The sequence below is a fragment of the uncultured Nitrospira sp. genome (assembly GCA_902500695.1).
Taxonomy (GTDB): domain Bacteria; phylum Nitrospirota; class Nitrospiria; order Nitrospirales; family UBA8639; genus Nitrospira_E.
Window position 1 is genome coordinate 1 of the sequence record CABVRQ010000024.1, and the last position, 50,135, is coordinate 50,135.

General features: G+C 50.4%; 42 protein-coding genes and 1 tRNA gene. 5 read left to right on the plus strand and 38 right to left on the minus strand.

What is annotated here, in order from left to right:
- The 21 genes from AAH187_RS08205 to asnS form a co-directional block, all read right to left on the minus strand.
- Positions 1–1,013: serine hydrolase (locus AAH187_RS08205; protein WP_342347963.1), on the minus strand; the 1,013-nt coding region annotated here is incomplete at its 3' end.
- Positions 1,014–1,055: 42 nt separating this feature from the next.
- A complete protein-coding gene (locus AAH187_RS08210) occupies positions 1,056–1,574 on the minus strand; it encodes a DivIVA domain-containing protein (RefSeq protein WP_342347964.1) in 519 nt (172 codons plus the stop codon).
- A gap of 23 nt (positions 1,575–1,597) precedes the next feature.
- Positions 1,598–1,897, minus strand: coding sequence for a YggT family protein (locus AAH187_RS08215; protein WP_342347965.1), 300 nt, complete (start codon positions 1,895–1,897; stop codon positions 1,598–1,600).
- Between the two features lie 29 nt (positions 1,898–1,926).
- The gene (locus tag AAH187_RS08220; protein WP_342347966.1) at positions 1,927–2,676 is read right to left on the minus strand and encodes a YggS family pyridoxal phosphate-dependent enzyme; all 750 of its coding nucleotides are present in this window, start codon (positions 2,674–2,676) and stop codon (positions 1,927–1,929) included.
- 211 nt (positions 2,677–2,887) lie between these two features.
- Entirely contained in the window at positions 2,888–3,643 is a 756-nt protein-coding gene (pgeF, locus tag AAH187_RS08225; protein ID WP_342347967.1) for a peptidoglycan editing factor PgeF, read from the minus strand.
- Positions 3,644–3,647: 4 nt separating this feature from the next.
- The gene (ftsZ, locus tag AAH187_RS08230; protein ID WP_342347968.1) at positions 3,648–4,853 is read right to left on the minus strand and encodes a cell division protein FtsZ; all 1,206 of its coding nucleotides are present in this window, start codon (positions 4,851–4,853) and stop codon (positions 3,648–3,650) included.
- 112 nt (positions 4,854–4,965) lie between these two features.
- Positions 4,966–6,219, minus strand: a complete 1,254-nt coding sequence (ftsA, locus tag AAH187_RS08235; RefSeq protein ID WP_342347969.1) for a cell division protein FtsA — start codon at positions 6,217–6,219, stop codon at positions 4,966–4,968.
- A 3-nt stretch (positions 6,220–6,222) separates the two neighbouring features.
- Positions 6,223–7,044 carry an FtsQ-type POTRA domain-containing protein gene (locus AAH187_RS08240; protein WP_342347970.1) on the minus strand — a complete coding sequence of 274 codons (822 nt, stop codon included), beginning with the start codon at positions 7,042–7,044 and terminating at the stop codon, positions 6,223–6,225.
- Positions 7,041–8,009, minus strand: coding sequence for a D-alanine--D-alanine ligase (locus tag AAH187_RS08245; RefSeq protein WP_342347971.1), 969 nt, complete (start codon positions 8,007–8,009; stop codon positions 7,041–7,043). The genes AAH187_RS08240 and AAH187_RS08245 overlap by 4 nt, the downstream gene beginning before the upstream one ends.
- A 73-nt stretch (positions 8,010–8,082) precedes the next feature.
- Positions 8,083–9,009 (minus strand): UDP-N-acetylmuramate dehydrogenase, encoded by a 927-nt coding sequence (murB, locus tag AAH187_RS08250; RefSeq protein WP_342347972.1) that lies wholly within the window; start codon positions 9,007–9,009, stop codon positions 8,083–8,085.
- 38 nt (positions 9,010–9,047) lie between these two features.
- Entirely contained in the window at positions 9,048–10,427 is a 1,380-nt protein-coding gene (murC, locus tag AAH187_RS08255; protein WP_342347973.1) for a UDP-N-acetylmuramate--L-alanine ligase, read from the minus strand.
- Between the two features lie 325 nt (positions 10,428–10,752).
- On the minus strand, positions 10,753–11,841 hold the full coding sequence (gene murG / locus AAH187_RS08260; RefSeq protein WP_342347974.1) for an undecaprenyldiphospho-muramoylpentapeptide beta-N-acetylglucosaminyltransferase: 1,089 nt from the start codon (positions 11,839–11,841) through the stop codon (positions 10,753–10,755).
- Between the two features lie 17 nt (positions 11,842–11,858).
- Entirely contained in the window at positions 11,859–13,037 is a 1,179-nt protein-coding gene (ftsW, locus tag AAH187_RS08265; RefSeq protein ID WP_342347975.1) for a putative lipid II flippase FtsW, read from the minus strand.
- A complete protein-coding gene (murD, locus tag AAH187_RS08270) occupies positions 13,038–14,459 on the minus strand; it encodes a UDP-N-acetylmuramoyl-L-alanine--D-glutamate ligase (RefSeq protein WP_342347976.1) in 1,422 nt (473 codons plus the stop codon).
- 13 nt (positions 14,460–14,472) lie between these two features.
- Positions 14,473–15,549, minus strand: coding sequence for a phospho-N-acetylmuramoyl-pentapeptide-transferase (mraY, locus tag AAH187_RS08275; protein ID WP_342347977.1), 1,077 nt, complete (start codon positions 15,547–15,549; stop codon positions 14,473–14,475).
- A gap of 130 nt (positions 15,550–15,679) precedes the next feature.
- Positions 15,680–17,095 carry a UDP-N-acetylmuramoyl-tripeptide--D-alanyl-D-alanine ligase gene (gene murF / locus AAH187_RS08280; protein WP_342347978.1) on the minus strand — a complete coding sequence of 472 codons (1,416 nt, stop codon included), beginning with the start codon at positions 17,093–17,095 and terminating at the stop codon, positions 15,680–15,682.
- A gap of 15 nt (positions 17,096–17,110) precedes the next feature.
- Entirely contained in the window at positions 17,111–18,625 is a 1,515-nt protein-coding gene (locus AAH187_RS08285; protein ID WP_342347979.1) for a UDP-N-acetylmuramoyl-L-alanyl-D-glutamate--2,6-diaminopimelate ligase, read from the minus strand.
- Between the two features lie 3 nt (positions 18,626–18,628).
- On the minus strand, positions 18,629–20,398 hold the full coding sequence (locus AAH187_RS08290; RefSeq protein ID WP_342347980.1) for a penicillin-binding protein 2: 1,770 nt from the start codon (positions 20,396–20,398) through the stop codon (positions 18,629–18,631).
- Positions 20,395–20,742 (minus strand): hypothetical protein, encoded by a 348-nt coding sequence (locus AAH187_RS08295; protein ID WP_342347981.1) that lies wholly within the window; start codon positions 20,740–20,742, stop codon positions 20,395–20,397. Before AAH187_RS08295 ends, AAH187_RS08290 begins: the two co-directional genes overlap by 4 nt.
- On the minus strand, positions 20,739–21,653 hold the full coding sequence (gene rsmH, locus AAH187_RS08300) for a 16S rRNA (cytosine(1402)-N(4))-methyltransferase RsmH (protein WP_342347982.1): 915 nt from the start codon (positions 21,651–21,653) through the stop codon (positions 20,739–20,741). Before rsmH ends, AAH187_RS08295 begins: the two co-directional genes overlap by 4 nt.
- Before the next feature lie 192 nt (positions 21,654–21,845).
- Positions 21,846–23,147 (minus strand): asparagine--tRNA ligase, encoded by a 1,302-nt coding sequence (gene asnS, locus AAH187_RS08305; protein WP_342347983.1) that lies wholly within the window; start codon positions 23,145–23,147, stop codon positions 21,846–21,848.
- Positions 23,148–23,257: 110 nt separating this feature from the next.
- Between asnS and AAH187_RS08310 the strand changes: the two genes are divergently transcribed.
- A complete protein-coding gene (locus AAH187_RS08310; protein ID WP_342347984.1) occupies positions 23,258–23,578 on the plus strand; it encodes a rhodanese-like domain-containing protein in 321 nt (106 codons plus the stop codon).
- 50 nt (positions 23,579–23,628) lie between these two features.
- Here the strand turns inward: AAH187_RS08310 and AAH187_RS08315 are convergent, their stop codons facing one another.
- The 15 genes from AAH187_RS08315 to AAH187_RS08385 form a co-directional block, all read right to left on the minus strand.
- The gene (locus AAH187_RS08315; RefSeq protein WP_342347985.1) at positions 23,629–24,558 is read right to left on the minus strand and encodes an NAD-dependent epimerase/dehydratase family protein; all 930 of its coding nucleotides are present in this window, start codon (positions 24,556–24,558) and stop codon (positions 23,629–23,631) included.
- Between the two features lie 71 nt (positions 24,559–24,629).
- Entirely contained in the window at positions 24,630–25,406 is a 777-nt protein-coding gene (locus AAH187_RS08320; protein ID WP_342347986.1) for a TlyA family RNA methyltransferase, read from the minus strand.
- Positions 25,407–25,472: 66 nt separating this feature from the next.
- A complete protein-coding gene (gene xseB / locus AAH187_RS08325; protein WP_312646127.1) occupies positions 25,473–25,718 on the minus strand; it encodes an exodeoxyribonuclease VII small subunit in 246 nt (81 codons plus the stop codon).
- A 111-nt stretch (positions 25,719–25,829) separates the two neighbouring features.
- Positions 25,830–27,173, minus strand: a complete 1,344-nt coding sequence (gene xseA / locus AAH187_RS08330) for an exodeoxyribonuclease VII large subunit (RefSeq protein ID WP_342347987.1) — start codon at positions 27,171–27,173, stop codon at positions 25,830–25,832.
- Between the two features lie 9 nt (positions 27,174–27,182).
- Positions 27,183–27,962 carry a TIGR00282 family metallophosphoesterase gene (locus tag AAH187_RS08335; protein ID WP_342347988.1) on the minus strand — a complete coding sequence of 260 codons (780 nt, stop codon included), beginning with the start codon at positions 27,960–27,962 and terminating at the stop codon, positions 27,183–27,185.
- 20 nt (positions 27,963–27,982) lie between these two features.
- Positions 27,983–29,545: a ribonuclease Y gene (gene rny, locus AAH187_RS08340; protein ID WP_342347989.1), complete on the minus strand. Its 1,563-nt coding sequence runs from the start codon at positions 29,543–29,545 to the stop codon at positions 27,983–27,985.
- Positions 29,546–30,249: 704 nt separating this feature from the next.
- The gene (locus AAH187_RS08345; protein ID WP_342347990.1) at positions 30,250–30,543 is read right to left on the minus strand and encodes a cell division protein ZapA; all 294 of its coding nucleotides are present in this window, start codon (positions 30,541–30,543) and stop codon (positions 30,250–30,252) included.
- 16 nt (positions 30,544–30,559) lie between these two features.
- A complete protein-coding gene (gene zapB / locus AAH187_RS08350) occupies positions 30,560–30,793 on the minus strand; it encodes a cell division protein ZapB (protein ID WP_342347991.1) in 234 nt (77 codons plus the stop codon).
- Between the two features lie 49 nt (positions 30,794–30,842).
- On the minus strand, positions 30,843–33,095 hold the full coding sequence (locus AAH187_RS08355; protein ID WP_342347992.1) for a transglycosylase SLT domain-containing protein: 2,253 nt from the start codon (positions 33,093–33,095) through the stop codon (positions 30,843–30,845).
- Between the two features lie 358 nt (positions 33,096–33,453).
- A complete protein-coding gene (locus tag AAH187_RS08360; RefSeq protein ID WP_342347993.1) occupies positions 33,454–34,302 on the minus strand; it encodes an HDOD domain-containing protein in 849 nt (282 codons plus the stop codon).
- A gap of 213 nt (positions 34,303–34,515) precedes the next feature.
- The gene (locus tag AAH187_RS08365) at positions 34,516–36,363 is read right to left on the minus strand and encodes a PAS domain S-box protein (protein ID WP_342347994.1); all 1,848 of its coding nucleotides are present in this window, start codon (positions 36,361–36,363) and stop codon (positions 34,516–34,518) included.
- Between the two features lie 215 nt (positions 36,364–36,578).
- On the minus strand, positions 36,579–38,039 hold the full coding sequence (locus tag AAH187_RS08370; RefSeq protein WP_342347995.1) for an ATP-binding protein: 1,461 nt from the start codon (positions 38,037–38,039) through the stop codon (positions 36,579–36,581).
- Positions 38,036–39,322, minus strand: a complete 1,287-nt coding sequence (locus AAH187_RS08375; protein ID WP_342347996.1) for a HAMP domain-containing sensor histidine kinase — start codon at positions 39,320–39,322, stop codon at positions 38,036–38,038. Before AAH187_RS08375 ends, AAH187_RS08370 begins: the two co-directional genes overlap by 4 nt.
- Before the next feature lie 267 nt (positions 39,323–39,589).
- A complete protein-coding gene (locus tag AAH187_RS08380) occupies positions 39,590–40,153 on the minus strand; it encodes a response regulator (protein WP_342347997.1) in 564 nt (187 codons plus the stop codon).
- The gene (locus tag AAH187_RS08385) at positions 40,153–40,938 is read right to left on the minus strand and encodes an ATP-binding protein (RefSeq protein WP_342347998.1); all 786 of its coding nucleotides are present in this window, start codon (positions 40,936–40,938) and stop codon (positions 40,153–40,155) included. The genes AAH187_RS08380 and AAH187_RS08385 overlap by 1 nt, the downstream gene beginning before the upstream one ends.
- 643 nt (positions 40,939–41,581) lie before the next feature.
- Between AAH187_RS08385 and AAH187_RS08390 the strand changes: the two genes are divergently transcribed.
- Positions 41,582–42,738 (plus strand): IS3 family transposase gene (locus AAH187_RS08390; protein ID WP_342347999.1). Its coding sequence is split into 2 segments (ribosomal slippage): positions 41,582–41,852 and positions 41,852–42,738, totalling 1,158 coding nucleotides; the frame shifts between segments, so codons are not numbered across the junction.
- A gap of 354 nt (positions 42,739–43,092) precedes the next feature.
- Entirely contained in the window at positions 43,093–46,539 is a 3,447-nt protein-coding gene (locus AAH187_RS08395; RefSeq protein ID WP_342348000.1) for an acyl-[ACP]--phospholipid O-acyltransferase, read from the plus strand.
- A 515-nt stretch (positions 46,540–47,054) separates the two neighbouring features.
- On the opposite strand, the gene AAH187_RS08400 is transcribed toward AAH187_RS08395, so the two are convergent.
- Positions 47,055–47,303, minus strand: coding sequence for a hypothetical protein (locus AAH187_RS08400; RefSeq protein WP_342348001.1), 249 nt, complete (start codon positions 47,301–47,303; stop codon positions 47,055–47,057).
- 957 nt (positions 47,304–48,260) lie between these two features.
- Positions 48,261–48,335, minus strand: a tRNA-Thr gene (locus AAH187_RS08405).
- Between the two features lie 266 nt (positions 48,336–48,601).
- Between AAH187_RS08405 and AAH187_RS08410 the strand changes: the two genes are divergently transcribed.
- Positions 48,602–49,075, plus strand: a complete 474-nt coding sequence (locus tag AAH187_RS08410) for a DUF2914 domain-containing protein (RefSeq protein ID WP_342348002.1) — start codon at positions 48,602–48,604, stop codon at positions 49,073–49,075.
- Positions 49,076–49,223: 148 nt separating this feature from the next.
- Positions 49,224–50,075, plus strand: a complete 852-nt coding sequence (gene ubiA / locus AAH187_RS08415; protein ID WP_342348003.1) for a 4-hydroxybenzoate octaprenyltransferase — start codon at positions 49,224–49,226, stop codon at positions 50,073–50,075.
- Positions 50,076–50,135 lie beyond the last annotated feature (60 nt).

The window sequence follows — 50,135 nt, forward strand, 5'->3', positions numbered from 1 at the left end:
GTGGGATGAACACGATTGGAAAGAAAAATAACTTCCAAATCACGAATGGGATCGATCCAGATACTTGTGCCGGTAAACCCCAGATGGCCGAACGATTCCGGAGACAACCACTGGCCGGAAGAAGAGGGTTGAGAGGGCGTATCCCAGCCTAATGCCCAACTGGTTCCAGACTGTGCCGTCACAAATTGCTTGACCAGGTGAGGATCAAGGATCCCTGGATTCCCTTTGTACCCTTCCAACCAAACATTGGTGATCTGCCCTATGGCTTCGGCTGTACCAAAGAGACCCGCATGCCCGGCAATGCCCCCAAGCGCGAACGCATTTTCATCATGCACCTCCCCCTGCAGAAGACGCCCACGCCATGGATCCTGTTCAGTGGGTGCGCACCCACCAATCGATGAGTCCAATGTGGCCGCCACGTTGGACCCTCGATAGCCGAGTGGGCTCGCATGCAAGGGACCAAAGATTCGACTCCGACAAAACTCAGCCAAGGATTGATTAGTGATCCGTTCCACGATAAACCCGAGCACCATATAGCCTAAATCACTGTAGATGCTTTTGGGATGTGCCACAGCTTCTAACGGTTCCTTGAGGATCACCTCCAGAAAGGCCCTGGATCGTTCAAGACGGGATGGAACATCTGAGGGAAGAGCCGGAGGGAAGGCCTGGTAAAATGGACGCCATGCCGGAAGACCGCTTTGATGCGAGAGAACATCCTTGAGAATCACCCGGCCTAAGGGAAAATTTTTGGTTTCCTGTAATAGCACGTCGATGGGCGTTGATAGATCCAGAAGTCCATCCTGCACCAGGAGCAGAATGGCCGACGCGGTTGCCAGAGGCTTTGTGAGAGAAGCGAGATCGTAGATGGTCTGAAGTTGAACGGGATAAGCATCCGGAAGACCGGAGGTGAGACCAACAGCATGATGACCCCGAAGATAGCCCTGGTGACGGACGAACAAGACCGCACCAGGAAACACCTGCGCGTCGATTCCTTCAAGGAGGATACGCACCATAGGATCGGTCTGATCCACAATTTAATGAGGAGGTCGAAACGTCTAGCCTGCTTCCCGACGGGATGTTCGCTCCGCACTCATATCTGACTCACCATCCACTTCAAACGAGGCCTCCGGTCGCTCTTCAATTTCGACTAAACGATGGAAGGAACTCAACGTCAACCGCAAGCGATCCAACACCAGCGCCCGCTGCTGTTTGAGCGTCGAGATCATTCGACGCATTTCGGCGAGTTCGGCCCGACTTTGTGCCAGAATTTCTTCGGCTTTTAATTCCGCCTCTTTCACCAAAAGATCCGCATCCCGTTGGGCCCCATGCTTGAGTTGATCGACAAAGGATTGGGTTGAAATGAGCGTACTGGTCAGCGTGGTTTCCGCTCGTTTAAGTTGCCCCACTTCATCATCCTTCCCCGACAACTTCTCTTTGAGCACCAGGTTGTCCTTCGTGAGTTCCTCAACCGACTCGGCGATTTCTTCCAAAAATTGGTCCACCTGTGTCTTATGATAGCCTCGCCATTGAGTATCAAAGACTTTATGCTGGATGTCCAACGGTGTAATTTTCATGACGACTCCTTTCCCCTCACCGGCTAGTGCATTCTGAGCGCGAGATCCTTCAAAGATGCTACCACGGCAATCTGGAAAAACATAATAATAAGGATAGCAATGATCGGAGATAAATCAAATCCCATTCCCAGCATGCCGACCCGACGCCGGATTTGAGAAAGAACCGGCTCCGTCACTCTTTCTAAAAACTGGACAATGGGGTTCCAGGGATCAGGATTCACCCAGGAGATCAAGGCGCGAATAATGATGACCCACATATAGATCGATAAAATCGTATCCAGGATGGTCGCAATCGCCTGTAATACATTTCCCGCAATAAACATGTTTCTCCTTTACCTGTATACCAGTCGAATTATCCCACGGTGCCGGGATTAACGGCTTTCCCTCGACTTCCAAAAATAGCCGTTCCGATTCGCACCATCGTCGCCCCTTCTTCTATGGCGATCTCGTAGTCATGGGACATGCCCATGGACAATTCGGTCATCCGTACACGATTCCATGTCTGTCCAGCCAGTCGATCTCGTAACCGACTGACTTGGAGAAAATAGGGGCGAACGTCTTCGGGATTTTCCTTCCAAGGTGGAAGCGTCATGAGCCCCTGAATTTCGACGTGAGGGAGTCGGTCTAATTCCTCTATCCTGGCTTCCACCTCCTGGGAAGAAAAACCTCCCTTGCTGGCTTCCTCCCCGACATTCACTTCCAGTAACACGGCTTGTTGAATCCCGAACTTTTCAGCCACGGCATTAATACTCTCGGCCTGCTCCAGACTTTCCACGGAATGCAGCAACGAAAAATTCCCGACAAGGTCTTTGAGTTTCCGACGTTGCATCCGACCAATGAAGTGCCAGACCAATTCTTCTCGTGGCCCCAGAACCTCTCGTTTCTCCTGAGCCTCCTGGAGCCGGTTTTCTCCAAATATTCGTACGCCGGCCTGATACGCTTCCTCTAAATTGACGGCGGGAACGGTTTTGGTCGCCGCCACCAACCGAACACCGGAAGGATCTCGCCCGACACGAAGGGCAGCCTGCCGGATATTCTCCTGGATAGTTTGAATCGTATGAGTAATGGAGTGAGAAACGTGGCCATCCTTCAACGAGCACACCGGTGATCATTCATTTGACTTCTATTGTAAACGGGATTGCCGCTTGAGTCACGGACAAGGATTAAACCCGCAACGGGACGAGGAAGACTCTCTCCCCTTGCTGCGCTCCGCCAGGGATGGAGGCCGAGAGGGTGCGAATCGCCCAGGATGGGTCAGCGATGCTTCCCTCATCGCATGAGGTCTCGGCACTCTTGGCAAACGGGATCAATCCTTAGGCAGCAGGCAGGATAATTCCACTACACATGGTCCCATTCACCTGCCCCTCCCGCCTGTAGGAATAAAAGAGATCGTCCCGACAATGCGTGCAATGGTCCACCCGTCCAATCTGAGAATCAGGCACTCCACCGGCACGGATCTGGTGATAGATCAATTGCTTGAGGTCTAAGACTCCTTTGCCTTCCTTGGTTTCTTGAAGCACACCAGGCCATATTGGATACCGGCTTCGCAACGGGTTGAGAACCTGTTCATCCACTTCGTAACAACACGGTCCGATTGAGGGGCCGATCGCCAGATGCATGTGCTCCGGCTTCGCCCCGAATTCATCCACACAAGCCCGAATGGTTTCTGCCACGATACCGGCCACCGCGCCGCGCCATCCGGCATGAATGGCAGCAACGACACCCCTGGTCTTCTCGACAAGCAGCACAGGGACACAATCCGCCGTGCGCACGACTACCAGGGTCTCAGGTTGATTGGTGACTAACGCGTCCCCTTCCGTCTGCTCTAATGCCCCCAGCCCCCTATGGGTGTGTATGACGACCACCCGGGTACTATGAATTTGCTTGAGGGCGACGATAGCGGGAAATTCCTTCGGCCCATTCACCATGTGACCGAGTTGGATATGGGCATGTAATCCTGCCGGCATACTCCGGGTCCCGAAGAAATGCCGAACGGGGATCACATGACTCGTGAATCCGTCATCTGATACTCCGGTCCCCCCTGGCAGGGGACGTTTTTCGATGCTCATGAAATTAGTTGTCGGCCTTCCTCCGTAAAAACGTCGGTACATCCCAATCATCATCCACCAACAGGCCGTTCTTTTCAGGAACCGGCCTGGCAGTCGTCTGTCTTCGCAGATAGGTGGGCCGGTCAAGATCCTCAGAACCGTTTGAACCGTTGCTCCCCCCATTATCGGTAGGCACCGCTACCAATGCGGGCTTTTTAACAGGCTCGACCACCAGGGTCGGTTGATGTGCACTGGGAAACCGCAGGATTGACTCGGCTTGTTCGAATCCTGTGGCAATGACGGTCACGGTCAATTCATCCCCCAGGTCGGGATTAATGACCTGGCCAACAATGATATTGGCCTGAGGATCCGCCGCTTCCCGCGCAATGTTGGACGCTTCGTTCACTTCATGCAACGTGAGGTTGGGGCCACCCGTAATATTCAACAACAATCCTCGAGCCCCTTCCACGCTTCCATCTTCCAGTAAGGGGCTGGCAATGGCTTGTCTGGCCGCATCGCCTGCTCGCGTCGGACCCCGACCCGTTCCCATCCCCATCACCGCTCGCCCCGAATAGCCCATGACGGTTCGCACATCGGCAAAATCCACATTGACCAAACCCGGAGTGGTAATGACATCCGAAATACCTTGAATGGCCTGACGCAGCACATCATCGGCAATTTTGAACGCCTCTACAAGCGGAGTATTCTTATCAACCATTCCAAGGAGTTTCTGGTTGGGGATGATCAAGAGAGAATCCACGTATTTTTTGAGTTCACGGATTCCTTCTTCAGCAAAACTTGTCCGCCGGTTCCCTTCATATTGGAAGGGTTTGGTCACCACCCCCACCGTGAGAATTCCCAACTCTTTGGCAATTTTTGCGGCAACGGGAGCACCGCCCGTGCCCGTGCCACCGCCCATGCCTGCCGTGACAAAGACCATATCCGCGCCTTCCAGGGCCTCACGGATTTGGTGCTCACTTTCCAATGCAGATTCTTTCCCAACCTCAGGCTTGGCTCCTGCCCCCAAGCCCCGCGTTCGCTCCGGCCCCAATTGGATTTTGTACGACGCGAGCGAACGGGCCAGCGCTTGCAGATCGGTATTGGCCACGACAAATTCTACCCGGCTTAAGCCGGCTTCAATCATGGTGTTGACCGCGTTGCACCCGGCACCTCCGACACCCACAACTTTAATGTTAATGCCAGATTCCTCCTCCTCAGACAGTGAAAACATACGACTCCTCCTTTCTACCACTCCCCTGATAGCCCGTGGGGACATTTGATTAATGACTCAAATTAGCTCGCGAAGTAGGCACGGATACATGATCCTCCTTTCTTGTCATGAATTAAAAAAAGTTCATGATCCATCCCTTCATTTTACCGACCATCCCACCGGCCCAACGTCCGGATTTTTTGCCTTTGCCGGCTCCTGGTCCCACCAGTTCAAACTCATTTTCGTGACTCACCGAATGAACGATGAGCCCCACAGCGGTGGAGTAGCTCGGGTTACTGACTATTTCCCGCAGACCTTCCACTCCAATTGGGCGACCTAACCGCACCGATAGATTGAGCACGTGTTCCGCCACTTCGGCCATGCCTGGAAGCAGGGAGGTCCCGCCCGTCAATACGCCCCCGGCCACCAACATGCCCTCATACCCGGCACGACGGATTTCGCGAAGCACGAGTTCGAACATTTCTTCTACCCGTGGAGAAAGAATTTGTGCGACCAATGCTCGAGGCATGACCCGAGGCGGCCGTCCTCCGACACTCGGCACTTCAATGCCTTCGTCCTCATTCACAAAGAGACTGCTGGCCACCCCATATTTCAATTTAATTTTTTCGGCTTCCTCCGGCGCGGTTTTCAAACCCATCGCCAGATCCCCGGTGAGATGGCTCCCCCCAATGGGAAGGACTGCCGAGTGCCTGATACACCCCTCAACAAAGATCGCAATATCGGTGGTTCCTCCCCCGATATCCACCATCACCACCCCCAGGTCTTTCTCTTCAGGTGTCAGCACGGCAGCACTGGAGGCTAACGGTTGCAACACAATATCGACGACATCCAATCCCGCCCGGCTGACACACCGGATAAGGTTTTGTGCCGAAGTGACCGCTCCTGTCACAATATGCACATCGACTTCCAAGCGCGATCCCGCAATGCCTAATGGATCGCGAATCCCCTCCTGATCATCCACAATAAATTCCCGGGGAAGCACATGGAGAATTTGGCGGTCCGGAGCCGGCACGGCGCAGGCTCGAGCGGTATCAACGGCACGCCGGACATCCGCCTTGGTCACTTCCCGTTTTTTCAGGGCCACGACGCCTTGCGCACTTTCACTCCCGATATGGCTTCCTGCAATCCCCGTATACACGGAATTGATTTGGACCGCCGACATCAATTCTGCTTCCTCCACGGCCCGCTTGATGGACTCCACCGTACTTTCCATGTTGACGACCATGCCTTTTCTTAACCCGTTCGAACGATGGGAGCCCACCCCGATCACATGGATCGAGCGATCATCCTGGATTTCCCCCACCACGGCACAAATTTTTGTGGTTCCGATGTCCAGTCCCACGACGATGTGTTCTTTTTTGGTCATGTCCTATAGTGTCCTCTTGCGAAAAATGACTTTTTGAGCAAATCGCAAATCCACTTCTTGCGACCGACCTTCAATTTTATCCTTCACGGTGGGATACAACACCAAAAATCGTTGCCACTGGTCCTCTACCTCACGCCCGAATTGAAACCGGACATTGGGAAGATCCACGATCGTCGTATGAGGTTGAGACACATCAATCCGTGGTCTTCCCGAAAACTGTTGGGACAGCAATTCAGCAATGTGAATGCCCTGCTTGGCGCGTCGATGGCCTTCGGCCTCATGCTGGGTCATAAATTTCGAGGTCACCCCATCAACAATGGGCAATGTCGTTCCCTCCGGCGCCTTCCCCTTCGGCAACAGATATCCTTCTGCATCCAGAAAATAGGGTTCGGTTGGTGATCCAAACACCGCGGCAGGCTGACGCTCAGCCACCTGAATTACCAGGGAATGGGGAAACACCCGTTCAAAGGCGACCGACCCAATCCAAGGATGCGAATCCAACCGGGTCGCGAGCAGCTCCGGATCCACAGAATACAAACCGGTCTGTGGGGGCAAGGCCAGCCTCGTCAGAATTTCATCGCGCGAGACTCGATCCAAACCCACCACCGTGATCTGTTGGATTTCTGTCCACTCATTCGCCCACCGGATCAGTTGTCGTCCTCCCACCACCACCACCACGATGAGACAGGCCAGGACACCTCCGATCACGACACGGCGGACCTTCAATGCTGTCGATGGGGTCTTCGCTTTCCCCTGTCCTCCGGCTTTTTTAAGGGGCCGGTTTTTTCGAGGTCGTTTCGTGTTCAGAGATTCTCTCGATATCATGATGCCGATTTCCTTGTCGCCCTGACTTTCCTCACAGACGGCGCCATCTTCTTCGGTAGGGCGTCATGCAAAATCCGTTCAACCAGCTCGTCATAGCTCCACCCGATCTGTGCCGCCGCCATGGGAAGCAAACTCCGTTCAGTCATGCCGGGAATGGTGTTCAGCTCGAGGATATACGGACGTCCATTAGTATGAATGCGAAAATCGACTCGGGCGGCACCACGACATCCTAACGCTTGATAGGCACGAAGGCTGTATTCACGAAGAGCTTTTTCCAGTTTTGGAGAAAGGGAGGCCGGACATACATACCGAGTTGAAGCCTTTCCATATTTGGCCGTAAAATCATAAAATCCGCCAGGCACAATGATTTCCACACCGGGTAATACCTCGTTGCCAAAGACACCCACCGCCACTTCCCGACCGGGAATGTATTTTTCCACCACCACCTGCTCTCCATATCGATAGGCTTCCTGCAAAGCCTCTTTCCATTGATTTGGCTTGCGAACGATCGAGACACCAAATGTGGACCCCTGCGCACAAGGCTTCACCACAACAGGCAACCCTAAGGTGGCTGGTGGACGAACCGGGATCATTTTGTCGTATAAGGTCATGCCAGGCGACACAGGCACCTTGGCAGCCTGAAGCACCACGCGCGTCAATCCCTTATCCATGCACACGGCACTCGCACTCACACCCGATCCGGTGTACGGCACCTTCATCACTTCTAACATCCCTTGAACCGTGCCATCTTCCCCTCCCGGTCCATGCAAGGCGAGAAAGGCGATCGAAATTTTCTTAGCCCGGATCTGATGCGGCAGGGAGGCATCGGCTTCAATGGGGATCACCGTATATCCACGTCGTTTCAATGCATCACAGATCGAACGCCCGGTCTTGAGAGAAATCTCTCTCTCGGCTGAAGATCCACCCATGAGCACACCGATTCGCAACGATTTCTGTGTCATCATTTCCCGTGTATTCCCTTTATGATAAGCCTTCCGCTCCGGGTGCATCTCTTCTTCACCACCATTATTAAGCCTGTCATTTCGACGATTCTCCAATAACTTTCCATTCAAGCTGCAGACGGACTCCAAATTTCCTCGCCACGGTTTGCCGGACTTTTCGAATCAACGCCAGGACCTGTTCGGCTGTGGCCGTTCCTCTATTCACAATAAAATTGGCATGCTTGGTCGACACTTCGGCATCACCAACCCGCACTCCCTTTAATCCTGCCGCTTCGACTAACCGTCCGGCCGAATCTCCAGGGGGATTTTTAAACACCGACCCGGCATTCGGGAGGGTTAAGGGTTGGGTTTCCCGCCGGTACTGAAGATAGGTTTTGGTTTTCGCCTCAACCTGTTCTTTATTCGAAGGAGCCAACTGTACCCATGCGCCAACGACGATACCTTTGGGGAGCGTCGCTTTCCGATAGACAAATGAAATCTTGGAGGACTCGATCCGTCCGCGATGCCCACGAAGATTTACCAAATCGACGGCTTGCAAGACCTCCTGCATTTCCCCCAACCGGGTTCCGGCATTCATCACCACACCGCCACCGACGGTTCCGGGAATCCCCGCCGCCCACTCCATTCCGGACAGATGATGCCCCACGGCAAATTGCATCAACCGGGGCAACCGCACACCCGCCTGGGCATACACCACATGGCCGGCTTCCTCCTGTATCCCGGTTAATTGTTTCAAGTGCATCACAATGCCTCGAATCCCTTTATCACGAACGACGACATTGGTTCCGCCTAACACCACGAAGGGAATTCCTTCTGCTCGAGCCCCCAGGATCACCCGAATGACGTCTTCCACGTCCGAGGGAAAAACCAGCACATCCGCCGGACCTCCCACCTTCAACGAAAGAAGAGGCGCCAACGGTTCGTTCCAGCAGACTTCTCCCTGCACATCCTGCACGGCTCGTTGAAGCCGTTTCGCTGTCAGTGTCCGCCGGCCAATCTTCACTTTTGTGTCCCTCGATATCCATGACTCACATCACTCGCTTACAACGATTCCAGCAATTCTGTTCCGACTTTCCAGACATCCCCCGCTCCCAGAGTCAACAGCACATCGCCCTCCCGAAGCTCCTCACGCAATTTGGCGATCAAACCGGAGTCACGATTGAGCCATTGGACAGAGGGATGACCGGACGCCCGAATGGTGTCGGCCATCATTTGCCCGTTGATCCCGGGGATCGGCGCCTCACCGGCCGGATAGATATCCATGACATACACGCGATCCGCCTGCTCAAAGGCCTTGGCAAACTCGTCGGCAAGGTCCCTGGTTCTTGAAAACCGATGTGGCTGAAACACGACGACCAACGGGCGCTGCCACGCGGCCCGCGCAGCCGCCAAGGTGGCACGGATTTCCGTAGGATGGTGGCCATAATCGTCCACCACCACAATGCCGTTTTTTTCTCCACGAATCTGGAACCGTCGTTCGACTCCTGCAAAGGCCGCCAACCCTGCCCGGATCAAATCCACCGGCACATCCAATTCCAGGGCCACCCCGATGGCCGCTAACGCATTGGCTACGTTATGCACACCTGGAATGCGAATACGGAATGGGCCAAGCTTTTGGTCCCGGTAATGCGCCCGGAATTCCACACCCATCGCTTTGGTTTCAATCTCCGTTGCATACAAATCTGAGGTCAGGGCACCGGAAAAATCACTCATGCCATACGTGTGATATCGCTTCACCACACGGGGCAGAAGCTTTCGAATCCAGGGATCATCGGCGCACACAATTGCCACACCGTAAAAAGGAATCTTATTGATAAATTCTAAAAATGCCTCTTGAAGACCTTCCATGTTTCCGTAATGATCTAAGTGCTCGCGGTCGATATTCGTGACGACCACGATGGAGGGTGACAACCGCAAAAACGATCCATCACTCTCATCAGCTTCCGCAATCAACAGGTCACTCCGGCCCAATCGCGCATGGGTTCCCATGGCATTCACTTTTCCTCCAATCACGAATGTGGGGTCGAGGCCGGCTTGCGCCAGAATTGATGCGACCATCGACGTCGTCGTGGTTTTTCCATGGGCTCCGGCAATGGCAATTCCAAACTTCAATCGCATCAGCTCTGCCAGCATTTCCGCTCGTGGTATGACGGGAATAACCTTCGCCCGGGCCGCACGAATTTCAGGGTTGGATCCGGCAATAGCCGACGACACCACTACCACTTGCGCCCCTTCCACATTCGATTCCTGATGCCCGATATACACCGTTCCCCCTAATTCCTCTAACCGGCGTATCGTGTCGGACGCCCCCACATCAGAGCCTGTGACCTTATATCCTAACGTGAGGAGAACCTCTGCGATGCCACTCATTCCACTTCCCCCGATACCGACTAGATGAATGTGGTGAATTTTTCGAAACATAATGTTTTAGACTTCCAGAGTTGAAGAGAGGATCACCGGAGACGGTCACTTGATGCATCCACCGTTGTAAACGCATGGTCTGTAAATCTTGACGTATGGTCTCAATACCGGTTCGGCCTACCGGACTCGCAACGCCATCATAGGCCTTTCTCATGACACAACGACCATTCCGGGCATTCCAGCCATTGACCTCGCAGGACATCCTCTTCATTCCCTGTAAGAGTCCCTCCTCATTAAAGATTGAATACGATCACGCAATGCTTTCTATTTTGACGCTGTTACTTATTCATTCGTGTGGCCATATTTTCCCATCATATCTGTGGCATTACGACGCGACCGGATGCCCCACCAGGGAGAGACATTCACCCACCATCTGCTCTGTGGCATGGACTTTCCTGAGTGCCCAACTTCGTCCAGCCATTTCCTGTAACCGGGGAATATCCGAGATCCATTGTTCAATTTCTTCTGCCAACCGCTGCCCAGTGAGGTCGGATTGCAAAAGCACTCGAGCCGCTCCGGCCGCTTCCATGGACCTGGCATTCATTTCCTGATGGTTGTGTGTCGCCTGGGGAAACGGGATCAGAATTCCAACTTTTCCATAGGCTGATAACTCAGCCAATGTGCTGGCCCCGGCCCGACAAACAACGAGATCCGCTTTAGCAAGATCCTGAGGCATATCAAAGAGAAAGGGGCGGACATCTGCTTGAACCCCCAATTGTGCATAGCCGGCCTTGACCCGTTCGAAATCGTCGGCTCCCGTCTGATGCGTGATAGCCACCTGTTCCCGCAGCCTCGATGAGACCTCCGCAGCCTTCAACATGGCTGAATTGATCGCCCGAGCTCCTTGGCTCCCGCCAAAGATCAACAGATGTGAGATCTTCTGCGGAAGAGCAGGAGGACGTTCCAATGCAAAAGCCTTTCGAATAGGTGTGCCAATGACCTTGACTTTCGATGACGAGAAAAAAGGTCTGGCGCTGTCAAAGGCCAGAAAAATTCTGTCGGCCAAAGGTCCCAACACCCGATTGGCCAATCCCGGCATGGCATTCGGTTCCAGCAAGACTCTGGGAATATTCAACAACCAGGCCGCCACGACTACGGGAGGACTGAAATACCCGCCCGTCCCAATGACCAGATCGGCATGGTGACCTCGAAGAATCCGGACCGCACGCCACAACGACTTCGGGAGCAGAATGAGCGAACGCATCATGCCAACCACCCCTCGCCCCACAAATCCTTCCACCGTGATCGGTTCAAATCCAAACCCTTCTTTCCCCAGAATTTCTCCCTCTAAAGATTTCCCCGTCCCGACAAACACAATGCTCCCTCCAGGGTCATGCTGTTGAAATTCTTTGGCATACGCGATAGCCGGAAACATATGACCTCCCGTTCCACCCGCAGCAATGACGACCTGCATTACACCCTTCTCTTCACTTAAGGGTCTGCTCGTCCCTGTCGAGCCACACTCAGCAAAATTCCAAGAGCTAACATCGTGACCAGGAGAGACGACCCCCCGTAACTGACCAGGGGAAGCGTGAGACCTTTGGTCGGCAACAGCCCACTCACAACACCCGCATTGATCAGAGCCTGAATGCCCAGGAGCATGGTGATCCCCAAGGCGAGGTAGCGCCCAAATAAATCCGGTGCGAGGGCCGCGACCCGAAATCCTTTACACACCAATATGGCAAACAGAGCCAGAAGGCCGCAGGTTCCAATGAGCCCCAGCTCTTCTCCCACCAGGGCCAATACGAAATCGGTATGGCCTTCGGGAAGAAACATCAGTTTTTGCTTGCCCTGCCCAAGACCAACGCCAAATAATCCCCCATTTTCCAAGGCCAGGATGGACTGAACAAGTTGGTAGCCTGCACCTTGGCGGTCCGCAAAAGGATTCAAAAATGTCGTCATCCGTTCCCATCGTTCAGGACTCATCCAGATGAGAGCACAGACACCCAAAATCATCGGCGCCCCTAAATACCCCAAGTGACTGAGTCGCGCGCCGGCCAGATACATCATGCCGACGAACACCAGACCAATGACGACGGTACTTCCTAAATCCGGCTCAACGACAATGAGCCCACAAATTATGGCTACCATCGCCACAGGGGGAAGAAACCCTCGTTGCCAGTCAGTGACACGCCGTTGAGGATTGGAGAGAAATGCCGCGAGATACAGCACGACCCCCAGCTTGGCCATTTCCGTGGGTTGAATGGAAAAAAACCCGAGTGCCAGCCATCGTCGAGCTCCATTAATTTGAGGGCCCACCGCCAGGACCAGCAGTAATCCCACCACACATCCTCCCACAACCATGGGAATCCATTGCTTCCACCGGCGATAGTCGATCAAGGATCCGATCAGCAGAACGCTAAATCCCAGCAACATCCATACGATTTGTCGTTGGAGATAATAGGTGGCATTGGTAAATTTATTTTCCGCCATGACCCCGCTGGCACTAAACACCATGACCAGCCCCCCTAGGGATAATGCCAGGGTGATTCCCACAATCAGAGGATCGATCCGCTTGGAACCGACGCCCAGATTTCTCGGGAACAAATCCGCCCATGCCCGGGAATCCACGTGAGAGTTTTTCCGCCGCAAGATGGCTGGAATGCCCATTTATTGAAGTTCTCCGACAACCCGCTTAAATTCAAGTCCTCGATGATGATAGTTCCGAAACATATCGAAACTGGCACAAGCCGGGGAAAACAACACTACATCCCCCCTGGACGCGAATGCCACGGCCTGGGAAACTGCATCCGTCAAGCTGGTTGCGAGGGTCACCGGCCTGATCTGATTCAACGTCTGAAGGATTTTCTGAGTGGCTTCTCCGATAATCACCACTCCCTTAACCTGCCGTGTAATACTGTCAACCAACTGCGAAAAATCACCGCCTTTGTCTTTTCCACCAAGAATTAAGACCAACGGCTCATGGAAGCTCTGTAAGGCTTTGAGGGTGGCGTCCACATTCGTGCCTTTCGAATCATTGACGAATGTGATCCCCTGCCACTCCCGTACCACTTCCAAAGCATGCTCAAAGGTCGGTGTGGTCCGAAGGGCACGGACCATATCCTCTGCTGAACATCCACAGAGGAGTCCGATGTTCATTGCCGCCATCGCATTCGCCACATTATGATTTCCCCGCATCGGAAGGGCGTCCCGTGAAGCCAATAAAAAATCATCCCCATGCATCCTGGCCCTAATATCGCCTCCTTCGAGATAGACACCCTGTTCAACTTTTCTGGTTAGACTGAATTCACAGATGCCTGACCGTGCCGACAAGGCCATGGCCCTCACCACAGGATCGTCCGCATTAATGAGTGCCCAATCCTGATTCGTCTGGTTTTCAAAAATACGCTGTTTGGCAGCCTGATAGTCTTCCTGAGTGGGATGTCGATCCAGATGATCGGGCGTCACATTTAACAACGCGGCAATCCAGGGCCGAAACCGGTGAATGGTTTCTAATTGGAAGCTCGAGACTTCTGCCACAATATACTCATAGTCGGGCGTAGGGGACGGATGCGTTCTCTTGGGCACCGCCTCGCATAACGGAATACCGAGATTTCCTCCCACAAATGCCCGCTTCCCGCTTTGTTGCAGGATCGATCCAATGAGACGTACCGTGGTACTTTTCCCGTTAGTTCCGGTCACGGCAATGATGGGGGCCCGAAGAAACCATCCAGCTAATTCAATTTCTCCAATAATGGGAATGCCCCGTTGGCCAATCTCCTTGAGAAGACGATGGTCCTTGGGGACTCCCGGACTGACGACCAAGAGTTCGAGATCCCTCAACCCGTCAGCTACGGCATCCCCTCGAAACACTTGAGCACCTCGAAGGCCATATGCGGCCGCCGTGGACTCGAAATCCTGACTTGTGTGTTCTTCGACAATCGTCACCAACGCGCCAATGTCCAGAAGGAGATCGGCAGCCGCCCTGCCGCTTCGTCCGAGACCAAACACCGTGACACGCTTATTTTGCCAACTCACGATTGGAAATACGGGAGTGACGTTCACGGCTTCCATAGCTCCACAGGGTTCCACAACAATCCTATGATTAGCGTAATTTCAATGTGCTAATGCTTAAGAGGCCCAAAATGATCGCAATGATCCACAAACGCACAACCACTTTGGGTTCTTCCCATCCCTTCAATTCAAAATGATGGTGCAACGGAGCCATAAGGAAAATTCGCTTCCCTCTGGACTTAAACGATGCCACTTGAAAAATTACGGACACCGCCTCCATCACAAAGACTCCGCCAACCAGGATCAATAACAATTCATGCTTGCACACCACGGCCACCGTCCCTAAGGCGGCACCAAGGGGTAAGGATCCCACATCGCCCATGAAGACCGACGCCGGATAGGTGTTAAACCAGAGAAAACCCAACCCCGCCCCGACAATGGAGGCCGTTAGAATGGCGAGTTCCCCGGCTCCTTCGATATGAGGCACGAGTAGGTACCCTGAGACCAATTTATTTCCAACTGCCCAGGCCACCACGGTATAGGCCATCGAAGAAATAATAACCGGTCCGACGGCCAACCCATCCAACCCGTCAGTGAGGTTCACCGCATTAGAACACCCCACAATGACCAGAATGGCAAAGGGGATATAGAGCACTCCTAAATCCGGAGTGAAAGATTTAAAGAACGGCACACTGAGTTCCGTGGAATAGCCAGGAGAAAGATAAAAAAACATCCCAATACCCAAAGCCACCCCCAACTGCCCGATGATTTTTTGGGTGGCCGTCAATCCTTTGGATTGGCCCCGTAAAATTTTAATGTAATCATCCACAAATCCGATCAGCCCGAAACCCACAAGCGACAAGAGGACCAACCAGACATAGAAATTGGTGATATCCGCCCATAACACGGTTGAGAGCAATACCGAAAAAATGATGAGCAGTCCTCCCATCGTCGGAGTTCCGGATTTTCCAAGATGGGATTGCGGGCCATCAGTCCGGATTTTTTGCCCCAGTTTCAATGTTTGCAATTTTTTGATCATGGGAGGAGCAAGGAAAAACACAATCAGAAAGGCGGTCACCGCTGCATAAATAATGCGGAAACTGAGATAGCGAAATACATTGAAGATGGCAAATTCTGTATGAAGGGGATACAGCCATAGATATAGCATTAGGATTTACTTTCTTCGGGTAGAGGGAAAGAACCCTCCGCCCGGATATCGTCGCTCATTCATCTTGACGTTTAGACGTTTCACTATCGAGGTCCCCTATGGCCATGGCATCCGGCCTCATCCAGGCAGGCTAGGACCCAGGGCGAACGGCGTCGAGCACCCGTTCCATTTTTGCTCCACGAGAGGCCTTAATGAGCACGGCATCGCCACGTTTCACCATCGTTTGCAGCAACGCACCGGCTTCCATGGCATCTCTGACCACGGACACCTGAGTGGATCCGTGCACTTTATGGACACCTTCGGACATGTGGTGCCCAAACGCTCCACAGGCAATTAAATGGGTAAGATGGAGTTTGGCAGCCTCGCGTCCAATTTCCTGATGAAACTGAGCTTCTTTGGGACCCAACTCAAGCATGTCCCCCAATACGGCTATGGTCCTTCGAGCGGAATTCAGACTCACCAGCGACTCCAACGCCGCTTTGACTGAAGCAGGGTTAGCGTTATAGCAATCGTAGAGATATAGCACCCCTCCCCACCTGCGGATTTCCGACCGCATCGGAGCGGGGCGAAACTTATTTAATCCAGACACAATGTCCTCACCCGACAATCCAAAAGCACATCCCACTGCCGCGCCGGCCAGAGCATTGGCAATATTGTGCGGGCCCATGATTCGGACACTCGCCCGCTTGGCCAGTTTTCGATGAGGTAAGAACAGGCGAAATGCCGTACGCCGTCCGTTCCACTCCGAATCGGCCGCCCGAACATCCGCCTGAGTCGACAACCCAAATGAGATCACAGGACATTTCGCTTTCCGGGAAAACGTTTCAAAATATCGGTCGTCCGTATTCAAGATTGCCGCACCATCAGCTTGAGGAAGCCAATCCAATAATTCAGCTTTCGATATCGCCGACCTGGCCATCGTGCCATAGAATTCCAAATGGTCGGGACCGACATTGGTGATCACCCCTGCGGTTGGTCTCGTCATGTCACACAATTGGGTGGTCTGCCCCACTTGATCCACCCCCATTTCAATCACCGCAGCCTGATGCCCGGCTTGAAGGCCAAGGAGAGTCCTGGGTACGCCGATGGCATTATTAAAATTCCCTTGCGTTTTATGAACACGCCAGCGAGTCGCCAGTACTTGATACACCATTTCCTTCGTCGTCGTTTTTCCATTGCTGCCGGTAATGGCCACCACGGGAATTGAAAAGCGCAATCGATGGAACCTGGCTAAGCCCTGATAGGCTCGCAAAGTATTTTTCACCCCCACCACCATGACGGGAACCAAGCCAGCCCGACGCACCTGCGTCAACATCTCCCGGGCCCGGGCCTCTTCAACAATCACCCCTCGGGCTCCTAGCTTGCAGGCCGTTTTCACAAATTCATGGCCATCGAATTTCTCCCCTTTCAAGGCCAGAAACAGATCGCCGGATTTAACTTCCCGCGAATCAGTTTTCACTCGAAGCATTCTTCCTTTCTGGGCTCCCTGGAGGATCAATGTTCCCTCAGTCGCATCGAGCACTTCGTCTATCTCAAAAGCTGCCATGTCGGATGGTCCGAGCTACCTGAAACCCATCTGTCGATGGATCGCCTTCCTGGCTTCTTCACGATCATCAAAATGAATTTTTTGAGTGCCAAGAATTTGGTAGTCTTCATGCCCTTTCCCTGCTATCAACAACAGATCTCCACCCTTGGCTTCAGACACGGCGGCATGAATGGCTTCGGCTCGATCGGCAATGATCTGATACGAACACCGTTCTTGCGGAAGCAGAGATTGAATCCCCTGTTCGATTTGAGTCAGGATTGTGTGAGGATTTTCCGTTCGTGGATTGTCGGACGTGACGATCACCACATCGCTATGTCGTGCCGCCACCTGCCCCATCTTCGGTCTTTTCCCGGCATCCCGATCGCCACCACAGCCAAACACGGTAATGATTCGTCCTTCTGTAATAGCCTTCGCTGCTCGAAGCAACCGATACAGCGCATCTTCGGTATGGGCATAATCCACGACAACCGTAAATGGTTGGCCTTCATTGATGCGTTCAAATCGTCCAGGAACATTCGCCACTGACTGCACGGCTTGTTCAATCATCGGACCCGTCATGCCCATTTCCAGGGCAATCCCGATGGCGGCCAACAGATTAGACACATTATGCTCACCGACCAATTGGCTCTTGATCGTCAACGGACCGTGGGGACTGCTCAGCAGAAAGTCCGTTCCTCCCATGGAGAGGCGGACGGATTCCGCTCTGATGTCTGCCTCTGTATGGATCCCGTATGTCCAGGTCGGAATGGAACAATGTTGGAGAATCAGGGGCGCCCGTTCATCATCCGCATTGACAAGGGCTCGTTTAGGGCGGGTCTTCTGACCGCTATCGACACATTCCGTAAATAAACGGAGTTTCGCCTGAAAATAGTTATCCAATGTGTGATGAAAATCTAAATGGTCTTGCGTCAGATTGGTAAACACCACAATATCGAATTCACAGCCGGCTATCCGATCTAATGCCAACGCATGGGAAGAAACCTCCATGACCGCAACATCCAACCCGGCATTGACCATGGCCCTCAGCATGTCCTGTAGCTCGACAGAAGCAGGGGTGGTATGAGACGCCACACGGTGTTCTGTCCCGAACACATAGCCTACCGTTCCCAACAGTCCCACACGATGTCCTTGAGCTTCCAGAAGGGATTTGGCTAAATGGGTCACCGTGGTTTTTCCATTTGTCCCGGTGACCCCCACCATATCCAGTTGGGCAGAAGGCATACCGGAAAGTTTTGCCGCCAACAAGCCCAAGGCCTTCCGGGAATTTTTGACTCGAATGAGAACTGACGGATTTCCTCCTACTGGCGGGTCCTGTGTCTCAAAGTCCTCTTCCACCACCACACCAACCGCCCCTTGATTTTGAGCCTGTCTCACAAACTCATGCCCATCATAGTGCTCCCCTTTGATTGCCACAAATACCGAACCAGGCTTTACTTGCCGGGAGTCTTCGGTAATGGACATAACCTCACGCTGAAGATCCCCTTCACTTGGCACCTTATCCAATGAGGCAAGAAGCTCTCGAAGCGTCACAGGTTACTGCACAATAGGCTGTGGTGAAGAAATGGGCGAATTTGCCGCAGCAGTTCGAATAACTGCGGATCCACCGGGCAACACTCCTAAATGGGGCAGGACTCGCTCTGCGACCTTTCGAAAGACCGGAGCTGCAATTTCTCCCCCCCAGTTCCCAATCGTCGGCTCATCAATGACGACTAACATGGCAAGACGTGGGCGCTCGACTGGTGCAAATCCGACAAACGAGGCAATCACTTGTGAAGAAGAGTACGACCCAGTTTTCGGGTCAATTTTTTGAGCGGTCCCCGTTTTTCCCGCAGCTCGATATCCGGCAAGCCTGGCACGCTTGCCTGTTCCGACCTCTACGGCCGTTTCGAGAATCCGGGTTAACGTACCGGTTGTTTCAAGGGAGACGGGTCGCCGTTTGGGTTGCGGATCCTTGGTCAGGACGGCCTGCCCGTGGGAGTCCAGAATCGAAGAGACAACGTACGGCGTCATCAACCAACCACCATTGGCCACCACTGACATGGCCGTGACCATTTGAATCGGTGTGACGGCGATTTCCTGACCCATGGCTATTGAAGAGAGGCTTCGACCACTCCATTTGTTGGGCTCTCGGAGAATCCCCGATGATTCTCCCGGAAGATCAATTTCGGTTTTTTCTCCAAATCCAAACGCTTTCAAATACTGAAATACCCGGTCTTGCCCTAATTCCATTGCCACTTTGATCGCACCCACATTACTCGATTGCGCCAGCGCTTCGGAAAACGTCATCCAACTGGTTTTTGCGGGATCATGAACAATAGTCCCCGCGACCGACATCTTTCCGTCACCACCATAAATTAACGTGTCTGGAGACATCACCCGCTCTTCAAGCGCCGCCGCTGCCACCACAATTTTCAACGTTGAGCCCGGTTCATAGGCATCCGTCACCACTCGATTTCGCCAATCCTGAGTGGAAAACTGCCCTAAGTGATTGGGGTCAAAGGTCGGATGAAGTGCCCACGCCAAAATCGCTCCGGTTAAGGGATCCATGATCACAATGCTTCCAGACTTCGCGCCGCTTTGCTTTAAGGCTTGCGCCAACTCCGCCTCCGCAATAAATTGGACAACCTCATCAATGGTCAAAGTGAGATGGTACCCAGTCGACAAGGGTAGGGAATCATGACTAGGGGGTGAAGCAAGCTTTCTGCCCAACGCGTCCCGTTGGTATTTCACCAGGTTTTTTTCACCCCGTAGATAGGACTCATATTGAAGTTCCACCCCTTCTAATCCCTGGCTATCAATTCCGGCAAACCCCACGAGATGAGAGACCAATTCTCCCTTGGGATAAAAACGGTGGGGTTCTTTGGTCAATCCCAATCCGGATATATTCAAGCCCTCCAATTCCTTGACGACCGGTTCTGGAATATTGCGTTTCACCCAAACGTAAGGCTGATTTCGTGTGAACAGATCGCCCAATTCCTTGACCGGCATCTGCAAGATTGGCGCTAATGACCGGGCAACTCGTTGTGGATCATTCAAGGACGGTGGCCTCACATACAATGAGGCCACTTCCACATTGAGAGCCAGTGGATGACCTTGGCGGTCAACAATCACCCCTCGATCTGGCTGAACCACCACGGTCTTTTCGTGCTGCTGCTGTGCCTGATGAGCCCCCACGTCCGCTTGAAGTACCTGGAGGTAAAACAGTCGACAACCAATAAGCGCAAACCCGCAAAGGAGCCCCAAACAAACAATGCCACTTCGGATTCGACAGACGGGATGAATGTCCAGTGATGGAGTTTTCACGGAAGGCTCACGATGGTATCGGAAAATTCACGTACTAAACGAACAGGAAAATTTTCACCAGATTCAGACTGGGGTAACGTATCCAGAGAGACCATCACGATCTGCCCCTCGTGAGCGACGGTGAGTCCCAATTGACTTTGCGCCCGTTGAGCAACTCGTTGCGGATCCGTTAACTGTGACAGCCGAACCTGCAAGCCTTCCTGTTGTTTTTTGAATTCCGCTCGCTGAGATTCCAGCTCTTCAATGGCATACCCCAGGCGCCACATGTCTATCTTGACCCCAACATAGAGTAGACACCACACCCCCAAAAGAATCATGACGCCCAGGAACACGGTTTTCCTCATAGGGTTACTCCTTCGAGAAGGCGCTCGGCCACACGTAACTTAGCGCTTCTGGCACGAGGATTTTGTTGAATTTCCAACACACTTGGAGTCACAGGCTTCTTGACCAGCAATGCAACTCTTGGATGTTCTCTCTTCGCCATAGAACGAAACGTCTGCTTCACAATACGATCTTCTAACGAGTGAAACGCCACGACGCACACCCTTCCGCCTTCCTTCAACAGGTCGACAGCATCTCGTAGGGCCGGTTCAAGCAAATCCAATTCACGATTCACGCGTATCCGCAGCGCCTGAAAGGTTCTGGTGGCAAAATGCAAACGCCCCTTTTTGTAAGCATAGGGCAGCGCCCCTTCGAGGACAGACACCAAGGCTTGGGTGGTTTGAATAAGACCGGCGTTTCTGGCCTGCACAATTGCACGGGCAATTCGACGGGAATACCGTTCTTCCCCATACGCAAAGATGACATCCGCTAACTCTTTTTCCGGGAGGTAATTCACCAAATCAGCTGCGGTTACTTCCTGCGTTTGATCCATTCGCATATCCAATGGCCCCCCAAGGGAAAAACTAAATCCCCTCTCTGATTGGTCCAACTGCATAGAGGACACCCCTAAATCAAACACAACCCCGTCAACTTTCTCATAGCCAGAATTCTGAACAAAATCTTTAATGTGGGAGAAATTCCCATGTAGTATATTTACAGACGATTCAAATTCACTTAATGTCTTTTTCGCAAGAGCAACGGCTTGATAATCACGATCCAAACCAATAATATGAGCATTTTTACCCGTTTTTTCCAGCAATTTCAGAGACGTTCCACCCAATCCCACAGTACAATCTACATAGACCCCACCAGGAAGCGGATTAAGCCAAAAACTAATTTCCTCGACGAGTACCGGTACATGAACATCATTCATTCACAAATTGTTTCATTTTTACAATACATGTGGAAATCATCCCACTTTCTCCCACACCTGGAAGTATACAACCCTTGCCAATGATGTCAAGCACTCAAAAAATGTTGTGAAAAGGCAGGAGCTAGGGAATAAGAAAATCAGGAGCCGCGCCCGAAATATTTGGGAACCTTAAGATAATCCCCAATGGATATTTTAAGGATACAACGTATAGAGCATCCTGGGGAAGGGAATCGTTTCTCGAACATGGTCTAACCCACAAATCCAGGCGACGACCCGCTCAATTCCCATTCCAAAACCAGCATGAGGAACCGTCCCATATCGTCGCAGATCTACATACCACTTAAAGGCCTCTTCAGGAAGGTCGTGGGCTTGAATTTGCTTCAGCAATTCATCTAAATCATGAATTCTTTGCCCCCCTCCAATAATTTCTCCATATCCCTCAGGCGCGAGCATATCCATACATAACGCCAAATCTGGCCTCTCTGGATCTTTAGCCATATAAAATGCTTTAGCCGCAGCCGGATACCGATGAACGATCACCGGACGATCAAATTCTTGAGCCAAAGATGTTTCGTCATCCGCTCCGAAATCGTCACCAAATTGAATGGCGATTCCCTTTTGCTGAAGACGCATCAGGGCATCTTCGTAGGTTATTCGCGGAAAGGGCCTGGCCATGGCTTCTAATTTTGGAATATCCCGTTCTAAGATTTCCAATTCAGGTCGACGAGTATCTACGACCCGCTGAATAACCGTGGAGACCAATTCCTCCGCCAGTTGCATGACGTCCGGCAGGTCGGCATACGCCATTTCCGGTTCAACCATCCAAAACTCCATCAGGTGTCGTCGGGTTTTTGATTTTTCAGCTCGAAAGGTTGGGCCAAAGCAGTATATTTTTCCAAATGCCGCCGCCGCCGCTTCCCCATATAATTGTCCGCTTTGCGCCAAATAGGCTACCTGGTCAAAATATTGAGTTTGGAATAAGGTTGTGGTGCCCTCACAGGCGTTGGGGGTAAAAATCGGCGTATCAATCAAGGTAAAACCTCGATCATCAAAAAAATTTCGACAGGTCCGAATGATTTCATGTCGAACTCGTAAAATGGCATGTTGACGTCGTGAACGCAGCCACAAATGCCGGTACTCCATCAGAAATCCGGTGCCATGTTCCTTGGGTTGGATAGGAAAGGGTTCGGCAATTTGAATAACCTGAATTTTCGACACATCCAGCTCGAATCCACCAGGCGCACGGACATCCTTCCGTGGCTTTCCGGTAAGTACGACCGAAGATTCCTGGGTTAATTGTCCGCTCAAGGCGAATTGATCTTCCCCTACTTCTGCCTTGCTTAGGATGGCCTGAAGATCTCCCGTGCCATCCCGCAGCATCAAAAAGCTTAATTTTCCGCTTGAACGGCGGTTGCGGATCCATCCCTTGATGGTAATATCCTGCCCTTCAAACCTTGCAATGTGTTCAACCGACACGACCGGCAGTTCTGACATTATTCTGCTCCTCTCACTCGCTGGAAGAAGGAATTGACACCCCGAAAATTCAGCCGCTATGATAATTCGACTACAAGGAGTTACTTAAGAAACGTAAGGAGGCTTTCAATATGAGTTACACCATCACCGTCCGCGACTTAAAAGCGCGTATGGATAAAGGCGATCAGATATTTTTATTGGATGTTCGGGAACCCCATGAATACTCCATGGCGAAAATAGAAGGGTCCGTTCTGATTCCCTTGGGCCAGGTTCCTCATTCCCTGAAACAATTGGACCCGAGTGCTGAAATTGTCGCGTACTGCCATAAAGGAATGCGGAGTGCCGATGCCGTAGGATTTCTTTTGCAACAGGGATTTTCGAATGTCAAAAACCTGATTGGAGGAATTGAAGCCTGGTCCATTGAGATCGATCAATCCGTTCCCAGGTATTAGCCGATGATTGAACAGGAATAATCATCCTCCAACTACGCGCACCTAAGAAATTACTTTTCTGTTCCTCGGAAATAATCGACTGTCCGGGTAAGCCCTTCCTGCAATGTCACCTGAGGATCCCAGCCAAATACCTCTCGGAGTTTTGTCACATCCAACACACTTCGGAATTGCTCACCTTTCTTTGCCGCTCCATATAGGTCTTTGCATTGACACTTCGTTAAATTTTTAATAATTCCATAGCAGTCGTTAATAGTCGTCTCCTGCCCAGTTCCCACATTAAATACTCCCTGAACATCTTCTCCCAAGGTCACCAAGATCGCTTCCACCACATCATCCACATAGACAAAATCTCTTGTCTGCTTCCCAGTGCCATTGACAATCGGTTGACCACCATCCAGCATCTGCTTTGAGAAAATAGCCACAACTCCTGCCTCCCCCTCAGAGTCCTGCCTGGGTCCATAGACATTCGCAAAACGAAGCGCCACATACCGAAGTCCGGTAGCATTGGTGTAATAGGCTAGATACTTTTCCCCAGCGAGCTTACTAATTCCATAAGGAGAAAGAGGTTCCATTCTGTGTGACTCTGCGGCCGGGAATACTTCCTGTTCTCCATAGACCACGCCACCCGACGACGCAAATGTCACCTTTCGCACACCCTGCTTCACGGCATGCTCTAAAACATTGATGGTCCCTAAAATATTAACTTGCGCATCAAACCCCGGATCCTCCGTGGAATGGCGAACACTCATTTGCGCGGCCAGATGGACCACAATAAGGGGACGCTCATTTCGAAATACCCGCTCAATCCGTTTACTCTGGATATCCATTTTGTAAAATTGGGCTTTTTTATTGACATTTTTTCTTTTCCCTGTGGAGAGGTTATCAACAACAATGACCTCATTGCCTTCCTGAATCAACCGGTCAACTAGATGTGATCCAATGAATCCAGCTCCACCGGTCACCAGAATTTTTGTAGACATGCCCGGCTTTCTCCTTTTACATGATTAGGTTAGGGGGCTACTGCGAGCAATTGGCTTGCTTCCTTTAGTACTCAACTTCCCGTTTTTTTCATTCCCACCAGCATTTCTTTGTTTCCTTTTTTCCCCAACAGCGTCGAATCCATGACACCAATGACATCAAGACAAAGGCTACGGGCATAATCTACAAAACCATCCCTCACCTGCTCACGCAATCGTTCATCACGGACAATGCCTCCTTTTCCGACTTGTCCTTTCCCAACTTCAAACTGCGGCTTGACCAATGCAACAAGATACGCCTGGTCACGCAGGACAGGCAAAATCACTGGCAATACCAAGCGAAGGGAAATAAACGAAACATCGATTACCGCCAAATCAACCGGCTCAGGAATATCTTGGGGACAGAGATGACGGATATTACAACGGTCCATGACCACGACACGAGGATCCGTTCTCAGCCTCCAATCCAATTGTCCATACCCCACGTCAATGGCGTAGACTCGATTGGCGCCACGTTGCAGCACACAATCGGTAAACCCACCAGTGGAGGCACCAACATCCATAACCACAAATCCTGAACAGGAAATTAAAAACGCGTCTAAGGCTGGTGCCAGCTTTTCACCTGCTCGGCTGGCATAGGCATATTCCGGCTTCGTCACTTCCAGCGAAACAGTTGTCGCAACCTGTTTTCCTGGCTTATCAATAAGTACTCCATCGACTTTCACTCGACCCGCAAGGATAAGGCGACAGGCCTGCTCCCTGCTTGAGACCAACTCATGATTCAGGACAAGGGAGTCCAGTCGTTCTTTTGAGGATTTCCGGGAATGGGCTGATGGCTGAACAGCCTTCATAAGTTCATGTCCACGAAGCAGACAATGTGAAGATTACCGATTGAAAGAGATAATAGTGAAGGAAATCTAGGATTCTGGCAAATTAGAATCCTCAATGGAAAAAGCCTGTATACGCTTTCTTCCGTCCTTGTCCTGTACAAGAATCTCCACTTTGCGTTCTGCATCATCCAGCATTTTTAGGCAGGTTTTTGAGAGCTTGACTCCTTCCTCAAAAATCCTCAAGGACTCATCCAAGGAAAGCTCCCCTCGCTCCAACTCGGCCACAATCGTTTCCAAGCGGGACAAGGCTTTTTCAAATTTTAGTACAGCCATGAATGTTGTCCGAAGAGGATCAGTGATTCGATTCTATAGTATGATGGACCAAGATCTATTAATCTGGCATGTATTATAGCCATGCCGGAACCTGAAGCAAAAGGGAATTCCTTAGGTTGAATGATGGGTACGCTGTACCAGACAAATCAATTCACCCTCATGAAGTCTAGTGCGCACTGACTCTCCCACAGAGACTTCAGTCGATTTCTTCACGACTTTTCCACTTTGCTGATTATGAACAATGCTATATCCCCGCCCTAAGACCGCAAGGGGACTTAATTGATTCAGCTGAGACATCCACAATTCTGATTGATGGCGTTTATGAAGAATGCACCCCGACATTCCTCGAACAAGGCGAATGCCACGGTCAATTAACGCCAGTTGCTGTCGACGAATGTCAATCAGGGGATTTCTCTCCCAAATCGTGGACTGATGCCTCAGCAACCGCACCTGAAGATTCCGGCACCAGTACTCCATTTTTACATAAAGTTGCCGTTCTAATTCATCCACCCGTTGCACGAATTGTCCAAGCACGAGTCTAGGCTCAGGCAATCGTCCGGTCAATTCCTGAACTTGCCCTCTCCACGCCACACACAAACTCCTCAAAGACCGTTCCAGCCCTATTTGTTGATGCCCCAAATGATGCCTAACCGTTGAACAATCCGGAACCACCAATTCTGCCGCGGCAGAAGGAGTGGGAGCCCGATAATCAGCGGCTAAATCCGCAAGCGTCACATCGGATTCATGACCAACAGCGGACACCACCGGAATCCTGGAAGAGGCGATCGCTCTCACCACAATTTCTTCGTTAAAAGCCCAGAGGTCCTCTAACGATCCTCCACCACGCCCGACAATTAACACATCCGATTCGCCAATTTGGTTGAGCGTTCCAATAGCCTTAGCGATTTGTCCGGCAGCTTCATCCCCTTGCACAGAAACAGGAGCAATCAGAATCTGTGCCAGAGGCCAACGTCGATGAATGATGGTCAGCAAATCATGGATTGCCGCACCGGAAGGTGACGTCACCAGACCAATCCGTTGCGGATAAAGAGGAAGGACCTTTTTTCCTGAAGGCTCAAAAAATCCTTCGGCTTCCAACTTTGCTTTCAGTTGAACAAAAGCTAGTTGCAGCGCACCAATGCCCTTGGGCTCAATCGCTTCCAAGAGTAATTGATAGTCTCCTCGCGGTTCATACACCGAAAGGCGACCAAACACAAAGACCTCCAAACCATCCTGAAGCGCAAATTTCAGGCGTTCGACTTGACTGCGAAAGAGCACAGCTCTGATCTGACTCGATTGGTCCTTCAGGGTAAAATACCGGTGTCCCGAAGAGGGGCATCGAAGATTAGAAATTTCCCCTTCCACCCAGAGTGGGGGGAAATTTTTCTCGAACGTTGAACGAATCTGTCGGGTGAGAGTCGAAACGGTCAGTACTGAAGGGACAAGCCCTGACACGGAGATACGTTACTCAAACACACGAAGACGCGTGATGTGAGTGGTTTTCCCGGTTGAGTAATTAAGACTTAACACTGCGGCACTCAAAACAGAAGGCCCTGTCGCCACTTCGAATCGTCTCGGAAGTTGAGTCAGAAATTTCTGAATGACCAGGTTTGGTTTCATCCCAATGACGGATTGAACAGGGCCGGTCATCCCGACATCGGTTAGATACCCTGTTCCCTGAGGTAAGATTTGTTCATCCGCAGTTTGAACATGTGTATGCGTTCCAAGGACCGCAGACACCTTGCCATCTAAAAAATACCCCATCGCCATTTTTTCTGATGTGGTTTCGGCATGCATATCCACAAGAATACAGTGAGTCTGTGTCGTTAATTGAGCCAGTTCACGTTCCGCAACCCGAAAAGGGCAGTCCACCATGGGCATAAACACTCGTCCCATGAGTTGTAAAATCCCTAAGCGCTCCCCATGAACGGTTTCCACAACACAGGTGCCTTTTCCTGGAACTCCATCGGGATAATTTGCGGGACGGATCACCCGCTGCTCTTTTTGCAGATACTCTAAGGCTTCACGTTTATCCCAGGCATGATTGCCTAATGTAATGACTGAGAGACCTAAATCAAACAGATCTTCGGCAACCTCCTGTGTGATGCCAAATCCACCTGCCGCATTCTCCCCATTCCCAATCACCAGATCAATTTGATGCTCCTGAATAACCCTTGATAGATGCTTTAAGATCACCCGACGGCCAGGCTCTCCCATTATATCTCCAATAAACAGTATGTTCATGATCTCCTTTACTCACAGAGCTATTTGGCAAATTCAATAAAGCGATTTTCTCGAATAACCGTCACCTTGATCTGTCCAGGATACGTCAGTTCTTGTTCAATCTTTTTGGCCAAATCTCGAGATAAGGCAAAGCTTTCACTGTCATTTAATTCCCCCTGACGGATAATTACCCGAATTTCACGCCCAGCCTGAATCGCATAGGCCTTATCAACTCCTGTAAACCCGGTGGCTAAGGACTCCAGCTTTTCCAATCGCTTGACATAGGCCTCGAGAGTTTCGCGTCTGGCACCAGGACGGGCGGCCGAGAGGGCTTCCGCAGCAGCTACCAATACCGATTCGGGGCAGAGTGGCTCAACTTGTTCATGATGGGCAGCAATGGCATTCACAATGAGCTCCGACTCTCCATACTTCTTCGCCAATTCCGCCCCGAGCATCGCGTGCGTACCTTCCTCTTCATGGCTAACTACTTTTCCAATATCATGCAATAGCGCTCCACGCTTAGCTAATTTCACATCTAACCCCAGCTCTGCAGCCATAATCCCACAGATATATGAGGCTTCCCTGGCATGATATAAATTATTTTGACCATAACTGGTTCGATATTTCAGACGACCTAATAATTTGACAATTTCTGGGTGGAAATCTGAAAGACCGACCTCAAAGATGACTTTTTCAGCATCATCTCTCATCAATTTGTCTAAGTCACCTTTGACTTTTTCTACGACTTCCTCAATCCGAGTCGGGTGAATACGCCCATCTTGCATGAGGCGTTCCAGTGCAATTTTCGCTACTTCCCTCCGAAGGGGATCGAATCCGGACACGATCACCGCTTCCGGCGTTTCGTCAATAATCAGATCAACGCCAGTGGCCGCCTCCAAAGCCCGAATATTTCTTCCCTCCCGACCAATAATCCTTCCCTTCATGCTGTCATTCGCGAGGGGAACCACTGAAATCGTGGCCTCGTTGACGTAATCTCTCGTGATTCGCTGTATCGACCGGGTCACAATTTCTCTAGCTTCTCGTTCAGCGGTTTCTTTGGCCTCATCCAAAATTCTTTTTGTTAACAACGCCGAATCCATACGTGCTTCACTTTCAATTTCACCCAATAAATGACGTTTGGCTTCTTCGGCCGTAATTCCTGCCACCTGTTCTAGGGCAAGCCGGTGCTCTTTAATGGCTTGGTCGCACGCAACGGCTTTATTGTCCAGAACTTCTTCCTTTTCCTTAAGAGAACGCTCTTTTCGTCGCATCTCCTCATCACGTTTTTCAAATTGGCTGATCTTACGCTCAAGGGCCTCTTCCCGCTGGATGATTTTTCGATCGGCGGCCTGAATCTCATTCCTCTTTTCCTTTTCTTTTGCTTCGAGTTCAGACTTGGCTTGAAACAGTAGATCTTTTGCTTCGAGTTTTGCTTCCTTAACCAGATTTTCAGCCTCTCGTTGAGCGTTTTGGGTGAGCTGTTGAGCTTGCTCTTCAGCGGCTGACCGACGCTTCAAGTCCCTCTGCTGCTGATACACTTTCGATAACACAAATCCAACAAAAATCCCGATCACCAGTGCAAGTATGGGAATTACCGTGTCCATAGGTTAGCTCCTATTCGTTTCTTCATACCAATCAGAAAAGATTTATTCTCCCTCAGTCAGTCTGAAATAAACCCACCAAACCACAAGGGAAAACCAGAAAAGGAAGGAAACCGAAAACTGGAGAAAAGCCTATCTGATTGGACAGAAGGCCCGGATATGTAGGGAACGAGGAGGAGGAGAGATAGGGCAACGCTCTAAGGCAAAAAAGCCCATAGCACCACGCAAAGGACTCACCCAGTGAATCCAGCCTTCACAGCTACTGCATGAATTGGAAGGACATGGATAAAACGCAGGCCAAAAATTTAAAATTTTCAGATCAAAAGGCGAGCCATTCGAATAGAAATGAACAATTTGCCTCTTCAAAAACGATTTCCAAGATTTCAACCTGCCCTCAAATAAAAGATTCCTACCTCGTACGATCCCATCATACAAAAAACCCACAATGACTATGAAAATCCTTGTCATAGTGGGCCTCCAGTTCAATTCCCCCTACAAGAGGGATATTCCTTTCTTTCTTTGCAATTCAATAACTTATGAAGAGTAAAATATCAGAAGACGATGAGGTATTTCAATAATAAGGCAGTTGAATGATGGGAATAGACCGACAAGCATTCGGCAACGAACGGAATGAAGCACTTCAACCGATTGATTTCAAAGGTAATACCTAACTACGGAAGGAAGGGAGGATACGAAGGCGAGAATGGTTAATTCGGGTTGGTCTCGAGGTGCTTTTCTATCGTTTCTAATAAAACTTGAGTCCGTCGCTCAATTTCAGCTTCTCCAAACTGCCGGTGCCTCTCTTGTCGAAAGAGCTGATCTGTAATGTTAATTGCGGCCAGAATAGCCAGCTTAGTGGGAGTGCTTGTTCTGGTTTTTTGGGCAAGGTTTCGCATTTGCGCATCCACATACCCGGCCAACTCATGAAAATACGCCTCATCTCCCTCTCCTTGAAGAGAGATTCGATGACCAAAGATTTCGACTTCAATGGTCCTCGTCATTCCCTATCCCCATAGGTTAATCGTTCGAACGGTCCAAAAATTCAAGCTCACCAAGTACTTTTTCAATTCTAGACCGGATCGTGGTCCGCTCCTCTTCCCATCCTTCAGACATTTCTTCGTGTTTGGCCAGTCGCTCTCGAGTGGATTCCAACTCCTGTTCAAGGTGGGATTTATCCTGCCGTAGCTCAATAACCAGATCAAGTAACTTCTTAACCCGAACCTCCAACGTTTCTAATTTATCTACGCTCACGTGCACGCCTCCTTATTAGCTAGGGCAAACGAGGCGGACTATAATTCGTTCAACAAAACCTGTCAAGAGAAACACCTCGGCAGACATCCCCAAATAGAGTCCGATAAATTCGATAGCTTCCGAGTACGCGTTTCACGTATCCACGGGTTTCTCGATATCCAATCAGCTCGATAAATTCATCCGGATCTCGATGACCATTTTGCCCAATCCATCGTTTGACCGCCTGGGGTCCAGCATTATAGGCGGCCACTGCATAAATAATATTGCCTTGAAATTCATTCAGCAATTGACCCAAGTAATACGTCCCCAATTGAATATTGCGATTTGGTTCATCCAGGCCCTTCCGGTCAGAATCGGAATCCGGTAACCCCAATTGACGACCAACTCTTTTGGCTGTCTCTGGCATGAGTTGCATCAGGCCAATCGCACCAACCGGGGAAACGACGCGAGCACTATATAGGCTTTCTTCACGAATTAGCCCCGCGACTAAAAATGGATCCACCTGCTTTGGGGCAACCGATTGAATAACCCTTTGGTAGCCCATGGGAAAAGCGCCCAACCAGGCAGCAGAAGAGGAATGAAGCTGTCCTTTCCTCAACGTCGCCCCAAAATGACGAATAGATAATCGAATCCCGACATCGTAGGCTCCAACTTCACTTGCTAATGAGACCAATTGAGGGAAAGCTTTGGAGTCCGCTCCGAATCTGGCAAAAACAACCTCAAGCTCTTGAACTGCCTCCTTATGCAGGCGAAGAGTTCGTAATTCTTGAATTTTTTGATAGTGGATATCCTGCTGAAGCTGAGCTGGAGTATCCACGTTCATCACGTCAGCGGATGCCAACACAGCCCATGGTTTCGTCGAGAATTCCGTGGGACTAAGTCGAATATCTGCCAACTGCCCGTAGTAGGTAAAGGGGTAGTCCTGACTTATTTTTTTCAGACGTTTCCGCGCGGAGTCCATATGCCCAAGATGTTCCTGGGCACGGGCCAACCAATATGAAGCCTGTGAGGCGGCATGGAGAGAAGAATCGGTTTGAGGAGTTCCGGCTGCCTGGATTATCTCCTGAAACATCTCATTGGCTTCAATGAATTGTTTCTGTTGGTAGTGAATCCACCCCACTCGCCAAAGCGCATCCAACCGCTGCGTCAACGTGTGAGCCACAGCGCCTGCCCGCCTATAGGCCTTTCCAGCCTCTAGCCAGCGCGCGTGATCTTCCAACCAAATCCCATAAAAGGTGAAGAGCAGTGATTTCTGATCACCGGTGACCCTATCAATTGAGGGGGCTCCGACAAGAGCCTCCAATTCCGGCCCTTTCCCCTGACGCAAATACACTCTCCCCAACCATACCCATGCGTCATCTGTTCTGGAGGAGGAGGAATGCGATAGAGAGATCAGTATCGCTTCTGCCTGGTCATACCGTTTCAAACGAACCAAAGCCATGGCCAACGAGTATTGGACCTGAAAAAACTGAGGAGTGGGGGAGGACAGAGTCGTAATGTGTTGAAATTCCTGAACGGCTTCCTCCAAAGCCCCCCCCGCATACAATGCCATGCTACGCTTGTATCGCTCTTCCAGTGAGGGTAAAAATAAAGAACCCAATTCCCGGCGTAGCCACGCCTCAGCCTGCACTCGCTCTGGGGCTAAGGGGAATTTCCACCATAATTCCCGGAAAATTTCAATAGCCTTTTCCCGTTGTTCCATTTGAGCAGAACAAAGACCCATTTGGAAGAAAGCTTCTGATGATTTGGGATGGTCAGATTTTATACTGAGAGCCTGGGACCACATCGAGAAGGCTGCGCCGCAATCACCCAATTTTGCCAAAACATCGCCCCCCGCATAGAGTGCTTCAACCCGAAGCAAAGAGTCAGCATAGTGCTCATTAAACTTTTTGAACGCCTCTGCTGCTTCCTTCCCTAAACCAGCATGGGCATATGCCTGCCCCATCCAAAAGGTGAGATAATCTCCCAGAACAGGAAAATCCTGAAGAGCCGATTGCAACAGGGGTATTGCTTCAAGAGGGAAGGTTTCCTTGAGCCAATATCCATAACGGAACCGGGCACGTTTGACCAAAGCGGAATTACCATAGGATGTGACGATCTGATTGAAAGACTTGGCATGATCCCATCTGGCTTCAGAATCAGCTTCAGATGATTCTAATTGTTCAAGAAATTGCGCAGTACATCCTTCAGAGTTTTGGCAGGGAGCCGAGGGAGGATCCAAGGAGACGACGGTCTGGGGAAAAAAAAGAATGCATGCCCCCACCATCACTCCGCCAATCAAGTGTCTAGACAGAATTCTCATGACTCTCCTCAATATCAATATCTACCAGCTTACCCAGTATTCGTCATGCATACAATCACCAGAGTGCCAGAAAATTCCAATCAAAAGCATAGCAAGACGAGTCGACCGGAGACCTGCCCTTCATCCCCCTCATTTCTATAACTCGGGGACGCACCCTTCAGGCAAATCCTACACCCTCTTCCTGATAATGGGAACCCAAATAAATCAGGAATTTCAGCCCAGACAAGAGACACAAATAAGGAAAGATGTCTTGGCAAATGCTAAGGAAAGTAAGGAGAAGCATCTGGGTAAAAACAAGGGGGGGGGCGCACTAGAGGCCATGCAGACCGTTGAATAAGGAATTGAGCGACACGAGTATTTAATGAATCGCCATCCGCTGAATACTTGGCATCCAGCTTTGCCAAATCGGTAGATCATCCCACAAACCTAAACGGGTTAAATACTCTTCTCCTTCTTTCCCAATGACTCCATCCCCATCCTGAGCGATCCCTCCCCCCTCAACAAAATTTGCGGCATACACAGCTGTCAAAGGACCAAAGGTCGTATGGGGAACCTTCGATGGATCATCATGGAACGCCACAATCGCAAGTAACATATCCTCTATACCCCATCGCGCCAGAAAAGTGGCTCCACTTTCGCCGTGTGTGTACCCTAAAACCTGTCTTTCCAACACAGCCAAGCTCCCCCCTCGGGATTGGGCTATCTCCACAACCGTCGTGAAAACCTCAGGCTGCTGAGTCAAAAATACGAGCATCCCAATATCATGAAGCACCCCTCCCACAAATGATTGCCACACCATGCGTTGATTCGACCCCTGATGCAAAGCAATTAACGCAGCAAGGTAACCCGTTCTGAGGCTATGCCTCCACAGACTTACAATACGCGAAGACTCTCCTTCGCATCCTTCGGATAGGAGAAACACTTCGACGCCAAATCCTAAGGCACGCTCAAGATCAACTGGGATCATTCCTGCATCACCCGCAACTGCCTGCACATGCACTGTCACCTCACGGTCAAGTTGGGATAACTTTTGGGATTGAAACTCATCAAAACTTGTTTGACCTCTTATCAACGATCGGGGTGAAAAAAATCCTGCCCAGGGTACCAGGGTCTCCCCCGCAGGAGACAAAGCCATCCAGTTCTCATAGGTCCTTTCTCCCTCGCCATCCCAAGAGTCATCATCTGTTCGACGCCAATATTCAATCACGTGAGATACTCCAAGAAACACAGAAGGATTACAGAAGCCGGAAAGTATCCTCTTACTCCTCCATTTTCCTCGGCTTCCCCAAACTGACTCTTAAGGTGCAAACCCGTAAGACAGGACATGAAAAATGCTAATTAATAGAAAGAAACAACAGTACAACGCAACACTCATGAAGAGCCGCTCAGAAAAACCCATTGAACTCACTGGATGAAGAAATTACAAACCGGAAAAATGAAAGTTGCCTGGCAGGTCTAGAAAAAACGTAGCGCCTTGTCCCATGCCCTCACTGTGAGCGCGAAGTGCCCCACACATATTTTTTGCCATCAACGCACCGTGATGCAGACTCAAACCTCGTCCTCCATATTTGGTGCTATATCCTTGCCCAAAAATTTTCGTAAGGTCGTCGAGAGGAATCCCGCTGCCGGTATCCTGAACTTCCAGGCAAAGAGAATCCGGAGGTCCTATGATGAGCTTGACACGAACAACTAATTGCCTCAAGGCAACCGACTCCATTGCCTGACAGGCATTGCGAATGACATCCACCAGAATTTGAAGGAGTTGATGCTTATCCACGATGAGCTGTGGCACCTCCTCAAACTCCTGAATTACCGTAATTTTGGTTTCCTCCACCATCTCTCGATTAACTGCCAGGGCCTCGGCTACCACCTCAGCCACACAGACCGGTTCCGTCATCCCGCTGGGCTTGGCCAGATCCTGCTGGGCCGCAACACATTGCTGAGCATGCCCGGCATACTCCCGCAATCGATCTAATTCCAACAGTGCCACTCGCTTCTCCTCCTTTAATTGCCCCGATAAGTTCCCCAAATAACCGGGGACTTGTTTCCCCTTGGCATTCTGCGATAAGTACGTTCCAAGATCTTCACGATGCTTGTCCAATAACTGTGAAATTCGACCCACATCCTCCACCATCGAATTTCTCAAAAGATCCGTAATCACTCCGATAGACACATTAATGCTATTTAACACATTACCCACGTTATGCAGCACACCTGTCGCCACTTCGGCCATTCCCAATTGCCTTGACGTTTCCATTAACTGCTCATTCAACTGCAGCTTCTCTTCTTCCATTCGTTTTCGTTCGGTAATATCCTGGGCAACACACACCAACCCCTGAAATTGCCCCTGCAGGTCCTGCATCATCGAACCGGAGACTGAAATGGTGATTTTCTGACCTTCATGAGTCAGGAAACTGGATTCCACGCCACTTACCGATCCTTGAAGTAAAAGATTTTCGATAATGGCACCTTGGGAAAATTCTTCACCAAAAATCAAGCCGGGCGACTCCCCAATGAGCTCCCCCTCCTGATAGCCTAAAAGCTTTAGCAAGGAAGGATTCACCGCACCAATAGTCATATCTGCGTTAATGACCAACAGAGAATCCGCCATCGAGCGGAGAATATTATCAACATAATATCTGGATGCCGCTAATTCACCGCGAGCGGATTCCAATGCTCCCGTCGCCTCTTCCCCAGTATTGGCTTTGGTAATCGGGTCGAAGTTGGAGAGACAACCGTTTTCATCAGTGTAGGTTGCCCCATTGAACACAGCATCAACGGGTTTCGGGAACGGAAGGCTCAAACAACAGGCTAGTTGAAAAACCTCTTCTCCAAGAAATGGGATTTGAAGTACCGCCCATTGCTCGGGCCGGCTCACAACCAGGCGATGGGGCCAGGATGCACGATCAGGGGGAAGACAGAAGATGCACCGTAGGGTCTGATCACTTTCCCAAAGCTTCTCCACCAGGTCTCGAACGACGTCCCAATTCCCTGAACGCCCATCAATAACTACAAGAACAAAAGGATTGCCAGTTACTTGAGCCTCTGCGATTTTCGACAAGACATGGAGCCCCATTTCCACGCTGACAAGAGCGAACTGTGGTAAAGATGTCTGAACAACGGAGCTCGCGAAACTTTTGCCACTTAAGGAGCTCTCTACAGGCAAAGCATCCACAGCGGGCGCGGACAACGCATCGCGCAACATGCTTTGGGTTTCGAAGTGAGTCCCGACCAGTAATACACGGCGATGCGCAGGAATCTGGGCCATAAAATATCGAGATAATCTAATTATAGATTTGGAGAGGACGTATTCCCTATGCACCAAAATCGAATGCTTTTAGACATGGCATTCAGCCGGAGGATAGAATGAGGGCACAAAATTTTCTCCCTCCACAAACACTAACCACATGCCGGCAATCCATGCTTCGCACAATCGGTAAAGTCCTGAGAGTCATCTTTTGAACCGGCCGTCAGCTCTCCCCATTACTGAATGGGCAGCGTGACTATAAACGTGGAGCCTTCTCCTAACTTGGAACGAACGGAAATGGCACCACCGCACTTCCCGACTATACGTTGACATACTGCCAACCCAATCCCTGTCCCTTCGAATTCCTCTTTCCGATGCAGCTTTTTGAACATCCCAAAAATTTTTCCGAACTGTTCTGATGGAATACCTATTCCCTGATCCTGAATTTCGATTTGGCAAAGCCACCCAGGTTGGCCTGAACCGGTGTAACGTCGATCCTGAATAATCGTTCCGGTGATACGAATGACCGGTGGAACCCCAGGCTGATGAAATTTCAAGGCATTGCCCAGCAGGTTTTGTAACAATTGCCGGATTTGAGACGCATTTCCATAGATGGTGGGTAATTCCCCAAGCTGCACGACCGCCTGCAATTCCTCGATCCGCGCACCGAGATCCGACAGGATTTCGTCGACCATTTCGCGCAAGACAAGCGGCTCCACTAAGGTGTGCGGTAAATCGATCCTGGAATACACTAACAGGCTCTGAATCAGCTGTTGCATGCGACCCGCTGCTTTTTTGACTCGATCAACATATCCCAGACCTTGATCGTTAAGAGCTGATCCATATTTCACCCGTAAGAGATCAAGAAATACCTGGATGGAATGCAGCGGCTCCTGCAAATCATGGGCGGCAACGGAGGCAAATTGTTCCAAGTCTCGATTCGACCTGGCCAATTCTTCGGTTTGGTGACGTAAAATTATTTCGTTCCGTTCCCGTTCATGGATTTCATTCAACGCATGGTCCCGCACAGCAGAAAGTTCGAGATTTCTTTCTTCGACATCACGGACTACTTGAGCCAACTGCACCTCAACCGCTTGTCGCCTGAGCAAATCCTGCTCCAAACGACGGTTGGTTTCTTCAAGAAGGCCCGTGCGAGTCATGACGGTCTGTTCAAGTTCCTCAACCCGCAACCGGGCCTGGTGGGCCCAATGCCACTTCATGGTCAAGGCCGTGGACAATTGCCATACCTCAATCGGATCAAAGGGCTTTCGTAGAATTAATAACTGGTCCCGGTGTCCTAATCGAGGCAATACCTCTGACCAACCAAAATCGGGATAGGCCGTACACAATACGACCTGTATGTCTAAATCCTCATCCCAAATTCGCTCAACCGTTTCAATCCCGTCCCAACCATTGGGCAATTGCACATCCAAGAACACCACCGCAAAAGGCGAACCCTGTGCCTTAGCCTGCGTGACCAGATCACGCCCTGACTCTCCATTTTCCACACAATCCAGATCGAAGGGTTCTTTGCCATGATGCAGAAAGGACCCCTCACAAAGATCGTGACTGCTCTCAAGCCACGCATTGGAAATGACGCTAATTCCGGGACACAAAATTTTCCGAAAATCCTGCAAAATATTCGGGCTATCATCGATCACTAAGATCCGTCGATTTAGAGTGCAGACAGGATTCATGTCTGTTCTGCCCCTACCTCTACCGGAAGGATCAGTGTCAAAGTAGCGCCGGCGCCAATTCCTTCACTATGGGCCTGCAACCATCCACCCATACGCTGAATCGTGACCATCGAACTATGCAGACCAATCCCATTGCCATCTTGCTTGGTCGTAAAACCTCGAGAAAACATCCTGGCTAAATGTTCCGAAGCAATTCCAATTCCCGTATCTTGAATGGTGATGACAACCGACAACCCATCATCTGTACGACCTTCCACCCGTATGGTGAGGAGATGATCAACTCCGGCCTGTAATTGCATCGCCTGTTTAGCATTTCGGAGCAGATTCACGAGAATTTGAAGCAACTGATGCCGATCAGTCACGACAGGCGGCACAGACTGATAGTCTCGTTTGAGACTGATCCATTTCGCATCTTCAGGTTGCAAGCTTAAGTCCACCGCTTGGTCCAGAAGCTCCACAACTGAGAGAGCCTCACTGATACCCCGAGGCTTCGCCATCGTCTGATGTGAAATGATTATTTGTTTTACATGTTCAATATTGCGAACCAGGCCTTCCAATTCTTTTTGCACGGTCTGTTGCTCTGCTATAAGGTGGCTCCCCAGCTTCATAATCGCCGGAGGAATTCGTTTCCCTTTTGGATCCTGAGTCAGGAAAATTTCCCAATTCTCCTCATGATTCTTTAACAGTTCCGCAATTCGATGAACCAAAATCACCGAAGACTGATTAATCAACTCATGTACTACATGCACGGCCACATTGACGCTATTGAGCACATTGCCCACATTGTGCAATACGGTTGAGGCAACATCCGCCTTTTCATTGTTATAAGAGGCATCTTCCACCTGCCTGCGCAATTGCTCACGTTCGATCGAGCCCTGACGTCGAACCAACCCCTCTCGAATGGCCCAGGGCATCGCGGTACCACCCATATGTTCATTAACCAGCCAATCGATAGCCGAGTCGTCTTCCACTTCGACAACGGAATTCTCTTCATCAATCAATCCCAAAATAAACGCATTGCCACAGACCTTTTTGATATCGCAAGCAATATCCTTCCCCCTCCGGTTCACTCGACAGTCAACTAGAATGAGATCAAATGGGTTGTCGGAATCAAAACAGGAAGGATGCATTGAGGCATAATCAAGCCAGGTGACTTGAAGCATGGGACCCTGAGAAGCCAACACACTATGAAAGGATGGGGCAAGGTCACTTTCCTGAATTCCCACCATCCCCACACGGAACAGCGGAAATTCCGAAATCACCTGTCCATTAGATTCCCACATGACATAAACCATTACATGAAGAGAATAAGGAGAGAAAAGCAATTTTGAACGATAAACAACTCATGGAATGGGAAAACAGCATCCCACGGTGGATGAATGAGGTTTTCTCTTGAACATCATTGGTTTCTCATTCACAGAATCGCGGGGATTGAGGATTTCCTGGCCTGACGACATATTGCGCACTCAGTAAAGGAAGTCCATCGCCTTCTCCACAAATACCCATTTAAAAGGGAAAGGCCCAAACGCCCGAATCCAGATGCTCAGGCCTCAGTGAGCTTTTATTGTTTCTTCCGCCCGTTCTTCTGCCCATTTGGCCAATAGTTCTAACTGTGATTTTGCTTGACAGGATTCCGCCCAACGCTTGGTAAGAGAATTGGCCAGCTGCCAAACTTCAATATTATCAAACGGCTTTCGCAAGATGAGGAGCTGGCCATTTTTATTCAATCGTTGAATGACATCTTCCCACGCATGGTCCGAAAAAGCCGTACAGATCACGACCTGCAAATCAGGATCTTCTTGCCAAAGATGCTCCACCGTCTCTACTCCATCCCAACCTGGGGGCATACGCATATCCACAAAGGCCACCGCATACGGCCGTTCAGCTTTCATCGCATCTTGCACCATCCGATGCCCCGTTTGCCCTTGGTCCGCAGTATCAACTTCAAACTTTTCAACAATTTTTTGTTCTTCCACATCATCAAACAATTCCGCCCGAACCTCTTGCAGCAGCGAGGTGTCTAATGATCGCTCAAGAATTTTTCGAAAATCTTCGTGGATCGCCACATTATCATCAATTACCAAAATACGCCGGTTGGCTTGTTCCTTCTCCATTACCGTTCTCCCTCCATGTGAATAACTGGCAAATCAAGAGTAAATATTGCTCCTTGCATCGGACCATCACTCCACACCCGCAGTGACCCAGCAAGCTCTTTGGCCGCTATAGCACTGGCATGAAGATTCGGTAACAGGTCTGATTGCTCCCCTGAAGCCTTCGGAGAAAACACCTGTGTCAGACCGCCCAAAGGAATTCCACTTCCAGTATCAGCGACCTGCAAGCGAACAAACCCTTCTCGGTCCGGACAGGGAAAGACATAAAGAGTGAGGCGATGGGTCCGACTATTTATCTCCCTCATCCCATTGATCGCATTCCGGATTAAATTCACCAAAATGCGGAGGACCTTGGACACTTCCAGAATACCGTCAGCAACCATATGATACTCCCGACCCACTTGAACCCCCATCCGATCCAATTCACTCTGATGGGGAGCCAAAGCCTCATCCATAATCGTTGCAAACTGAATGGTGTCTTTAAATCCCCCCTCACGAAGGGGTGTTTGCCCAACCGTCAGATAATATTCCAATTGTTCCAGGTGATAATTGAGCGTCGTCAATTCCGTCAGAGTATCGAGATGGTTATGTGACAATTCCTCATTTAACTGCCCCAAGAATTGGGGAATCTTTTTCCCTTTGGGATCCTGAGTGAGATACCACCCATATTCATGGCTATGGGCCTCCAGCATATCCGCAACCCGCCCAACATCAGCCACATGAGATTCCCGAAGTCGATGGTTAATAAGTCCGGCAGACACATGTATGCTATTCAAGACGTTTCGCATTCGATGGAAGATGGACTCCTCCACTGCTCCCATTTGGCCTTCCGAAAATCCTGATGTCTCCGTACGAGTCGTCATCGCGAAAATAGCAGTCGAGGTCCCTCTACCGAGGTGGCGTTTCAACTTATATTGGGATATCGCTTGATTCTAAAGCCTTTGCCGGAAGCTGGGTTATTCCAACGGAAAAGAACTTGCCAAATCATCTGAACCAAAACCTTGGCGCGGTATATGGAAATGAATCGGCTATATGGGATGGAACCTTAAGAGCCTTGGGAACAGAACAGGCATGCTCCTGCAATCTGGGAAAAACCGGATTCTCAAGGGAAAATGACAACTTCCTAGAAAAAGAACATGCTGTATCTAGCCTACGGCATGTACTCTAAGAACGGTGAGGGATTTCCGAACCAATTAAAACGGAAGCATCGCTTCACGAGAAGTATCGATCAAAACTGCAGGTAGGTACTGGTGTGATTTGCTTGATAGGATTATATGCCTTCATGATTCGAAACATGATTTCGCCAATTCCCTACAACGGACAGGAATATAGACCAAAAATGATTGACGGGAAAGGGTGGCTCAGAGATGGTCCTAGGAATTCGGGCAGGGTGATACGCTACAATTTGTGACCAAAGGAGGGTCATAGATTATGAGTCGAACCCGCAAGCATCATCCTGCCAGTTTTAAGGCCAAGGTGGCCTTGTCTGCGCTCGGGGAGGACGCGCCGATATCGGAGTTGGCGTTAAAATTTGGCGTGCATGCCACCGTCATTCACCGCTGGAAACGTGAAGCCCTCACTGCGATGGAGGCTGGGTTTTCCGCCAAGCTCGAGAAGAACCACACTGATCAAGAGGCGCACATCCATGAGCTGCACGCCACAATTGGCCGACTGAGTGTGGAACGGGATTTTTTAGTCGATGCCTCCAACCGATTGGGGTGAGGAGGCGCCAAGAAATGGTAGAGTCCGCTCATAAACAGCTGAGCATCAAGAAGCCGTGTCAGTTACTCTCCATCAACCGTTTCAGCTGGTATGATGAACCAACCGGTGAATCCCCCCTGAACCTCAAGCTGATACGGTTGATTGACGAGCAATATCTGCTCACCCCCTATTACGGCAGCCGCCAGATGGCGCGCTGGTTGGGACGACAGGGACACAATGTGGGTCGGCACCGGGTTCGGCGGTTGATGGCGTTAATGGGCTTGCACACGATTTATCAGGAACCATGCACGAGTCAGCCCCATCCGCACCATCGGATCTACCCCGATCTGTTACGAAATCTGGCTGTCACGCGGGCCAATCAGGTGTGGTGCACCGATATCACCTCCATCCCGATCACGCGCGAATTTTTGTATTTAGTAGCCATCATGGACTGGCAGAGTCGCAAAGTCCTTGCCTGGCGCTTGTCCAATATGATGGAGACGCCGTTCTGCGTGGAGGCGTTGGAGGAGGCTCTGGCTCGGTATGGCGTGCCAGACATCTTCAATACCGATCAAGGCTCACAATTTACGGCACTTGAGTTCATCGCTGTGCTGAAAGACCACAGGCTCAACATCTCGATGGATGGGAAAGGCCGCTGGATGGACAATATCTTCATCGAACGGCTGTGGCGGAGTCTCAAATATGAATGTGTGTACCTGCAGGCCTTGGAGAATGGCTCTCAGGCTCGTACTCACATTGGTGCATGGCTCAGCCATTACAATCACACACGGCCTCATTCAACCTTCAATGGACAAACACCTGATGAGGTGTATCATCTCTCTCATCTTCAAAGGCCCGCCCCTGAAGATAAGAAGCAAGCGGCATAACATCAACCAAATCAATTGTAGCTTAACTTCGCCGCAAACCTGTCCAAGGAAGTAGGACCACCTCTCTCCTCCAAGATAACCCAACTAAGTTGTCTCGCTATCCTAAAGATGATTCACCTCCTTTTGAATTCTCAGAATCGTCCTGACTTATTTTTACTGGAAAATTATACAAACCATGCTACCATTAAACCATCTCGGGCTCAGGGAATACCCAGATCCTTCAGCCCTTGAAGTCCTATTCAGGGCAACAACCAACAGATAATTTTGATTTCGTTATGGACCATATTTGTTTAATATCTCCTTGACCTCAAGGATAAAAGAAGCAAAAACCCAGACTCACACCTCGTGATCCCGGTGACTGAAACTTCCTCAACATCCCCGCCACCCGCAGCTCAATCCTCGGCGCTCCGCGGACTGCTCATCGCCCAATTTTTTGGAGCCTTTAACGATAATGCGTGGAAACTCATTGTCGCCCTCCTGGCTATCAAGCAAGTCGCCGCTTCGGCAGGTGCCTCTGGGCCGGAGTTTGAAGCAGCCTCACAGGCGACAACCACGCAAGCCTTTGTCATCTTTACCCTTCCCCTGATGGTAGTGTCGGCCTTTGCCGGAGTCTATTCCGATCGGTTCAGTAAGCGAACCGTCATCGTCGTCATGAAGGCCGTAGAAGTCTTGTTGATGGGAGCCGGCACCGCAGCCCTCTTTTGGAATCCGCTGGGTGGGTTCCTCCCCCTCTTGGTACTAGCCGCAATGGGCGCCCAAAGCGCCATTTTTAGTCCTTCCAAATATGGGATTCTTCCTGAACTCTTGCCTCACCATCGCCTTTCATGGGGAAACGGTCAACTCGAGATGTGGACCTTTATCGCCATCATCGCAGGGACCGCATTAGCGGGTCCCTTGCTTGACCTTTCCGGCCATACTCCCTGGCTGACAGGATTAGTGCTCATGGTGTGCTCGGGGATAGGATTATGGGCTTCATTATTTATACCTACAGTTCCACGTGCTCGACTTGATGGTGGAGTTCGAGAAACGTGGCAGGCCGCCATTGAAGCTCTACGATTGGATCGAGTCTTGAAATTGGGCATCCTGGGGGCCATTGCATTTTGGACGGTGGCCAGTTTAGTTGGCCAAGATGTGTTGATTTACGCCAAAGCCGTCCTTCAATTATCTGATTCCCTTTCAGGGCTACCCCTGGCAGCCTTCGGAGTCGGAATAGGCATCGGGGCCCTCTTGGCCGGAACCCTATCAGCAGCCAAAGTGGAGTTAGGCTACCTTCCCTTGGGAGGCATCGGGATATCCGCAAGTCTCCTCGCCTTAGGATTTGGCTCGCCCCAGTTAGGTGGAACCCTCCTGGCCATGGCATGTCTCGGCCTCGCAAGCGGATTTGTAGTGGTCCCGCTCAACGCCCTCATTCAATGGCGGTCTCCCGCTGATCGTCGTGGCGCCGTGATTGCCTTTGCCAATACCCTGGTCTTTGGAGGAGTCCTGTTGGGATCTCTGGGATCGGGGTTCCTCTCAAAGATCGGACTTAGCGCCAGCCATATCTTTCTCGTATCAGGCATTGGGAGCGTGGCTCTCACAATTTGGGCGCTTCGGGTCCTCCCTGAAATGTTTATTCGGTTGGTGTTAGTCTTGTTCACTCACACCATCTATCGACTCACCATCACCGGACGGGATCGTATTCCTCAAGAAGGTGGGGCACTCCTTGTACCCAACCACGTCTCCTTCATCGATGGACTGTTCCTACTCGCCACCACCGATCGCCCCATTCGCTTTCTCGTCGACCAACAGTATTATGACCATCGCGTGCTCCAACCTTTTGCCAAAATCCTGGGGGTGATTCCAATCTCCTCGAACGGGTCTCCCAGAGAAATCTTACATGCGTTACGGCAAGCGGGACAGAGTCTTGACCAAGGAGAACTGGTTTGCATTTTTCCCGAAGGCCAAATTACTCGGACAGGCAACCTCTTACCCTTCCGGTCAGGATTCACCCGTATTGTCAAAGGCAGAGATGTCCCGATTATTCCCATCCACCTTGACCGGGTTTGGGGGAGTATCTTCAGTTTCATCGGTGGACGATTTTTAGCAAAGTGGCCGACCCGTTTCCCCTATCCCATCACACTCTCTATCGGCGAGCCCCTTCCCTCAACCACATCGACTGAAGGGGTACGGCAGGCCGTTCAGGAATTGGGAGAAGCCGCGTGGCGTTTACGAAAACTCACACGACGCCCTCTCCATCACAGCTTTGTCTGGTCAATGCGCAAACACCCGTTTCGTGTCGTGTTTGGAGATGCGACCAGACCTCGCGTGTCTTGCTTCCAGGCGCTGACAGGCGCCATCGCCTTGGGAAGAGCACTCAGACCTCACTGGGAGGGGCAACACACGGCAGGAATTCTGCTGCCTCCGAGTGTGGGCGCCGCACTCGCCAACCTGGCCGCGACCCTTTCCGGAAGAATCACCGTGAATTTGAATTACACCGTCGGCGTACAGGGGTTAGAGTCTGCCTCCAAGCAAGCCGGGTTAATGACGGTTCTTACCAGCCGCGTCTTCTTGGAAAAAGCAAAAATCGAATTGCCGACTTACCTCACTCCCATCTGGATCGAGGAGATCCGGAACACGATTGATTTACAGGCTCAACTCACCGCGGCCGTGCTGGCACTCTTCGCTCCAATCCGGATGTTGGAGCGTCACTGTGGGGCCACAAAACATCCCTCCATTGATGATATCGCCACGATTATTTTTAGTAGTGGGAGCACTGGAGAGCCCAAAGGCGTCCTCCTGAGTCATTTCAACCTTGACTCAAACGTGGAAGGAATTGCCCAAGTCCTTCACCTGGATCACGACGACCGGATTTTGGGTATTTTGCCGTTCTTTCATTCTTTCGGCTATCTGACCACGCTGTGGTTTCCGGTTATTCATGGAGCGGGCGTGATCTATCATCCTTCTCCAATGGATGCCGGTCCCATTGGGAATCTGATCCACAAGCATCGAGTCACCATCTTGTTAACGACCCCGACTTTCCTGCAACTATACATTCGCCGTTGCACCCCGGAACAATTCGGTTCCCTCCGGATCGTACTCACAGGCGCAGAAAAATTACCCGGCCGGCTTCTGATCGCATTCGAAGAACGATTTGGCATTCGTCCCATTGAAGGATATGGAGTCACAGAATGTGCCCCGGTGATTGCCGTCAATTGTCCAGATTTTCGAGCTTCGGGATTTTTCCAATCCGCCTCTCGGCGGGGAACAGTCGGACAACCACTTCCAGGCGTGTCTGTCAGAATTGTGGATCCTGAGACCGAGCAACCGTTGCCGGTCGGCACTCCAGGCATGCTGTTAGTCAAAGGACCAAACGTCATGAATGGGTATTTAGGACGTGAAGATTTGACCGCCAAGGTGATACGAGAGGGATGGTACATTACCGGGGATATTGCCGCCCTGGATGAGGATGGGTTTATTACCATTACCGATCGCCTGTCCCGATTTTCAAAAATCGGTGGTGAGATGATTCCTCATGGACGGGTTGAGAATGCTTTACTGGAAGCGGCAAACGCCGAAACCATGGTTCTGGCCGTCACCGCCGTGCCTGATGAACGGAAAGGGGAACAGCTGGTGGTCTTACACACCCTCGAAGAATCCGCCATCCCGGATATTTTGGAAAAGGTCACGACTAATGGATTGCCCAATCTTTTCATTCCCAAACGGAGCAATTTCATCAAAGTAGATCACCTCCCCATATTGGGAACGGGTAAGCTAGACTTGCGCACCTTAAAACAACTGGCCTTGGAAAAATTAAAGGCATAACTTTCTCAATAACGCGGATTGATTCATTTTTGGCAAGTTTGCCTCATCATTCGGAAGCATCAAACAGGCAGGAAAACCATCAAGCCCCTCACACATGAACGGAGGGTACCCATTTCCGTAAGTGCTCCTCCCGGTCAATCGGAGGTATGTCAAAGGGAAAGGTGAGGTGTGTAATGCAATTGATCGACCGGAAAGGAATTTTTGATGTCGTCGTTAAGAATTTTGTGGATTGACAACTTCATCCATGGCTGGAATATCGTGATGATATTATGATCATGATAGACCAGCACCAAAATTTGCGAAAAACCTGACCAATACTTCGATGCCACTCCCACATTCTCTGGCATAATTAACTTCACAATCCAGACACACTCTCTCGGACAAAGCTCCTCGCCGGGGAGATTCCGTAACCAAAAATTATTTTCAATGAGGAATACCGGGCTGCCGAGCTTAATGGAGGGGGCTAACTGAGGACGACCCGATTCCCGGGTTGTCCTCAGAAAAGCAAGCACAGATTACCATAAAGAAGATTTTGCTCTCGATCGACCCTGCGATTCATTTGACGTTCTTTTGGCCATATCCGGCATTTGCGAAAGATCATATTCCTGAAACGCCTCATTACGTTTGTTCGCCATTGCGGACGAAATCCCTAGATAAACCTTCCTGGCTGATTCGGACAATTGTGGATCAAACGGTGCCCCTCGAAACGCGGCTTCAGCCGCCTTTCGTTCATCATAGGTCAATGGTCGACTCTGTTGTTGCATAATTCCTCCGTATTCATAATTGCCTCAATCAATCATTAATGGACTAGAGGTCGCGGTTCTTTTTCCGCCTGAATCCGTTTCCCACAATTCAAGCAAGCAAAATATAAAAGACTTAATCCAACCTCCAAATCCACAGCGCGCTCTACCACCATTGCCCCCTGACATTTTTCACAGATTTTCATAATGTCCCTCAAATAATAAGTGTCCCTATCTTCAGCTTCGGTTAAGCAAACCATGTGCCTCTCTTCCGAATTTAATAAACAACTACCATTTCCATAAAATCTGAAGGAACAGGAGCGATTGAAGCGTTTGACTACAACGATAGATTTGATTAACAAAGGCCCGGTGTTAAAACTGTTGACAGATGTCTCTAGTCGATCTTGGGCATCAGGGCGAGATCATGTACTTTGAGGGCAGATTCATTAGGGTTGTATGGTGACAACCACGTTAAGGATCCTGACAAAAGGCACGACTCCCAAATTGAATAAGAGGCCTGAATGCTTTCTGTCCTAGAGGGACTGCATTTCAGCGGAGGATGAGGAGAATGGCAAACAATATAGATTCGTACCGGGAAGGAAATGGTAGAAAGATAAATCAGCCGATTCACATAAAAAATGCTGCAGAGGAAAAATTTGTCGATAAAACCCAGGCGTTTGTATGATCTCAAGACGGAGAAGTAAAGAGACATGGCGGCCCATTGTCCAGTCGGTTCGCTGATTCCTGGATGCCATTTAAAGGAGTTCACCACATCACATTTTTCTCCAGGCGTGGAAGAATGCGACAACATTCCTCATCCCAGTGAGGATGGCCCGCCTTTATATATGCAACATGCACCCAGGTTCACCTGCCCACTCCATGGAAGCTCTATTCTTTCTGGTCAGATTGCAACAGTCACTGGGAAAGAAAGCTGAATCCCTTGGGCATGTTACTTTACAAACATGTTCGATAGATGTTGGCTGGAGCCGGCGAGTGGGATTGAACCACCGACCTGCTGATTACGAATCAGCTGCTCTACCACTGAGCTACGCCGGCTCACATTGGAAGGAATCAAATAGCAAAAGACAGCCCGTACTTGAGCACGAACTTGGTAGGTTATCTTTGTGGTCGTTTATACCTTTCGTCGCTTAGTAACGTCAACTTCAGAAGATCCTGGTTCTTTACGAAAAATGGAGGAGTTTGACTTGGCCTCAGTAGGTTCCGCACTTATGCCTTCCCTTCACCTTCTCCATTGACAAGGCCGCAGGTATATTTTAGTTTGTTGGGTTGACGTTGTCTCACCATCCATATGAGGACTGAAGGTGGTTGATCGAGTAAAGTACATATTGTGGGGAATGGGGCTACTGCTTGGTTTAGCAGGAACACCTCTGTTGGCCCAGGCTGAATTTCTTGTTAAGACCGTTGTTTTATCTAAAGAAGTGAACAAGAGAAACCCACAGGGAATCTTCCGCCCTCCGGCCTATTGCGAAAAAGATAAAAATGGACAAGCGGCCATTCCAGTGATCCAAACATCACAAACCTCACAAGTGATATTTTGGACTAAGATCGAAGCCACCACAACAGGAACGATTCGTCACAGCTGGCACCACCAGACCAATGGAGCATGGACCAAGATTTCTGAAGTAAACATTCCCATTCGACCTTCTTCAGGCTATCGCATGTGGAGCATGAAATCACTGCATCCAGACTTACACACCGGCGAATGGATGATCGTAGTTGCCCCATCAAAAGAACCAGATCGAATCCTCTGTATCGCACGATTTACTGTAAAATAGCACCATGAAGTTTTCTGATGATTCATGATATCCACATTTGCATGAAACCGGAACTCACGGTTTATGTGTTCTGATAAGGCGTCTTTACCAATGCTCATGTCCCGCCATCCGTTTCCCTTATTGTTTTAGTCACCTCTACTTACCATCCATGCCTCCTTCCGTTGCATTTGCCAATCTGATCCGGTTGTTTAATCAAACAGGAACTCTACTTTTACTTTTCCCAACACTTTGGTCTCTGATTCTTGCTTCCCAGGGTCGGCCCAGCCTGAAACTCATTTTGATATTCATGATGGGATCATTCCTCATGAGAAGTGCCGGGGTGATAATGAATGACTTGGCTGACCAGTCATTCGATCGGGAAGTTCAACGAACACGGCATCGTCCCCTCGCCTCCGGCCAATTATCGCCTTCCCATGCGTTAGCGTTTCTGGCCGTTTTGCTTGGGTTAGCCGCCATCTTGTTATGGCTCTTGAATCCCATGGCGCTTTTGCTGAGTCCTGTGGCCTTGCTGCTTGCTGGGATATATCCCTTCTGCAAGCGTTTCATTCATATTCCCCAATTAGTTTTGGGTTTAGCATTTGGGTGGGGTGGCGTCATGGCATGGGCCGCTGTTCGCAACGAATTGGACCTGTCGGCCTGGGTCCTTTTCGCAGCAACGGTGTGTTGGGCAATGGTCTACGATACGATTTACGCCATTCAGGACAAGGATGATGACCAAAGGATTGGAGTCAAATCCACCGCCATTCTCTTTGGATCCTTCACATGGCTTGGGGTGGGCATTGCTGGATTATTGATGCTGGGATGTCTGGCCTTGGTCGCCAGAATCAATGATCTTGGAATTGAATACTCATTGGCCTTAATGGGAGTAGCTGTCATATTAGGCTATCAAGTCCTTCTTCTCCGCTCAAAGATTTCAGAAGAGCAAGCCTTCTCTTTATTCAAACAACATATCTGGATTGGGGTTCTTATTTTAGGAGGAATATTGATGGGGCTTCCATAGACACACTAATTAAGGAAAGACGACAAATCAACTTCTCACTTTTATATTCATTGCCTAATC

Coding starts and splice junctions, on each gene's coding strand:
- AAH187_RS08365 (WP_342347994.1), bottom strand. CDS start 36,363: ATGGCCCAGATTCCTGCGCATCGCCGTGTATTACTGGTCGGGACTCAC.
- murG (WP_342347974.1), bottom strand. CDS start 11,841: ATGCAGGTCGTCATTGCTGCGGGTGGAACGGGAGGTCATATGTTTCCG.
- ftsW (WP_342347975.1), bottom strand. CDS start 13,037: ATGGGCATTCCAGCCATCTTGCGGCGGAAAAACTCTCACGTGGATTCC.
- AAH187_RS08375 (WP_342347996.1), bottom strand. CDS start 39,322: ATGTGGGAATCTAATGGACAGGTGATTTCGGAATTTCCGCTGTTCCGT.
- rny (WP_342347989.1), bottom strand. CDS start 29,545: ATGGACACGGTAATTCCCATACTTGCACTGGTGATCGGGATTTTTGTT.
- AAH187_RS08355 (WP_342347992.1), bottom strand. CDS start 33,095: ATGAGAATTCTGTCTAGACACTTGATTGGCGGAGTGATGGTGGGGGCA.
- AAH187_RS08295 (WP_342347981.1), bottom strand. CDS start 20,742: ATGAGGAAAACCGTGTTCCTGGGCGTCATGATTCTTTTGGGGGTGTGG.
- ftsA (WP_342347969.1), bottom strand. CDS start 6,219: ATGACCAAAAAAGAACACATCGTCGTGGGACTGGACATCGGAACCACA.
- AAH187_RS08210 (WP_342347964.1), bottom strand. CDS start 1,574: ATGAAAATTACACCGTTGGACATCCAGCATAAAGTCTTTGATACTCAA.
- AAH187_RS08380 (WP_342347997.1), bottom strand. CDS start 40,153: ATGGAGAAGGAACAAGCCAACCGGCGTATTTTGGTAATTGATGATAAT.
- pgeF (WP_342347967.1), bottom strand. CDS start 3,643: ATGAGCATCGAAAAACGTCCCCTGCCAGGGGGGACCGGAGTATCAGAT.
- AAH187_RS08245 (WP_342347971.1), bottom strand. CDS start 8,009: ATGATGACACAGAAATCGTTGCGAATCGGTGTGCTCATGGGTGGATCT.
- AAH187_RS08400 (WP_342348001.1), bottom strand. CDS start 47,303: ATGCAACAACAGAGTCGACCATTGACCTATGATGAACGAAAGGCGGCT.
- AAH187_RS08215 (WP_342347965.1), bottom strand. CDS start 1,897: ATGTTTATTGCGGGAAATGTATTACAGGCGATTGCGACCATCCTGGAT.
- murF (WP_342347978.1), bottom strand. CDS start 17,095: ATGGCAGCTTTTGAGATAGACGAAGTGCTCGATGCGACTGAGGGAACA.
- rsmH (WP_342347982.1), bottom strand. CDS start 21,653: ATGAATGATGTTCATGTACCGGTACTCGTCGAGGAAATTAGTTTTTGG.
- AAH187_RS08370 (WP_342347995.1), bottom strand. CDS start 38,039: ATGAATCCTGTCTGCACTCTAAATCGACGGATCTTAGTGATCGATGAT.
- AAH187_RS08315 (WP_342347985.1), bottom strand. CDS start 24,558: ATGTCTACAAAAATTCTGGTGACCGGTGGAGCTGGATTCATTGGATCA.
- AAH187_RS08310 (WP_342347984.1), top strand. CDS start 23,258: ATGAGTTACACCATCACCGTCCGCGACTTAAAAGCGCGTATGGATAAA.
- AAH187_RS08345 (WP_342347990.1), bottom strand. CDS start 30,543: ATGACGAGGACCATTGAAGTCGAAATCTTTGGTCATCGAATCTCTCTT.
- mraY (WP_342347977.1), bottom strand. CDS start 15,549: ATGCTATATCTATGGCTGTATCCCCTTCATACAGAATTTGCCATCTTC.
- AAH187_RS08320 (WP_342347986.1), bottom strand. CDS start 25,406: ATGAAGGCTGTTCAGCCATCAGCCCATTCCCGGAAATCCTCAAAAGAA.
- murC (WP_342347973.1), bottom strand. CDS start 10,427: ATGTTTCGAAAAATTCACCACATTCATCTAGTCGGTATCGGGGGAAGT.
- xseB (WP_312646127.1), bottom strand. CDS start 25,718: ATGGCTGTACTAAAATTTGAAAAAGCCTTGTCCCGCTTGGAAACGATT.
- ftsZ (WP_342347968.1), bottom strand. CDS start 4,853: ATGTTTTCACTGTCTGAGGAGGAGGAATCTGGCATTAACATTAAAGTT.
- AAH187_RS08335 (WP_342347988.1), bottom strand. CDS start 27,962: ATGAACATACTGTTTATTGGAGATATAATGGGAGAGCCTGGCCGTCGG.
- AAH187_RS08385 (WP_342347998.1), bottom strand. CDS start 40,938: ATGCGAAACGTCTTGAATAGCATACATGTGTCTGCCGGACTTATTAAC.
- ubiA (WP_342348003.1), top strand. CDS start 49,224: ATGCCTCCTTCCGTTGCATTTGCCAATCTGATCCGGTTGTTTAATCAA.
- AAH187_RS08240 (WP_342347970.1), bottom strand. CDS start 7,044: ATGATATCGAGAGAATCTCTGAACACGAAACGACCTCGAAAAAACCGG.
- asnS (WP_342347983.1), bottom strand. CDS start 23,147: ATGTCAGAACTGCCGGTCGTGTCGGTTGAACACATTGCAAGGTTTGAA.